The following is a 57,671-nucleotide window of genomic DNA, read 5'->3' on the forward strand; positions in this document are numbered from 1 at the left end:
GGAGTCGATCATGTCCTCTATCGGATCGCCGACACTGTTGTTGTAGGTGCCGGCGATGTCGCGATGCAGGGCGGCGACGGAGAGCTTGCCCTGGCCCAGCTGCATGTCTTCGATACCGCCACCTATGTTGGTCTGGTTCCAGTAGAAGAAATCATTCGAGTCGATGACGAAGCCCTTCTTGTACTGACGGATACCAGCCCAGGAAGTCTCACCCAACCCCATGAAGTTGCGCAGCTGCATGTTCATGTTCTCCCACCCGAAGTTGGAATCGCCCATGTTGCTGTTGGTGTCGCCGTCGTACATGTTGAACATGGTCTGGATATAGACGGACTTGGTCTCGTCGCTCTTCAGTTCCTTGCCGAAACCCACCTCGGCATAGGTATCGAATTCGTTGCCCAGACGACCGACCTTGTTCTTCTGGAAGCTGCCCCCCACGGCATCTTGCATGGAGCCGCTGTCGCCCGTTCCCATGCCGGAGCGGAAATAGCCGTAATAATCGAAGCCGGCCGCCTCGGCAGAAACGGCAGCTTGCGCGGAGAGCGCAGACACGACGGCAACGGCAATTGGGAGCCACTTGGTTTTCATGATCTCTTCCTTATAACAATGATGGATTGGGTAACGCCGAAAACAATCAGCACCCCACTGAGTCAATTCCCTGACCGATTTGAAACTCGACACCTCTCTGTGCTGAGTCTTGAAAACATAAATAATTGGAATAGCGGCGTGACGGCATGGGAGCCTGCCACAGGTGACCGTTATTTTATGAAACAGTGTTGTCCACTCTTTAATAAAAGAATGGGGTATCTTCAGGACATCATTGCCAGCGGCATGTCTTCGCAACTCGCTTTCATTTATCGCAATGGTTAACAACGAGGACGCGATAATGGCAAATCCGTTGAGCGTTTTTCGAAATAACGTTGTGTCGATTCGAACATCTGCCAGCCCCTCGTCTGACGAGCAGCCTGCTGCCTGTCACAGGCTGACATCACAGGTGTCTCGACCCTTATCATGGCGTTCAGGCGCTGTGCTGGCGCGGATAACCACGTAAGAGCCTGTTCGGGAGTACGCTCACACTTTGCCTGCCATGGGTCGAGCGGCCCTCATGGCACATCAAAAATAGGTGGAACCTTTTCACGCATATTTTTACCTGGCTGAGACAGCGTATCAAAAAGGCATTCTTGTAGAGTCAGCCTGACTATAGCAAACAGACCAGACGAGAACATGAATAGAAATTTATTTTGCCATGGGCTTCACACAATTCTTTCTCTATTTCATTCAAGTGGACTCATTCCAGTTCATATTAATTTGATGATGTGTTTCTCTAATATTTAAACTGAACTGGTGCTTAATTGAAGAAATATTCAAGGTCGCTCAGCTTGCTTGATTTAAGCTGAATAAAACAAATTAATGTTCAATCCATGTCGCCACCATGTTGACAATTGTTGCTGCGTGGTGAGGTCGATATATGAACCGGTAGATCGCGCCGAGTGATGTGGTGAATTTGATGGGCCACATGACACTCTCCTGCATCAGGCTGCTGCCGGCAACCACCAAAAAGCCTCTCAGGGGGCGATGGCGCTGCCGCCGGCAGCAACCTGGCCTTTCTCCCGGGCGGCGAGTGCACGGCTCTCTTCTGCAACCATGCCGTTGAAGCCCCCACACCGGGGTTCCCATCAGTGCGGGGCTGTCCGTGGGCGCCCTGAGCCGGCATCCAGACCACCTTGCGCTCGGCATGCTCAAGGTCGGCGATATCTCTGGTTCGCCATAGGGTGATGTCGTTGCCGGTTGTCTGGGTGTAGTAGTAAAAGCCGTCGTCATGGCGTACGACCCAGGGGTCTGCGTCATCACTCAGGATGGGATTGGTAAACGTCGAACCGACCTGCGCTGGCATGATGGCTCCCACCAGGATGAACAGAGTGAACAGGATGCGAAACATGACTGATGCTCCATGAAGGGGCGAGGCTTGCCCGCCCCTCGGCTCAACGCCGCAGGCTCTGTCCCTGCTCGCCGAAGAGGTGGACGTATTCGAGGGCGACGGTGAGGGAGACGCCCTCGTCGCACGCGGGCACCCGCCGATCCGTGTTGACCTTGGCCAGCAGCAGTCGCTCCAGACCCTCGCACTTGATGTGCAGGATGGCGGAATCGCCGAGGTTCTCTACCAGAGAGACCCGGCCCTGGAGATGGGCGCCCGACGCCCCCTCTGCACCGACCAGCAGATGTTCGGGGCGGATCCCCAGCTTGATGCTGCGCTGGTCGGTGCAGTCGAACGATGACTCAGGCACGGCCAGCGCGATCCCTCTGCCTGCTGTCAGCTGCCAGTGTTTCCCCTCTGCTCCCGCCAGTTTGCAGGTCAGCAGGTTCATTTTTGGCATGCCGAGGAAGGTGGCCACGAATTCGGTGGCGGGGCGCTGGTAGAGATCCAGCGGTGAGCCCACCTGCTCGATGTGTCCCTTGTTGAAGACCACGATCCTGTCCCCCAGGGTCATCGCCTCCACCTGATCGTGCGTCACGTAAATCATGGTGGTGCCGAGCTTCTGGTGCAGGCGCGCCAGCTCGGTGCGCATCTGCCCGCGCAGGGCCGCATCCAGGTTGGAGAGCGGCTCGTCGAACAGGAAGACGTCGGGTTCGCGCACTATGGCGCGACCGATGGCAACCCGCTGACGCTGGCCCCCCGAGAGCTCGGCGGGTTTGCGATCCAGCAGGTGGGCCAGTTGCAGGGTCTCCGCCACCCGGTTCACCTTGGTGGCGATCTCGTCCTTCGGCGTGCCGTTGAACAGCAGGGAGAAGCCCATGTTCTCGGCCACCGTCAGGTGGGGGTAGAGAGCATAGGACTGGAACACCATGGCGACCCCCCGCCTGGCGGCATCCAGATCGTTGGCGCGCTTGTTGCCGATGTGCAGATCCCCTTCGGAGATCGCCTCCAGCCCGGCGATCATGCGCAGCAGGGTGGATTTGCCGCAGCCGGAGGGGCCGACGAAGACGACGAATTCCCCCTGCTTTATTTCCAGATCCACGCCGTGGATGACGGCATTGCCGTTGGGATAGGTCTTCTTGATGTTGTTAAGCAATACGCAGGACATATGAATGTTCTCTCACGAGGGCCCGTGCTGGCCGTAAAACAAAGGGCTCGCCTCGGCGGGCCCGTGAATGGTCAACCCTTGAGACCGGTGGCAGCGAGGAAGCCCGATGCGACTCGTTTCTGGAATATGACGTAGAGGATGGCGACCGGCAGGCCACCTATCAGGGCCGAGGCCATGTTCTGGGCATAGCGCACCCCGTAGGTGTCGTTGAGCTGGGTCAGGCCGATGGGGATGGTCATGTTCTCGGTGGAACTCACCACCAGGAACGGCCAGAGGAAGTTGTTCCAGGCCCCCATGAAGGTGATGATCGCCATGGCGTAGATGATGTTTCGAGACAGGGGCAGATAAACGCGCAGCAGCACCTGCCACTCCCGTGCACCATCCAGGATGGCCGCCTCGCGAAAGTCCTTGGGGATCTGATCGAAGAAGCGCTTGAGCACGAACAGCACCATGGGCGACACCACCTGGGGCAGGATCACGCCACCGAGGGTGTCCGCCAGTCCGAGGTGATAAATCTGGCGGAAGAGCGGGATCACCAGGGCCTCGAACGGGAAGATGATGCCGAACATGCAGCACCAGAACAGCAGCTTTGCCCCCCGAAAGCGGAGCTGGGAAAAGCTGTAAGCGGCCAGCACTGTGACGGCCAGCGTCAGCACTGTGACCGCCAGCGAGGTGAATACGCTGTTCATGAAGAAGATGGGCAGATCCCCCAGGGTCAGCACCTTGATGAAGGCATCGAGGGTGACGGGGTCGGGCAACCACTGCAGCCCGGCGACGGTCTGCTCCTCCGGGCGCAGCGCAGTGCTGATGGCCCACAGCAGCGGGGCGCCCCACAACAGGCAGAGCAGCAGGGTCAATGAAATGGCCAGCAAGGCGGTAAATGTCAGTTTGCTCTTCATCTTAGCCTCGACGATTGATGAATCTATTAGCCAGGGATTGCAGCACCAGAATGAGCAAGACGATCAGCACGAAGACCACGGCGATGGCAGAGGCATAGCCGGCGTTCTGGTTGACGAACCCGGTCTCGTACATGTAGTGCAGAACGACTTTGGTGCTGTCGAAGGGGCCGCCGCCAGTCAGCAGGTAGGTCTGGCCGAAGATCTTCAGGGAGGCCACCAGTTGCAGGCCGAAGACCATGACGGTCACGGGGCGCAGCTGGCGCCAGGTGATGTAACGGAAGATGCCCCACTCCGAGGCGCCGTCGAGCCGGGCCGCCTCGTAGAGGTCCTGCGGGATGTTCTTGAGCGCCGCGAGGAACAACAGCACGTTGAAGCCGACGGTCCACCAGATGGTCGCCATCGCGACCATGGGCATGGCGAAGTCCGGGTCGTTGAACCAGGCGATCTCGGTACCCGCGATCAGGTTGACCACCCCAAAGGTGGGGTGCAGCATCCATCCGCCTATCATCGCCATGACGGCGATAGGCAAGATGTTGGGGATGAAGAAGATGGCCTGCACCAGGCCGGCGAAGCGGGTGAGCCGGTTGATCAGCATCGCCATCACCAGCCCCAGGGCGGTCAGGGGGAGCACGGTGAGCAGGGCGAAGTAGGCGGTTTGCAGCAGCGAATCCCAGAAGCTCGGGTCTTGCAGCAGTTCCACATAGTTGGCAAGGCCAACATAGCCGTGGGTCTCGGTCAGCCCGCTGTCGGTAAAGCTCAACTGCAACGTTTGCAGGGCCGGAATGACAAAGAAGAGCAAAAAGGCGAGCAGGAAGGGGGCCAGCATGAGCCAGGGCGTCATGAGGGCCCCCAAGCTGCCGGCGGGGGTTCTGGTAGTGTCTTTATGATCCATGTCTGCGATTGAGCCTGGAATGAAGGAAACGGAGGGGCAGGAGGTGATCCTCTGCCCCGAGGTCATTAACGGGCCGGGCGGCTCATGAACTTGCCCGCATCGCGCTCGAACATCTGCAGTGCCTTTTCGGTGGGCAGCTGACCGGTCAGGGCGGCAGGGAAGTACTTGGAGGCGGTGGCCTGCAGGGGGCCTGCGGCTCCGCTGTACCAGCCGTCCGGGTCATAGACGATGTGGCTGGCGGTGTCGCTGACATAGTCGGCGAGCAGCGGCATCTCCTTGAACTCCTTGGTCTCCACTACCGGTTCATAGGCCGGGATATGGCCACCCTCGGCCCAGGTGATGGCCTGCTGGTTGATGTAGGCGGCGAACCGGGCGACCCCTTTCATCTTCTCGGCCGAGATGGGTTTGCCCTTGTTGTTCGGAATGGCGAGCGCGTGGGAGTCGGCCCAGGCCGCCTGCACACCGTTGAAGAAGGAGGGCAGCGAGGCAACCCCCACCTCGAAGCCGAGCCTGCCGCCCTTCATGCCGTCGGTGACGGAGGGCACTTCCCAGACGCCGTTGAGCATGAAGGCGGATTTGCCCGTCATGAATTCGGTGGTGGAAGAGGTGTAATCCAGCCCCTTGGTGGCGTAGCCGTCGGCATACCACCTGGCCATGGCCTCCATGGCCTTCTGGCCCGCCTCACCGTAGACGAACTTGTTGTTCTCGATGGTCTTTCCCCCCTGCTGGGTGATCATGGAGAGCCAGAGGCGGTACGGCATATAGGACATGGGAGAGGTCTCCATGCTCAGCCCCATGGCGCCCTGATCTTTGACGCTCTTGAGCGCCGCGTCGAACTGTGCCAGCGAGGTGATGGGCTTGAGCTTGCCCTGCTCGTCCAGCAGGCCGGCCTTGGCCGCGATGGACTTGTTGTAGTAGAGCACCAGGGCATGGGTATCGATGGGCAGCGCATAGGTCTTGCCATCGACGTTCGATTGTTTCCAGAGCAGCGGGAACAGCTTGCCGCTGTCATAGCTGGCGGCTTGCATCGCCTGTTCCGTGATGGGCTCCAGGCCCTGGGTCTGGGTGAAACCGGAGATCTTGGAGAGATGGATGGTGGCCATGTCCGGGCCGCTGCCCATGGCGGAGGCGGTCTTGAGCTTGGTGTAGAAGGGTTCGCCCCAGTTCAGGGTGGTGGTCTCTATTCTGTAGTCGACCTGGCTGGCGTTGAAACCGTCGACCAGCTGTTTCATGCGGGCGCCGTCGCCGCCGTTGAGCAGGGTCCAGTATTGCAGTGTGCTCTGCGCCAGGGTGACGGGAGAGAGCGTCGCGCCCGCGACCAGCAATGCCAACAGCTTTATCTTTTTCATCATTTGACCTCTATGCGTAGGGTGAGGCGATGCCCGGTGGATCGCCCCGGAAGGTTTTTTTATTCGTCGGTCAGGGACCGGATCAGGGCAACTTCGCGTCCGTCATAAGGGGAGCCATCCGCTTCGAGCAGGTCGTGGAACCAGGTGTCCGCATACTCGGGGAGTTCGCGCTGGATGTTGGGCCAGGGCAGATGGGTCTGGGTTTTCCCCTTGACCAGCCCCCACTGGTAGCAGGCGATTTTCCGTTCCTTGAAGAGGGGCAGTTGTTCATGCATGAAGGACTGGGCATGGCGAGCGAGCCATTCGGTGCAGAGCAGGGGGCGATCATAGGCCGCGACTATTGCCAGGCTCTTTTCCAGCAGCGCCAGTGGCTGATAGGCATGGAAACTGATGACGTCTGACAGCTCCATCGCCCGGATGTCGGTGGGATGGGCAAAGATGGGGTCATCCGGGCTGAAGTGGTTGGCGGCATGCCAGGCACAGACGGTGAGCGGCTGGCTTGGATCCGCTTCGCGTGCCCAGGTGAAGGCCAGCTCCATCAGATGGTGGCTGTAGGGCTCCATGGCCGGATCGAACTCTTCAGACAGGCCGGGGCCGCGGAAGATGCCGCGATTGGTCGGCTCGTTGTAGAGGTCCCACACCAGGATGCGATCGTCCTTGGCAAAGGTGCCGACGATGTCCTTGATATAACGCCCAATCTCATGCCACTGCGTAATATCCATGACGACGTTGCGTCCGGGGCTTGCCGCCGCCTGGCTGTTGTGCAGCTGTTCGACAGGCCCTTTCTGCGGGCCAAGGTAGGGGTGATCACCGGAGAAACCGCAATCATCCATGGGGGTCAGCATGACGCCGATCCCTTCTGCGGCTGCGGCCGCGAGAAAATGGTCGATGCGGGCGATCAGGCCGTCCCTGTCTGCCTGCCAGACGATGAAGGGCAGGTTGGTGCGCAGGGTGTTGTAGCCCACCTCTCTGGCCCAGGCCAGCTCCTGCCTGATGGTCGGGAGATCGAAGGTGTCCCGCTGCCACATCTCCGTCCAGTTGACGGCGGTTCTGGGCAAGTAATTGAACCCTCTCAACCAGGGTTGCCTGCTCCACCATTGCCAGGCCTGGTCTGTGGACCACTGTTGTACCGCCATCGAAACACCCCATTGCTAATCATTGTTTTTGATTAGCTAATTTTTATTAGCCAATCATGTTGATGGCAAAGGATGAAGGGTGAAATTTGGTGGCTGGTCACAAAATGAACCTGAGCAGGGCTCATTCCAATCTCTGGTTTCGCCGTCGCTGTTCTCCGCACGGCGCCTTTCGAGTGAGGGGTGCGAGCCGAATGACACCATGATAAGGGTGATAACTTGGCTGGCTCCCCCCTGTCCCCTGGGTTATGATTGGCGAGAAAAAAATAACTAATAATATTACCTGGGCGACAGGGACAGCCCGTAATCAATGGCCATATCGATGAACAAGAAACGCATAACCATGAGTGCCATCGCCGCTGCGGCTGGCGTCTCCCAATCCACCGTCTCCTTGGTGCTCAATGGCTCTACCGCGGTGAAGCTCTCCGAAGAGACGAGGCGTCGGGTGATCGAGAAGGCGTCCGAGTTGGGCTACCAGCACAAGCGGGTGGAGCATCAGCCCAAGGGTCCGGCTCCTCGCAAGATTGCCTTTGTATTCAACGGGCTCACCCTCTATGACCCCTTCCTGGATGCGATCAATGCCTGCAATGAACGCGCCTGGGAGGCCGATCGCATGCTGGTGACCTTCGATTATCGCAACAGCCGGGATCTCACCGAGCTGATCGAGCAGGAGATCAATCAGGGAGACTATCTGGGGATGATCTTTGCTTCCTCGATGACGCGGCAGCTCCCCGAGATGGAGCTTTCTCCCCAGGTGCCCACCGTCCTGCTCAACTGCTATCTGGAGGCATCAGGCTCACCCGATCGCCCCTCCATCCTGCCTGCCGACAAGCTCGGGGGATACAAGATGACGGCACACCTGTTGGCGCAGGGCTGCCAGCGGATCGCGCTGATTCAGGGAGAGCCCTGGATGGAGGCCAACAACCTGCGGCTGGAGGGGTATCGCCAGGCGCTGATCAATCATGACGTGATCCCGGACCCACAACTGGTGCGCGTCGCTAACTGGTCCTTGCACGAGGCCTATGAGCAGACGCGGCAGTTGCTGGCACTCCCCCAGGCACCCGACGGTATCTTCTGCTGCAGCGACTACATGGCGCAGGGCTGTTATCAGGCCATTGCGGAGGCAGGGCTACGCATTCCGGAAGATATCCTGGTGGCTGGTCACGATAATCAGATGCTGGCCAACGAGATGGTCCCTCCGCTGAGCTCCATCGAGCTACCCTACGACGAAATGGGCAAGCTGGCGGTAGAGACACTGATGCAGCTGGCGCAGGGGGAGAGGCCCATTGCCCCCCTGATGAAGCTGGAGGGGGAGCTCTTTATCCGGACATCCAGCCAGCGATTGGCGCATGAGTCGTGAGAGGGGGGGTTGGTATGAAATCGTCAATGCCAGGCGATTGGCATCACGGATGGGATTGAGATAAAGACATTTTTCTCTCTCTTCTAAAGCACGTCGTCGCCCTTCTGAGTCTGCGTCAGTGTTTATCTGACATCGGCCCGCTGTAACCGGATGCTCGGCGTCTCGCTGGAGGCCTGCTGGACAGTTGCTGGCGGCCGAGGGCGCCCGGAACCGCCAGTCGTCAAGGCGCCTCGTCCACAGGCGGGAAGCGGCTGGCCGGCTTGAACTTCACATTCCAGATGGTGGGCGCGACCAGATACGCCCGTTGTCTCCCCATCGGATCCTCAGGTGCGCCGTTCGTTGCGCAGCTTGAGCAGCAGCACAGTACTGGCCAGCGCCAGCGTGATGCTGTTTGCGATCGTGACCGGCATATCGTCAATCTTCAGACCGTACACCAGCCACATCAGCACGCCACAGCCGAAGGCGAGATACATGCCGAGCGAGATGGCCTTGGTCTCCCGGGTTTTCAGGATGTGGACAACTTGCAGGGCAAAGGAGCCGGTGGTGAGGAAGGCGGCGCAGAGGCCGAGATAGGCATCATCCAGCCACAGCACCAGGCCACCCAGGGAGAGTGACAGGGCGATGGCACCGGGCCAGAACAGGGGCGGCATAATCAGTTTCCTCGATAGCGATGGGGTCGGCGATGACCGGAGGGCGAGCCAGATGGTTATCCGACTCGCCGCTTCTTTGTGTCGCCCGGTTAAATTACGTTGGTGGAGCGCCATTTCAGCAGGGCATGGCGGACCTTCGCATGTTTGTCTTCGGTAAAGTTGTAACGGGTCATGATGATGAGGCGCATGATGCCGCCCACTATCGGCACCAGCGAGATGCAGATGAAGAGCCCGTCCATCGTTGCCTGCGTCTGCACCGTATTCGGTTGGTAGCCGAGCCAGATCAGCAGGGTGCCGGAGATGCCGCCCGCAATGGCCCAGGCCAGTTTGCCGGTGAAGGTCTGCCCCGAGAAGGCGATAGCGGCGCAGCGGCGGCCGGACTTGAGTTCGGCATATTCGATGGTCTCGCTCAGCATGGCGGAGATCAGCGGGTTGGTGATGACGTTGGCGGCATGGATCAGGGCGAGGAAGCCAAACACCAGCATCAGGTTGTCGTAACCCGTCGTGTAGAAGGCCAGGCGCAGGGCGATCTCCAGCATGGTGAGCATCAGGAAGAGATCGCGCTTCCTGAAGCGCTTGGTCAATACCGGCACCAGCATGCAGGCCATGGAGGTGACCACGCCTATGGTCCCCATCACAGAGAGCAGCCCGGCATCACCCATGTTGTAGGTGAAGAAGAAGATGTAGAGCCCGGTCGCCAGGTTGAAGAAGACGTTGCAGAAGAAGGATCCCAGCACATAGGCCAGCGGCTTGTTGGATCGCAGGACGCGGAAGGAGTCCCGGATGGTGATCTTGTCATCCGGGTTGGGCTTGACGCGTTCCTTCATCTGGCTGGCGCCGATCACCATCAGCGGCAGGGCGATCAGCATCAGGCAGATGGCGCCTTCCATGTAGCCCTTGGTGCTGCTGGTGGCGGCAAACAGCTCGGTGAGCTTGGGGAAGATGATGGAGGCCCCGCCGATGCCGATGTTGACCCCCAGCATGGCCACGGTCACGGCCTTGGCGCGCTCTTGCGGCTCCTGACTCATGACAGACGACATGGTCCAGAACGGCACATCGGAGAGGGTGTAGATCATGCCCCAGGCGATATAGGTCACCGCCGCATAGGCCACCTTGGTCGCCATCGGCAGATCCAGGCCGATGAAGCTGAGGGAGGTGACGCCCGCGATCAGGAAGGGCACGAACAGCATATAGGGAGTGAATTTGCCGCGCTTGAAATTCAGCGTGTCCATGTAGCCGGCAATCAGGGGATCGTTGATGGCATCCCAAATACGGGCGACGAGGAAAATGGCCCCGGCCGCAGCGGGCGATATTCCAAGAATATCGGTGTAAAAATAGAGAATGAAGGACCCCACCAGGCCGAAGCTGAGGCATTGCCCGACGGCGTAGCTGAAATATCCCGCCAGCTCTCTATTTTGTATCTTTTGGTCTGTCATCTGCCAACCTCTACTACATGAATGGGTTGCGAAGGGCGCCACTTCTGTGGTGTCCTGCTTGTGTTATGAGCGGGTCAATGTGCGGATAAGCGCCGTCTCGCCGGCGGAGTAGGGGGTGCCGTCCTCTTCCAGCAGATCATGGAACCAGACCCGGCGAAAATCGGGGTCGATATTGCGGACGAAGGGCCAGGGCAGGTGAGTCTGGGTCTTTCCTTTCACCAGGCCCCACTGATAGGCGCCAATCTTCAGCTCCTTGAACAGGGGCAACTGCTGCTCCACCACGCTGCCGACATGGCGTGCCAGCCACTCGGTGCAGAAGATCGGGCGGCGATACTGGCTGACCACCTCCAGGGAGATCCTCAACCCCTCCATGCGCTGATAGGAGTGGAAGCTGATGACGTCAGACAGCTCCATGGCCCGCCGGTCGATGGGGTGGGTGAAGGTGTTTTCCGGGGTAAATTCCGAGTCACCCTGACCGATGCTGTAGGGGGCGTGCCAGGCGCCAACGGTGAGCGGCTGGGTGGGGTTCTCCTCCCGCGCCCAGACGAACGCCAGCTCCATCAGATAGTGGGCGTAGGTCTCCAGCGCCTCGTCGAAGCGCACCTCCACATCGCCTTCCGCGAAGATGCCGCGGTTGGTCGGCTCGTTGTAGAGATCCCAGATGAAGATCCGTTCGTCATTGGCGAAGGTACGCACCAGATCGCGGATGTAACGCTCCAGATCGCGCCATTGGGTCGGGTCGATGACGACATTGCGGCCGGGGCTCGCCGCCGCCTGGCTGTTGTGCACGTCGTCCCGCGGCGGTTTCTGGCTGCCCAGATAGGGGTGATCGCCGGAGAAGCCGCAGTCATCCATCAGGGTCATCATCACGCGGATGCCGTGCTTGGCGCACAGGCCGAGGAACTGCTCGATGCGGGCGATCAGGCCGTCACGGTCGTGCTGCCAGACGATAAACGGCAGGTTGGTGCGCAGGGTGTTGTAGCCCAGCGCACTGGCCCAGCCCAGCTCCTGATCGATGGTGGCGGGATCGAAGGTCTCGGCCTGCCACATCTCGGTCCAGTTGACCGCTGTGCGGGGCAGATAGTTGAAGCCCAGCAGCCAGGGCTGCTCGTCATACCAGGCGTTGGCCTGCTCGATCGTCCATTGTTGTACCGCCATCGGAACCTCTCGCTAAAGCTTATTTTGATTAGCTAATTTTATTAGCTGGTTTTCTTGATGGCAAAGGAGGAAGGGCAGAATTTGGTGGTCAGTCACAAAATGAGCACTCCGGTTGCACTATCGCTTTGAGGCGCACGGTTCGCATCGAGCCCGTGGTGATAGGTCATAGAAGTAGAGCATGAGGGTGATAACGCGGCGGAAGCCCCTGATCTTGCGGGTCATGACTGGTGAGAAAGAACCAACTAATAATATTAGTTGGTGACAGGCTGCCAACGCCTATGGGAGATGGCAGCCTGCTGAGGGGAGGCTATTTGTCTGTCGGGATCAAGCGATACCGGGTCTGATGCCGATAGGTCTGACCGGGCAGCAGCCAGGGATCGCCGAGCTCGGGGCGGTTCGGGCTGTCCGGCAGTTGCTGCGCCTCGAGGCAGAGCCCCTGATAGTTCTGCCACTCGCCGCCGCCACGGGCCGGGGTGCCGGCCAGCCAGTTGCCGGTGTAGAGCTGCACGCCGGGCTGATCCGTGTACATCTCCAGGCAAAGGCGCTGGTCACCCGAGATCAGGGTCACGGCGGGCTCGTCCTGCGGCCCGTCCAGCAGGAAGCAGTGATCGTAGCCACGGCACCGCACCAGCTGTGGATGGTCCTGCCAGTCGGCGCCGATGCGGCGGGTCTGGCGCAGATCGAAGGGGCCTTCCACTTCGGCCTTGCCAGACGGGATCGAACGTTCGTCGGTCGGCAGGTAGCGATCGGCGGCGATGCAGATGAGGTGGTCGCGCACGTCACCGCCATCCAGGTTGAAGTAGGCGTGGCTGGTGAGGTTGACCGGGGTCGGCGCATCCGTGGTGGCGGTCAGTTCGATCACCAGATCCAGCTGCTCCAGCCGGTACTCCAGCTCCACCTCCAGATTGCCGGGGAAGCCCTGCTCGCCGTCGGCCAGCCGGGTGCGCAGGCGCAGGCGGTCGGCAGCCTGCTCGACCAGCTGCCACGCCCGGTTGTGCACCGAGTCGTGGCCCCCGTGCAGGCAGGTGGTGCCCTCGTTGGCGCTGAGGAGCCATTCCCGACCATCCCGCATCAGCCGGGAGCCGCCGATGCGGTTGGCGAAACGGCCGACGATGGCGCCGAGATAGGCGCTCTGGTTGGCGTAGTCGGCCGGCTCGCAGGCCAGCACCACGTTGCGGTACTGGCCATCCACGGTCAGCCCCAGCTCGGTGAGGGTGGCGCCGAAGTCGAGCACGCTGGCCTTAAGGCCAGCCTCGTTTTGCAGATGGAATGCTTGCATCAGATGGCCCCCGCTTCGGTGTCATTGCTGGGGCAGACGTTGCGGCCTGCCCTGATGATGGTGCCTGTGTTGAATGTGGTCATAGCTGGCCCGCCCCGGCGCTGGCGCGACAGACGTAGCAGTCGGCCTTGAGGCCGAAGCGAGCCTGATACTCGGCCTCGACCGCCGCGATCGCCGCGGCCACCTTCTCCGGACGCAGCACGGCCACCACGCAGCCGCCGAAGCCGCCGCCTGTCATGCGCACGCCGCCCTCGCTGCCGATCTGGGCCTTGATGATCTCCACCAGGCCGTCGATGGCGGGCACGGTAATCTCGAAGTCATCGCGCATGGCGGCGTGGGACTGGCCCATCAGCTCGCCGAGGCGTGCCAGATCGCCAGAGGCCAGCGCATCGGCGGCGGCCAGGGTGCGGGTATTCTCGCCGACCACGTGGCGGGCGCGACGATAGCTCACCTCGTCCAGCCCGTCCTTGCCGGCTTCCAGCGCGGCCAGATCCAGATCGCGCAGCGCCTTGACGCTGTAGTGGCGGGCGGCGGCCTCGCACTGCTGGCGGCGGGTGTTGTATTCGCTGTCCACCAGGCCGCGGCGCACGTTGGAGTTGACGATCAGCACCGCCAGATTGCTCGGCATGGGGATGAGGCGGGTCTCCAGGGAGCGGCAGTCCAGCAGCAGGGCGTGATCCTTCTCGCCGCTCGCCGAGATCATCTGATCCATGATGCCGCAGTTGCAGCCGACGAACTGGTTCTCCGCCTGCTGGCCGTTCAGGGCGATCTCGGCCTGGCTGATGTCAAGCCCCTGCGCTTCCTTGAAGGCCTGGCCAATGGCCACCTCCAGGGAGGCGGAAGAGGAGAGCCCGGCCCCCTGGGGCACGTTGCCGGAGACCACCAGGTTGAGGCCGCGCAGGGCATGACCGCGCTCCTGCAGGCACTTCACCACGCCGCGGATGTAGTCGCTCCAGCGCTGATCCGGATGATGGGTGATGGGCTTGTCCAGGCTGAACAGATCGCGCTGGTTGCCGTAGTCGGCGGCGACCACGTGCACCAGGTTGTCTGTGCGGCGGCCGATGGCGACGCAGGTCTCGTAGTCGATGGCGCAGGGCAGCACGAAGCCGTCGTTGTAGTCGGTGTGCTCGCCGATGAGGTTGACGCGACCGGGGGCTCGGACCAGCAGGTCGGGTTGCTGCTCAAACTGCTCGGCAAAGACGGCGCTGACGCGTTGGCTCGGGGTCATGGGGTCACCTCATTGGCTTTGTAATGAACGGGGGAGAGGGAGCGCAGGCGCTCGGCGGCCTGTTCCGGGGTCAGGTCTCGCTGGGTTTCGGCCAGCATCTCGAAGCCCACCATAAACTTGCGTACCGTGGCGGAGCGCAGCAGGGGCGGATAGAAGTGGGCGTGCAACTGCCAGGCCTCGGGGCAGTCCGACTTGGGCGGCGCGAAGTGCCAGCCCATGGAGTAGGGGAAGCTGCACTCGAACAGGTTGTCGTAGCGGCTGGTCAGCTCCTTGAGCGCGATGGCCAGATCCTGCTGCAACTCCGGGGTGAGATTGAGCAGGGAGGGAACATGGCGTTTGGGCAGCAGCAGGGTTTCGAATGGCCAGGCGGCCCAGAACGGTACCACGGCCAGCCAGTGTTCGGTCTCCACCACGATGCGGGAGCGGTCTTGCAGCTCGCGCTCCACGTAGTCGACCAGCAGCGGACGGCCGTGCTCGGCCAGCCAGGCGCGCTGGTGTTCCTCTTCCCGGGCGATCTCGTTGGGCAGGAAGTCGCTGCCCCAGAGCTGGCCGTGGGGGTGGGGATTGGAGCAGCCCATGACGGCGCCCTTGTTCTCGAACACCTGTACCCATTCCCACTGGGCTGACAGCTCGGCCACCTGGTTCATCCAGGTAGTGATCACCGCCTCTATGGCGGGCAGCGCCAGCTCGGGGAGTGTCTTGCCGTGGTCCGGCGAGAAGCAGATGACCCGGCTGGTGCCGCGGGCGGCCTCCAGCTTCAGCAGGGGATCCTGCTGGCCGGCGGCGGCCGGGGTGTCCTGCATCAGGGCGGCGAAGTCGTTGGTAAAGACGAAGGTGCCCTGATAGTCGGGATTGATATCGCCGGTGACGCGCTTGTTGCCCGCGCAGAGGAAGCAGTCCGGATCGTGGGCCTGGCTCGTCGCCTGGCTCACTTTCTCGACCTGGCCCTGCCAGGGGCGCTTGGCCCTGTGGGGGGAGACCAGCACATACTGGCCGGTCAGCGGGTTGAAGCGGCGGTGGGGGTGATCAACGGGGTTGAACATCATCACTCCAATCAATGAGTTGAGAGAATCGTCATGGAGAGGCCAGGGCCTACTCCTCGTAACCGTTCGGGTTGGTGGACTGCCAGCGCCAGCTGTCGGCGCACATGGCCGCGAGATCCCGGCTGGCGTGCCAGCCCAGCTCCCGTTCGGCCTTGGCAGGGTCTGCCCAGCACTCGGCGATGTCGCCGGGGCGCCTTGGCTCGATGCGATAGGGCAGGGGGCGACTGCTGGCCGCCTCGAACGCCGCCACCATCTGCAGCACGCTCTGGCCCTGGCCGGTGCCCAGGTTGTAGGCATGGACGCCGCCCTTGTGAGTGCAATGCTGCAGCGCCTTGACGTGGCCCTCGGCGAGATCCATTACATGGATATAGTCGCGCACCCCTGTGCCATCCGGGGTTTTGTAATCGTTTCCAAAGACGGAGAGGCAGTCACGGCGGCCGATGGCGACCTGGGTCAAAAAGGGCATTAGGTTGTTCGGGATGCCCTGGGGATCCTCTCCCAAGGTGCCGGACTCATGGGCACCGACCGGGTTGAAGTAGCGCAGCAGGGTCATGCTCCAGTGGGGCTCTGCGGCCTGCAGATCCTCGAGGATCTCCTCGATGATCAGCTTGGATCGGCCGTAAGGGTTGGTGGCGCTGCGGGGGAAGTCTTCCCGGATGGGCACGCTTGCGGGATCGCCGTAGACGGTGGCCGAGGAGCTGAACACCAGGTTGTGGACCCCGGCGCGTTTCATGGCCTGCAGCAGCACCAGAGTGCCGCCGAGGTTGTTGTCGTAGTAGTCGAGGGGGATCCGGGTCGACTCGCCGACCGCTTTCAGGGCGGCAAAGTGGATCACGGCCCCTATCTCCTGCTCGGCGAAGATGCGATCCAGCAGGGCCGGGTCGCGGATGTCCCCCTGGTAGAACGCGGGCACCTGCCCGCTGATGGCGGCGATGCGTGCCAGCACGCCGGCCTTGCTGTTGCACAGGTTGTCCACCACCACGGGCTCCATGGCTGCGGCCTGCAAGGCCAGACAGGTGTGGCTGCCGATATAGCCGCAACCGCCGGTGACCAGTACTTTCATCCTCTTCTCCACCCTTGGATCCTCACACAGGAAAGTCTGAGAAGGAGTCTAGCCGAGGGGTTGGAAGGTAAACTGTGAGCCGGTACACATTTTTGTGTAAACGATTACACTTCCTTTTGTCACCATGAATGCCGGTGGGTGATTTTTTCCCCTGTTATCAGGGACATTGCCCGGTATAATGCGGCATACCGAACCGTGAAATAAGTGAAAACAGCATGAGCACCATCAAGGATGTCGCCCGTTTGGCCAATGTATCGGTGGCAACGGTTTCACGGGTGATGAACAATTCACCCAAGGCCAGCGCCGCCTCCCGCGAGGTGGTGCTGAAGGCCATGGCCGAACTGGGCTACACCCCCAACGCCAACGCCCGGGCCCTGGTCAGCCAGACCTGCGACACCATGGGCGTGGTGGTGGGGGACGTGGCCGATCCCTTCTTCGGTGCCCTGGTGAAGGGGGTCGCCGCAGTGGCGGTGGAACAGGGGTTGCACCTGCTGATGGGTAATGGTTTTCACCGCGCCCAGCAGGAGCGGGAAGCCATAGAGCTGCTGATCGGCAAGCGTTGCGAGGCGCTGGTGGTGCACAGCAAGGCGCTGAGCGATGAGGAGTTGATCGACTATGCCCTGCGGGCCCCCGGCATGGTGCTGATCAACCGCGACATCCCGAGCCTGCGGGGGCGCTGCATCGCCCTCAACAACCGTCAGGGGGCCGCGACCGCGACCCGCCATCTGCTGGAGCTGGGGCATCGCCACATCGCCTTCCTCAGTTCGGATCACGCCATCGAGGATGCCCTGCTGCGCCACCAGGGTTATCAGGATGCCCTGGCCGAGGCGGGGTTGAGCGCCGATCCCGAGCTGGTGGAGAGCGGCATGCCCAATGAAGAGGGCGGGGAGCGCGCCATGCTCAACCTGCTGGCCAAGGGGCTGCCCATCACGGCGGTGGTGGCCTACAACGATGCCATGGCGGCAGGGGCCATCTCGGTACTGGCGGACAACGGCCTCAAGGTGCCGGAGGAGGTCTCGGTGGTGGGCTTCGATGACATCATCTATGCCCGATACTTGCGGCCCAAACTCTCCACCATGCGCTATCCCATCGAGCTGATGGCGGCCCAGGCCGCCAAGTTGGCGTTGCAGCTCGCCGCGGGGGAGAGCGAGTCGGTGCAGAGCCGCATCTACACCCCGACCCTGATCAACCGCCACTCGGTCGCCCCCGTCAGGCCCTGATCCTTCCCGCCCATCGCGCCTGCGACGGGGCTGCGCCACAGGGGTTTGGAGCAACCTCCCCGGCCACACCGGCCGGGCCTTGAGACTGCTCGCCCCCCTCAGGCCCTGATCCTTCCCGCCCATCGCGCCTGCGACGGGGCTGCGCCACAGCGGTCCGGAGCAAGGTCCCCGGCCACACCGGCGGGGTCTTGAGACTGCTCGCCCTTGACGGTGCCGTCCCCTGCGCCCGTACCTGCGTTGGCGGGGGGGGTGGGGTTGACACCTCCTTTTCGCTTCCATCGCTGGGTCCGGGCTGTTGCCCCACCATAAACACGCCAATGCGCTGTCGCGGCGGCGGTCGCCACCACCTAACCTCGTCTCTGCGCCATTATCAGCGTCTCTGAACCATCAGGGGCCGGGCACCTTCCTGTGCTGTCTCTGGCCTGCGGCGCGCCATTCGGCCCGACTGGCTGCCGACGCCCCGGTGGGGTGACCCTTTACCCCTATTTATCCGATTTTTACTCCGTTTTACTTAACAAAATGAGTGTAATCGTTTACATCTGTGTGAGCGAGATCGCCGATCGCCGGTCAAAACTTCCCTACACTGCAATGGTTTTCAGTGCTCATGCAGGGAGAGAGAAGAATGCTCAGGGAGATAGTGGCCCGTCAGGACTGGCAGACCCAGGCGATTACCTCGGTGAATCGTCTGCCTGCCCATACCCCCTTGTTCAGCTGGCGCAGCGAGGCCGAGGCCCGTGCCGGACTCCCTTCGCCCTCCCGCATGCTGCTCGATGGCGACTGGCGTTTCTCCTTCTTTGGTGCCCCCGAACAGGTACCAGAGGAGTGGCTGAGCGGAGACCTGCCCGGCGCGACGGCCATCCGGGTACCCGGCAACTGGCAGCTGGATGCGAGCTACCCAGGGTTGCGGCCTGCGACAGATGTACCCATCTACACCAACATCAAGTACCCCTTCCCCTGCGATCCGCCCCGGGTGCCGGCCGAGAACCCCACCGGCTGCTATTCCCGCGAGATTGAACTGCCCGCCGACTGGTTGGTCAGCGGCCAGACCCGCATCATTTTCGATGGGGTGGACAGCGCCTTCCATCTGTTCTGCAACGGCCGCTGGGTCGGTTACTCCCAGGACAGCAGGCTGCCCGCCGAATTCGATCTCGGCGACTTCCTGCAGGCCGGTCCGAATCGGCTGGCCGTGCTGGTGCTGCGCTGGTCCGATGGCTCCTATCTGGAGGATCAGGACATGTGGCGCATGAGCGGCATCTTCCGCTCTGTCAGCCTGCTGCACAAACCCGAGCGCCGGCTGCTGGACGTGCGGCTGACCCCTGTGCTGGATGCCTGTTACCGGGACGCCCGCCTCAAGGTGGCGCTGCAGGTCAATGAGGGCGCCGGGCTGGCGGTGGAGGCCAGGCTCTATTTCGGCGAGACGCTGATCGCCGCTCGGCGCCAGCCGCTCGGTACAGGCGCCATCGACGAGAAGGGCGCCTACCCAGACAGGGCCGAGCTGTGGCTGGAGGTAGCGGCGCCCCACAAGTGGAGCGCCGAGACGCCGCACCTCTATCGACTGACCCTGACCCTGCTGGATGAGCAGGGTGAGCCCATCGAGAGCGAGGCCCATGATGTGGGTTTTCGGGCGGTGGAGATCAGGGGCGGCCTGCTGAGGGTCAATGGCCAGCCCCTGCTGATCCGCGGCGCCAATCGCCATGAACACCATCCCGCCCTGGGCCATGTGGTGACCCCTGCCGCCATGGAGCAGGATCTGCGGTTGATGAAGCGGCACAACTTCAACGCTGTGCGCTGCTCCCACTACCCCAACCATCCCGAGTTCTACCGACTGTGTGATCGGCTCGGCCTCTACGTGGTGGACGAGGCGAACCTGGAGACCCACGGCATGACCCCCATGGGTCGGCTGGCGCAGGATCCCGCCTGGAGCAACGCCTTCCTGGAGCGGGTCACCCGCATGGTGGCGCGAGACTTCAACCACCCCAGCATCATCATCTGGTCCCTGGGCAACGAATCCGGCTATGGCCCGGCCCACGATGCCATGTACCAGTGGGTCAAACGGGCCGATCCTAGCCGCCCGGTCCAGTACGAAGGGGGCGGGGCTGATACCCCGGCCACCGACATCATCTGCCCCATGTATGCCCGCACCCACCAGGATCAACCCTTCCCGGCGGTGCCCAAGTGGGCGCTGGCCAAGTGGATAGGCCTGCCAGGAGAGATCCGACCGCTGATCCTCTGCGAGTACGCCCACGCCATGGGCAACAGCCTGGGGGGCTACGCCCTCTACTGGCAGGCATTTCGCGATCATCCCCGCCTGCAGGGCGGCTTCGTCTGGGATTGGGTGGATCAGGGGATCGACAAGCAGACCGACGATGGCCGCCATTTCTGGGCCTACGGCGGTGACTTCGGCGATCTTCCCAACGATCGCCAGTTCTGCTGCAACGGCCTGCTGTTCCCGGACAGGGCGCCGCATCCCGCCCTGTTCGAGGCGAAGCGGGCCCAGCAGCCCTTCGTGCTGACCCTGCAAAGCCGGCAGCCGCTCCGGGTCGAGATCCGCAGCGAATACCTGTTCCGTCCCACGGACAACGAAGTGTTGCGCTGGCAACTGCTGGAGGACGGTGTGGTGCTGAGCCAGGGTGAATGCCCGCTCGAACTGGCGCCCCAGGCCAGCGTGACGCTGACCCTGCTGGAGCGGCTGCCGAGCTTCACCGCAGGCACTCTGGCCTGGCTGGACCTGGCCATAGTGCAGCCCGCCGCCACGGCCTGGGCCGGGGCGGATCACGAGGTGGCGCGCCAGCAATGCCTGCTGCCGATCCCTCTGACCATGCCTGTTACCCGGGCGCCCGCCCCATTGCGCGAGCAGCCTGACCACTGGCTGGTGTGTGCCGCAGGCAGCGAGTGGCGGCTGGACAAGGCCAGCGGCCGCATCGTCAGCTGGCAGAAACAGGGCCGCGAGCGGCTGCGGGAGGCCATCGCCGATCACTTCTACCGGGCGCCGCTCGACAACGACATCGGCACCAGCGAGGCGGATCATGCGGATCCCAACGCCTGGATTGCCCGCTGGCAGGAGGCCGGGCTCAATGAGCTGCAGCACCGCTGCCTCGGCCTGGAGGCGAACCCCGATAGGGGGGCGCTGGTCGTATCCCATGGTTACTTCGTCGGGGAGTCGCTCAAGCTGCTGACCCGCTGGCATCACAGCTTCGATGCCGACGGCGCCATGGCGTTGCGTATCGAGGTGGAGGTTGCCGCCGACATGCCGTCGCTGCCCCGCATCGGTGCCCGACTCTGGCTGGCCGACGAGGTCGAGGAGGTGAGCTGGCTGGGGCGCGGTCCCCACGAGAACTACCCGGATCGCCTGCTCGCCGCCGACCTCCATCGCTGGCAACTGCCGATCGCTGCCCTGCACACCCCCTATGTGTTCCCGACCGACAACGGGTTGCGCTGCGATACCCGTCAGCTGCAGCTTGGTGAGATTGCAGTCGAGGGCCAGTTCCACTTCAGCGTCAGCCGCTACAGCCAGCAGCAGCTCGCCCAGGCCCGCCACCAGACCGATCTGGTGGCCCTGGGGGGATTGCACCTCTGCCTGGATGGTTTCCACATGGGTGTAGGGGGCGATGACTCCTGGAGCCAGAGCGTGCGGCCCGAATTCTGGTTGTTGCCTGGAAGTTACAGCTGGCACTGCATTTTGCGCTAGATGGGCTAGTCTTTCATGGCGAGGCTTCGAAAGAGGCCTCAACTTTCATAACTATTTAATTTTTAACAATATTGCTTCTATGTAACAGAGTGTAAACGTTTTCATTTTGTTGCCATGATCACAGACCGCCATACAACAAACTGATTACATTAGGCTGGCGCCAGTTCAAACGGTGTACAGCATTCCCTACAAAAACAGATATTAGAGATCGGAGCATAACAATGAAAAAACTCACGACAGTTGCCACCTTGCTGATGGGACTGATGGCGGGAGCCCAAGCCCAGGCCGATACCCGTATCGGTGTCACCGTCTACAAGTATGACGACAACTTCATGGCGGTAGTGCGCAAGGCCATCGAGAAGGAAGCGGCAGCCAATCCCGGTGTGGAGCTGCTGATGAATGACTCCCAGAATGACCAGTCCAAGCAGAACGACCAGATCGACGTGCTGCTGGCCAAGGGCGTGAAGGCGCTGGCCATCAACCTGGTTGACCCGGCGGCGGCCCCTGTCGTGATCGAGAAGGCCCGTGCCGACGAGATCCCCGTGGTGTTCTACAACAAGGAACCGAGCGCGGCCGATCTGGCCAGCTATGACAAGGCCTACTACGTGGGTACCGACTCCAAGGAGTCAGGCATCATCCAGGGCCAGCTGATCGCCAAGCACTGGAAGGCACACCCTGAGTGGGATCTGAACAAGGATGGCGTCATCCAGTTCGTGCTGCTGAAGGGCGAGCCTGGCCACCCGGATGCGGAAGCCCGCACCACCTACGTCGTCAAGACCCTGAATGACGGCGGCCTCAAGACCGAGCAGCTGCACATGGATACCGGTATGTGGGATACCGCCATGGCGAAAGACAAGATGGACGCCTGGATCTCCGGCCCCAACGCCAACAAGATCGAAGTGGTCATCGCCAACAACGACGGCATGGCAATGGGCGCTGTTGAATCTCTGAAAGCCCAGGGCAAGACCGCCATCCCGGTGTTCGGCGTCGATGCCTTGCCGGAAGCCCTGGCCATGGTCAAGAGCGGTGCCATGGCGGGTACAGTGCTGAACGATGCGGCCAACCAGGCCAAGGCCACCTTCGAGCTGACCAAGAACCTGGCCGAAGGCAAGCCGGCCGGTGAAGGCACCAACTGGAAGATCGACAACAAGGTCGTGCGCGTTGCCTACGTGGGCGTAGACAAAGACAACCTGTCCCAATTCGAGTAATTCCTCCCCTCAGGGCAAGGGAGATCCCCTTGCCCTTTTTTCAACCAGATGTGATGGCTGATATGACAACACGGCAACAATCAGAATGGCTGTTGGAGATGATTGACGTCAGTAAGAGCTTTCCTGGCGTCAAGGCACTCGATAATGTCAATTTACGGGTCCGTCCTCATTCTGTGCATGCGTTGATGGGCGAGAATGGCGCAGGGAAGTCCACGCTGCTCAAGTGCCTGTTCGGCATCTACGAGAAGGATCAGGGCAAGATCTTCTTCAAGGGACAGGAGGTCAACTTCACCTCGTCCAAAGAGGCGCTGGAAAATGGCGTATCCATGGTGCACCAGGAGCTGAACTTGGTATTGCAACGCACCGTGATGGACAACATGTGGCTCGGTCGCTACCCCACCAAGGGCTGGTTCATCGACCACGGCAAGATGTATGACGACACCAAGCGCATCTTCGACGAGCTGGACATCGACATAGACCCGCGGGTCAAGGTCGGCACCCTCTCCGTTTCCCAGATGCAGATGATCGAGATCGCCAAGGCATTCTCCTATGACGCCAAGATCGTCATCATGGACGAACCCACCTCCTCCCTGACCGAGAAAGAGGTCAACCACCTCTTCAAGATCATCAACAAGTTGAAGGACAAGGGGTGCGGCATCGTCTACATCTCCCACAAGATGGAAGAGATCTTCCAGCTCTGTGACGAGATCACCATATTGCGGGATGGCCAGTGGGTGGCGACCCAGCCGCTCGAGGGTATGACCATGGATCAGATCATCGGCATGATGGTCGGTCGTGAGTTGACCCAGCGCTTCCCGGAGAAAACCAACCAGCCGAAAGAGGTGATCCTCGAAGTCGAGCACCTGACGGCCAAGAACCAGCCTTCCATCAAGGACGTGAGCTTCAACCTGCACAAGGGGGAGATCCTCGGCATCGCCGGTCTGGTGGGGGCAAAGCGCACCGACATAGTCGAGACCCTGTTCGGCATCCGCGATCACAGCGACGGTGTCATCAAGCTGCACGGCAAGGAGGTCGCCAATCGCAACGCCCATGAGGCGATCCAGAACGGCTTCGCGCTGGTGACGGAGGAGCGCCGCTCCACCGGTATCTACTCCCGTCTCGACATCGCCTTCAACTCCCTGATCGCCAACATGGACAGCTACAAGGGATCCATGGGGCTGCTCAGCGACAACAAGATGAAGAGCGATACCCAGTGGGTCATCGACTCCATGCGGGTCAAGACACCGACCCAGCAGACACAGATTGGCTCCCTCTCCGGGGGCAACCAGCAGAAGGTCATCATCGGTCGCTGGCTGCTGACCCAGCCTGAGATCCTGATGCTGGATGAACCGACCCGCGGCATAGACGTGGGCGCCAAGTTCGAGATCTATCAGCTCATCCTGGAGCTGGCGAAGAAGGATAAGGGCATCATCATCATCTCGTCCGAAATGCCGGAACTGCTGGGGATCACGGATCGCATCATGGTCATGAGCAATGGCCGGGTCGCGGGGATCGTCAACACCAAAGAAACTGACCAGAGCGAGATCCTGCGCCTGGCATCTCTGTACCTATAAAGACAGGAAGACATTATGGAGTCGGCTAAAAATTTCAATCTGATGCAGGCGCTCAAAGAGAACGCCATCTACTTGGTGCTGCTGGTGTTGCTCATGATCATAGTGATCCAGGAGCCCTCCTTCCTCAGCCTCACCAACCTCAGCAACATCCTGACCCAGTCCTCGGTGCGGGTCATCATAGCCCTCGGGGTGGCGGGCATCATCATCACCCAGGGAACGGATCTCTCGGCCGGTCGTCAGGTCGGTCTGGCGGCGCTGATCGCGGCCACCATGCTGCAGGCGCTGACCAACGTCAACAAGGTGTTCCCCAGCCTGGGTGAAGTGCCCATTCCGGCGGTGATCCTGCTGGTGTGTGCGGTGGGAGCCCTGATCGGTCTGGTCAACGGCCTGATCGTTGCCTACCTGAACGTGACGCCCTTCATCACCACCCTGGGCACCATGATCATCGTCTACGGCATCAACTCCCTCTACTTTGACTCGGTAGGTGCTTCACCGGTGGCCGGCTTCGACCCCCGCTTCTCCAGCTTCGCGCAGGGCTTTATCCGGATAGGGGGATTCAAGCTTTCGTATCTCACCTTCTATGCGGCCATCGCCAGCGTCTTCGTCTGGGTGCTGTGGAACAAGACCCGCTTCGGCAAGAACATCTTCGCCATCGGCGGCAACCCGGAAGCCGCCAAGGTCTCCGGCGTCAACGTCGCCGTCAACCTGGTGATGATCTATGCCCTGGCCGGTGTCTTCTACGCCTTCGGCGGCATGCTGGAAGCGGGCCGGATCGGCAGCGCCACCAACAACCTCGGCTTCATGTATGAACTCGATGCCATCGCGGCCTGCGTGGTGGGTGGTGTTTCGTTTGCCGGCGGTGTGGGAACTGTCGCGGGTGTGATCACCGGCGTACTTATCTTCACCCTGATCAACTATGGTTTGACCTACATCGGTGTCAGCCCCTACTGGCAGTTCATCATCAAGGGCGGCATCATCATCCTGGCGGTAGCCCTGGACTCCATGAAGTACGCCAAGAAGAAGTAAGCATTGGCAGGGGGGGCCGGGTCATCCCGGCCCTTTCTCTTTGGAGGGACCCAATCCATGCCATTCAAAGTCAAGATCAACGTTCTGCTGCTGCTCGCCATCCTGGTCACCATCGGTACCGCCTGGTTCAGCGTCAATCACTTCATCAGCGGCTACATCCGCACCCAGGCCACCCAGAACATCAACGAGCAGATCACCCTGGTCAAGGAGAAGCTGGCCGGTGACATCAACCAGAAGGTGCTGCTGGCGGCGAACCTCAACCTCGGGGTGACCAGCGTCAAGAAGGCGCTGCAGGAGACCGGCTTTCACAACATCGTCAAGCTGATCGGCGACATGGCCTTCGACGTGAACGGGGTCATCGACGACAAGGCCAGGGTTGAGGCTCTGCGCAAGCTGATCCCCGCCGCCAACAACCAGATCACCGTCAGCTCGCTGGAGCAGCTGGACGGCAAGCCGGTCATCTCCATTCTGGTGCCCCGTGGTGCCGATTCCGCCTACCTCTATTACCTCGACATGAGCGAGTTCAAGGAGCTGCTGGCCAAGGTGAGCGGGGAGGGGCGTTACTTCTCCCTGGCGGACAGTCAGGGCCAGGTGCTCTACAGCAGCAAACCACAGGGGGAGAGCGAGTCTCGCCCCAACCAGCTGGATATCCGTGGCAGCCAGTGGACCCTGACCGGTTATGTGGACCTCGATTACATCCAGGCCATGACCCAGGCGCTCAACGGCAAGATTACCCTGGCCCTGCTCGGGGTCGCGGCCCTGGTGCTGGTGATCTCCATGGTGGCCCTCAACCTGGCCTACCGCCCCATCCTCTCCCTACGTGATCTGGTGCAGGAGCTGTCCCGGGGCAGCGGCGATCTGACCCGCCGTCTTACGGTGACCAGTACGGATGATCTCGGCCAGATCTCGGCCGGCATCAACCGCTTCATCGAGCGGCTGCAGGAGATGATGGGAGAGGTACGGGAAGCCAGCGGCCAGCTCAACGAAGGAATATCGGGTCTGGCCAGGCAGACGGGCTCGGCCCAGGGGCTGCTGGCCGAGCATGTGCGGGAGACCGAACAGGTGGTCACCGCCATCAACGAGATGAGCCGTACCGCCGTCTCGGTATCGGAGAGCGCCGCCAGCACGGCCCAGCTGACCGGCCAGAGCCAGCAACTGGCCAACCAGTCGCGCCGGGTGGTGGATCAAGCCATGGCCAGCGTCACCGCCCTGGTGACGGAGGTGGAGACCACGGCCCACTCCATCGCCGCCATGCAGCAGGATGTGCAGCAGATAGGCTCCATCCTCGGGGTCATCGGCGGTATCGCCGAGCAGACCAACCTGCTGGCCCTCAACGCCGCCATCGAGGCCGCCCGGGCAGGCGAGCAGGGGCGCGGCTTTGCCGTGGTGGCAGATGAGGTGCGATCCCTGGCGGGCCGTACCCAGAAGAGCACGGCCGAGATCCAGACCATGCTGACCCGGTTGCAGCGGGGGACCCAGACGGTGGTCGCCGCCATGGGCAACACCCGGCAGAGCTGTCAGGATGCGGCAGAGAACACCAGCAAGGTGAATGCGTCGCTGGATCTGATGGCAGGGGAGGTGGTGGAGATCAACGATCTCATCAGTCATATCGCCACGGCGGCGGAGCAGCAGAGTGCGGTAGCCGAAGAGATCAATCGCAACATGAGCGCCATCGCCGAGGTGATCACCCAGCTCAAGGGCAATGGTGAGCGGACGGTGGAGAGTTCAACCTCGATGCAGCACACCTATGACAGGTTGCGGGAGATAGTGGGGCACTTCCGGCTGGAGTGAGGTCGGTTGCACTGTTCATGGGTACCCTGGCCGTTGGCGCCGGGGTGGCAGCTCACCGGAAAAGCATGAAAAATTCCCAAAAAGATGGGGGCGACTTGCGTCGCCCCCGATAGTCTTATCGCTCATATCCTTGAACGAAGTTGCTCCCTGCAATCCCTGACTATACCTCTTCCTTTAGGTTTCCCCTTCCCAATCCTTTGGGGTGTCCTTTAGCCATCATGGCCTGACGAGTCATCCGTTCCCGTCGCACTTTCTCCGTCCTGGGAGGTGTCCTTTACCACATCCTGTGGTGAGTCCATTTGCCCAACCCTGGCAGCCAGTCTTCCTGACCGACTTCATTGCGTCCGTGCAGGAGTAACTATAAGGATTTCCCGGGGGACGACAACGGCACCTTGAAAAACGTTTTTTCGAAACTCGTTTCTCAAGAAATGATAATGATGTAATTTCGTTGTAAATCATTAGCTTGTGATTCTTGTGTGCGGTTTTTTTGCTCCTATCTTCCGACTATGGCGAGAATTTTTGAGGCGCTTTGCTTACGCAGACTATGGCGAATGTCTCACAGCTCGTTTAACTGAGGTTCAGAAAAGTCGTCAGGGTCAGAGTCGATCGCAGATTGCCAAGCCGGGGCCGTCAGCATCCAGGGTCAGCGACACCCGTGCCAGGAAGGGGTGAGCACAGAGGGTTGCATGGGGTGGCTGGCCGGAAACGGCAAAAAGAAGCTGGCTATCGGAGGAAGGGGTATGCCGGTGTGGGGAACTGACAACCCAGGAGGAGGAGCCCTCCCCCTGGGGCAGTATCAATGGTGCTGTTGACCACCATACCATTGGCACAGGTAGGCGGGCACCAGCATCTGGGGGGCCTGGTCAACATGGCACACCACCAGTGGCATGGCGGGGGCGCCCTGGGCCTGAACCAGGGTCGGGGTCATGGGCAGAACCAGGGCGACCAGCAGAAACAGCGATTTGATCTTCATGGTTATCTCCTTGGTGATAGAAAACAGCGTGACCTTGATCACTTTCTGAGTTAAGGCGAACCAGGGAGTGGCGCAAGGCGGCGCAATAAATTCAACTAATGAAAAAACTTTAAAACCGGGACGCAATGGGATTGGTGAGAAAAGCATCGCCAGGATGCGTTCAGAATGCATATCCATATAAAGGAGATGCGATGAGCACCCTGATACGGAGAGCTGCCCGTGCGGGTTGGCGCCCATGCCATGATCTGGGACAAGAGATGGATTATTCAGGCGAAGGGATGAAGATGACTATTTATGTGGTGAGTGGTCTGGGTATTTGTGAGGAAAAATGCATGGATGAACGTACAAAATTCAAACAAAAAATAAAAACCAGGCATGCTTATGATTTTATTGATTATTTTTAATTGATCATATCCATTTGTAGATATCTTACATGAATGAAAACGGTATCCTGGTGAAATAAATACTTCCTTTATTGCGTTGTTATGCGGCAGTCGTTAATGAGTAAATGTCATTTATGTAAACTCCATCATAAATTAACTCCTGATTTTATTCAGTCTGGAGTGAATGTGATCAATGTCTAAGTTTGTGGTGATTGCTAGTCCTAACCTCTGTCACGAAAGGCAAGGGCAGGATAGAACACAAGCCGAGTACCCTACATAAAGAATATCCCGCCTTAGCCACGAGCCAGAATAGAAGGAATCTATTCAATCACTCGCAGGGACCACTGCTAGACGGAATATAATCATGAGCAAATTTTATGTAGGTTCTGAAGTTGGCCAATTGCGCCGTGTCATGCTGCACCGCCCCAACCTCAGTCTGAAGCGCCTGACCCCTTCCAACTGCCAGGATCTGCTGTTCGATGACGTTCTGTCCGTTGAACGTGCCGGTCAGGAGCACGACAAATTCGCTCAGGTACTGCGCGATCAGAATGTCGAAGTCTTCCTGCTGACCAACCTGCTGGCCGAAACCCTGGATGTGCCGGAAGCCAAAGCCTGGCTGCTGCAGCACCAGGTCTCCGACTATCGCCTCGGCACCGCACTGGCCAATGACGTGCGCTGCTTCCTGGCGGACATGCCGCACCGCGAGCTGGCCCGCATCCTCTCCGGTGGCCTGACCTACTCAGAGATGCCCTACAGCGGCGTCAACATGGTGGTCGGCATGCACGCTCCGACCGACTTCATCATAGAGCCGCTGCCCAACCACCTCTTCACCCGTGATACCTCCTGCTGGGTCTACGGCGGCGTCTCCATCAACCCCATGGCCAAGGCCGCCCGTCGCCGCGAGACCAACCATGTGAAGGCCATCTACCGCTGGCACCCGCAGTTCGCCGGTCAGGACTTCATCAAGTACTTCGGTGACGAGGATCGTGACTACGACAACTCCACCATCGAAGGGGGCGACGTCCTGGTCATCGGCCGTGGCGCCGTGCTCATCGGCATGTCCGAGCGCACCACGCCGCAAGGGGTGGAACACCTGGCCCGCGGCCTGTTCAAGCACGGTCAGGCCAAACAGGTCATCGCCATGCAACTGCCGAAACACCGCAGCTGCATGCACCTGGATACCGTCATGACCCACATGGACATAGACACCTTCTCCGTCTATCCGGAAGTCATCCGCAAGGATGTGAACTGCTGGAGTCTGACTCCGGGCGGTGCCACCGGCATGAACATCAAGGAAGAGGGCTACTTCGTCACCGCTATCGAGAAGGCGCTGGGCGTGGATCAGCTCAAGCTCATCACCACAGGTGGTGACAGCTTCGAGGCCGAGCGCGAGCAGTGGAACGATGCCAACAACGTGCTGACAGTACGCCCCGGCGTGGTGGTGGGTTACGAGCGCAACACCTACACCAACGAGAAGTACGACAAGGCCGGCATCACAGTGCTGCCCATCCCGGGTGAAGAGCTGGGACGTGGTCGCGGCGGCGCCCGCTGCATGAGCTGCCCGATGGAACGTGACGGCATCTGACAAGACGGCGTGGCGCCGGCAGAGGCTGGCGCCACACACACCAAGACTCGAGAGTAACACTCATGAAAAAACCAACTGTCGTCGTCGCCCTGGGTGGCAATGCCCTGCTCCGTCGTGGCGAACCCCTCGAAGCCGACATCCAGCGCAAGAACATAGCGACCGCCGCCAAGACCATCGCCCGGATCGCCGAGGAGTACAACGTGGTGCTGGTGCACGGCAACGGCCCGCAAGTCGGCCTGCTGGCCCTGCAGAACAGCGCCTATACCAAGGTTTCCCCCTATCCCCTGGATGTGCTGGGCGCCGAGTCTCAGGGCATGATCGGCTACATGCTGATCCAGGAGCTGAAAAACCTGATGCCGAGCCGCAACGTCACAGCGCTGCTGACCCAGGTGCAGGTCGACCCCAAGGATCCGGCCTTCGCCAATCCGACCAAGTTTATCGGCCCCGTCTATGAGGAAGCCGAGGCCCGCGCCCTGGCAGAAGAGAAGCACTGGTCGGTCAAGGCCGACGGCAAGTTCTTCCGCCGCGTGGTGCCGTCCCCGCTGCCCCAGCGCATCGTCGAAGGCGACGCCATCGAAACCCTGATCGCCCAGGGCCACCTCATCATCTGTACCGGTGGTGGCGGCATTCCGGTGACCTGGGATGGCCAGTGCCTGACCGGCATCGAAGCGGTGATCGACAAGGACATGTCCGCCGCCTACCTGGCCAGACAGATCAAGGCCGATGCCCTGTTGATCCTGACCGATGCCGATGCCGTCTACCTGGATTGGGGCAAGCCGACCCAGCACCCGCTGCGGGTCACCAGCCCGGCCGAACTGGCTGGCGTCAAGTTCGATGCCGGCTCCATGGGGCCCAAGGTCGAAGCCTCCTGCGAATTCGTCAAGGCAACCGGCGGCATGGTCGGGATCGGTTCCCTGGAAGATGGCCTCGCCATCCTCAAGGGGGAAGCCGGCACCAATATAGTCGCCACCCATACCGTGAATGCTTGAGTCGTTGAATCACTGCGTAGTTAACAACACTGCCCGAATTGGTCTGACACAAATATAGAGAGAACTCATCATGGCTTTTAATCTGCGTAACCGTAACTTCCTGAAACTGCTGGACTTCACCCCGCGCGAAATCCAATACATGATCGATCTGGCCATCGACCTGAAAAAAGCCAAATACGGTGGCTATGAGCGCAAGCATCTGACCGGCAAGAACATCGCCCTGATCTTCGAGAAGACCTCCACCCGCACCCGCTGCGCCTTTGAAGTGGCGGCCTTCGACCAGGGTGCCCAGGTCTCCTACCTCGGCCCAAGCGGTTCCCAGATCGGCCACAAGGAGTCCATGAAGGACACCGCCCGGGTGCTGGGCCGCATGTATGACGGCATCGAATACCGTGGCTACGGCCAGGAGATCGTGGAAGAGCTGGGTGCCTATGCCGGTGTGCCTGTCTGGAACGGCCTGACCAACGAATTCCACCCGACCCAGATCCTGGCCGACTTCATGACCATGCTGGAGCACGGCAAGGGCAAGCGCCTGGATCAGATCAAGTTCGCCTACCTGGGTGACGCCCGCAACAACATGGGCAACTCCCTGATGGTCGGCGCCGCCAAGATGGGCATGGACATCCGCCTGGTTGCCCCCAAGGCCTTCTGGCCGGAAGAGGAGCTGGTCGCCAAGTGCCGCCAGATCGCCGAAGAGACAGGTGCGCGCATTCACCTGACCGAAGACGTGAAAGAGGGCGTGCTGGGGGCCGACTTCCTCTACACCGACGTCTGGGTTTCCATGGGCGAGGCGAAAGAAGCCTGGGATCAACGGGTCAAGCTGATGACTCCCTATCAGGTCAACATGGACGTCATCAACGCCACCAAGAACCCGGATGTGAAATTCATGCACTGCCTGCCGGCGTTCCACAACGACGAGACCACCATGGGCAAGGAAGTGGCTGACAAATATGGCATGAAGGGGCTGGAAGTGACCGAGGACGTGTTCGAATCTGAGCACAGCATCGTCTTCGATGAGGCCGAAAACCGGATGCACACCATCAAGGCAGTGATGGTGGCTACGCTGGGCGACTAAGGTCGCAGTAGTGGTGCCGGGGGGTGACCCCCGGCTTTTCGACCATGTGACGGCGGCATAACACCTCTAACCCTACGACCCGCAGATACATGGATACCGCACCACAGAAGGAAGCTGGACCATGACCAAATTCAAGTTCCCGTCAGCCTACACCATATTGTTTGTGCTGATCGCCCTGGTGGCCGCCCTGAGCTGGATAGTGCCGGCCGGCAAATACGACATGGTAATGAATGAAGCCCTCGGCAAGGAAGTGCCGGTGGCTGGTACCTACAAGCTGGTAGAGGCCAATCCCCAGGGCATCGTCGACGTGCTGCTGGCACCCATCGACGGTCTCTACAACCACGACACCTATGAGGCAGGCGCCATCGATGTCTCCCTCTTCATCCTGATCATCGGCGGCTTCCTTGGCATAGTGACCAAGACCGGTGCCATCGATGCCGGTATCGAGCGCGTCACCGATCGTCTGCGTGGCCGCGAGGAGTGGATGATCCCGATCCTGATGGCGCTGTTCGCCGCAGGGGGCACCATCTACGGCATGGCGGAAGAGTCGCTGCCCTTCTACACCCTGCTGGTGCCCGTGATGATGGCCGCCCGCTTCGACCCCGTGGTCGCCGCCGCGACCGTGTTGCTCGGCGCCGGTATAGGGACGCTGGGCTCCACCATCAACCCCTTCGCCACCGTCATCGCCGCCAACGCGGCCGGCATCTCCTTCACCGACGGTATCTGGCTGCGGGTCGCCATGCTGGTGGCTGGCTGGCTGCTGTGCGTGGCCTATGTGATGCGTTACGCCAAGATGGTGCGCAACGACCCCAGCAAGTCCCTGGTGGCCGACAAGTGGGATGAGAACCGTGCCCACTTCCTCGGCAACAAGAGTGACCAGATGCTGGAGTTCACTCTTACTCGCAAGATAGTGCTGGGTATCTTCGTAGCCGCCTTCGCCGTGATGATCTACGGGGTGGCCGTGCTCGGCTGGTGGATGGCGCAGATCTCCGGCGTCTTCCTGGCCGCCGCCATCATCGTCGGTCTCATCTCCCGCATGAGCGAGGAGGAGCTGACCTCCAACTTCATCGACGGTGCCCGTGACCTGCTCGGCGTGGCCCTCATCATCGGCATCGCCCGCGGCATAGTGGTGGTGATGGACAACGGCATGATCACCCACACCATCTTGAACAGCGCGGAAGGCATAGTGACCGGCCTCTCCACAGTGGTGTTCATCAACGTGATGTTCGTGCTGGAAGTGGTGCTCTCCTTCCTGGTGCCGTCCTCCTCCGGCCTGGCGGTGCTGACCATGCCGATCATGGCGCCCCTTGCCGACTTCGCCAACGTGGGCCGCGAGCTGGTGGTGACCGCTTACCAATCAGCCTCCGGTCTGGTGAACCTGGTGACCCCGACCTCCGCCGTGGTCATGGGTGGCCTGGCCATCGCCAAGGTGCCCTATGTGCGCTGGCTGAAGTGGGTGGCACCGCTGCTCGGCATACTGACTGTGCTGATCGTGGTCTGCCTGAGCCTGGGGGCAGTGCTCTCATAAGGGATGACTATCAAGACGCAACGGGAGCCTGTGGGCTCCCGTTTTTTTATGGCTGTGCATGATGGCACGGGCAGATCGCAGGCAATAAAAAGGCGACCCAGGGGTCGCCTTGCTGCATTCGGGGCTGGCTTAGCGCGCCTGCTCCAGGGTGCGCACCACGGCGGCATGGGCCTGGCGGGTGCGGCTGATGTGGCGCGGGGCTATCAGCACCACATCGTTGCCGGCGACGGCCCCCAGGATCTCGGGATCGGCGTGGCGATCCAGCAGGCGGGCCACCACGGTGGCGGCGCCCGGGGTGGTGTGCACCAGCACCATCTGCTGGTTGTGCACCACGGCGCGCACCATGTCGTGCACGGAGCGGGTGCTGCCGGCGGGTTCCAGCTGCTCGTCGACCAGGGTGTAGACCTTCTTGCCATTGGCATTCTGGGCCTTGGCGACGCCGAGGCGGCGCAACAGACGGGAGATGGTGGACTGGCTGATGTCGGCGAAGCCGCGCTCCGCCAGCTCGCGGCGGATCTCTTCCTGGGTGCTGTAGCAGTGCTGGCCGATGATCTGGCGGCAGGCATCGAGCTGGGCCAGGTCGGACTCCTGTTCCGGTGGGCGACTGAGGGTCTTGACCATGGCGACTTCCTTTGACGATGACAGATGGCTATGGCGCTCAGTCTGTCACGCCTGTTTTTCATAGCGAAAAACACTGATGACGAGCATTTCGGTAGGTGATGAGCGATGTCTAGCCGTTGCGAGATGGCAAATTATAACCAAAGGGGGAATAAGTGATGTGACAGGGGTCAAAAATGGGCCCCGCAGGGCCCGACAGAGTATCAATAGCGTTCGCTGACGATGTCCTGGGTGAAGGATTTCTCGCAGTATTTGCACTTCATGCGCACCGCACCCTTCACTTCGCGCACCCGGAAGTAGCTGTCCACCGGCTCGTTGTGGGAGATGCAGTTGGAGTTGGGGCAGTGGAATACCCCGGCGATGAACTCCGGCAGCTTCAGCTGGTGCTTCTTCACCACGGCGAAGTCTTCGATGATGTTGACGGTCGCGGCCGGGGCAAACAGCGCCAGCTGGTTGGCCTGCTGTTCGGTCAGGCGGGTGTTCTCGATCTTGATGAGATCCTTCTTGCCCAGGGCGCCGGATTTGAGGTTGAAGCCGACGGTGATCCGCTCCTGGGTCTCGATCAGCTGGAACAGCTTGAGGATCTTGATGCCCTGGCCGGCGGGGACGTGGTCGATGACGGAGCCGTGACGGATGGCTTCGACTTGCAGTTGGTTCTTCTCGGACATGATGTTCCCCTTTTCCCTTAGACGGTTTCGTTCAGTACCAGTGCCAGCAGCGCCTGGCGTGCATAGACCCCGTTTTCCGCCTGCTGGAAGTAGTAGGCGTGGGGGGTCTTGTCGACGGCGACCTCGATCTCGTCGACCCGGGGCAGGGGATGCAGGATCTTCATGGTGGGTTTGGCCCCTTCCAGGGTCGCCAGCTCCAGCACGAACTTGGCGGCCATGTGCTTGTATTCGGTTTCGTCGAAGCGCTCCTTCTGGACCCGGGTCATGTAGAGGATGTCCAGCTCCGGCATCACCTCTTCCATGGTCTCGTGGACGCTGAACTGAATGCCCTTCTCCTCCAGCTCTTCGCAGAGGTAGTCCGGCATCGCCAGGGCTTCCGGGGAGATGAAGAAGAAGCGGCAGTTGAACAGGCTCAGGGCCTGGGCCAGGGAGTGGACGGTGCGGCCGTACTTGAGGTCACCGACGAAGGCCACGTTGAGGCCGTCCAGCTTGCCTTGGGTTTCGTGGATGGAGAAGAGGTCGAGCAGGGTCTGGGTCGGATGCTGGTTGGAGCCGTCACCGCCGTTGATGACAGGCACCCGGGAGAACTCGGAGGCCAGACGGGCGGCGCCCTCTTTCGGGTGGCGCATCACCACCGCATCGGCATAGGAGCCGATGATCTTGATGGAGTCGGCCAGGGTCTCGCCCTTCTTGGCGCTGGTGTTGCCGCCGTCGGCGAAGCCGATGATGTTGCCGCCGAGGCGCTGTACCGCGGTCTCGAAGGAGAGACGGGTGCGGGTAGAGGCCTCGAAGAAGCAGCTGGCGACCAGCTTGTCTTTCAGCAGGCGGGTGTCGGGTTCGGCCTTCAACCGCTGAGCGGTGGCGACCACCAGTTCCATGTCGGACCGGGTCAGGTCCGAGATGGAGATGACGTGTTTGTTATAGAGTGGATTGGTCATCGTCTGCATTCCCTTTGACATCAATGAAGGTTTTTCTGGCACAAAAAAAAGCCCCTGAAACAGGGGCTCTTTTTAAAAATAACTGGGGATCTGTGGGTCGGAAACCGGAAACAACGGGGCCGCTCTGGTGCGCTCCACCCGTCTGCAAGGCTGCATTTTTCATCAAAAACGGCATCGTCCTGTCCCGACCTTTTTCAAAACCGGACAGATTATAGGGCTGGTTTTTGAATTGTCAAAAATTTATTTCAGAGGCAGGATTTGCCGGTAAAAACGTTTGAGTGTCGCGAACGGGTCGACAAATCCAGACCTGGTGCTCACGCTGCAACGGCAGGCCATCTTCGGCCATGCTGCGCAGATAGCCGAGTCGGTGGTGCCCCTCCAGCAGACAATATGGCTGCGGCAGGGGTTGGCCGTCCGGATAGTGGCCGCCGGGCTCGGGGGCGAGCACTATGATGGGCTCGGACCAGGTGCCCCGGCTCAGCATGTCCTCGCCGAGCCAGGAGCGGCGCACATAGCGGTTGCTGCGCAGCATCTCGCCCCAGCGCTCGATCACCTCCATGTGGCGGGAGCCTATCTGGTTCACGACCTGGGCCGTGTCCCAGGCCTCGTACTCGAATTGGTGGCGGGCGAGGTCGATAAAGCTCCAGTTGGACTCAAAACCGCGCCAATGGCGGTAAATCCATTGCGTCAGCACATTTTGGGGAATGAAGGGCACCAGGGGAGAGACCCGCTCGAGATAGTCTGGCAGGGACTCGGTTTTGCGCTCATCCCGGAAGTTGAGGGGCGCAAGTTGTTGAAGCAGGCGGTAATTGAGCATGAACGACCTCCCTGTGGCTGGTTTCACCCTACCCCCATTTATGCCCCATTCCTACCCCGGCGGGACTGCAAATACAGCAAGTTACCCCGGCTGGTTGCGGGAATTGCCGTGATCTGCTCGTGAATTGTTCGATCGCATCGAAAGTGAGAAAAAAAGCCTTTACCTTTGATCCCGGCTTTGTATAATTCGCCTCGTTTGTTGCAGGGGCGTAGTTCCAATTGGTAGAACAGCGGTCTCCAAAACCGATGGTTGCGGGTTCGAGTCCTGCCGCCCCTGCCATTTTCAGAAAGGCCAGCTCATTGAGCTGGCCTTTCGCATTTCTGTCATCCGCGTTACCCATCCTGGCTGCAGCGGCTGACAACCCTCGCTGATCTGCCTTCCCGCACACCCCTTGAGCCCCGACGGCTCGGCCCTATTGCTCTTCGCTAGTCGCTATTGCCGCTTTTTGCCCTGTTGTTTCTGGCAATCGTGCTGTCGGGTGCCCTGTGCTACACCACATGATGCTGCGCCTCACTGGCGCGGGTGCAAGCAACCGGGCGTTCCGACCGGCAACGGGGAACGCGAAGCGAGAATGAGGAGAGGCATGATGAACAAGGCCGTTGAAACCCGTTTGAACAAGTCCCGCCCCGGTGGCTGGGTGCCACAGGATCAGGCCCACATTCGGCGCTGGATAACGCGACTGAAGCGCTATGTGACGCAGCAATCGGGACCGCTGGCCGCCCCCATCGCCGAGTTGCGGGATCTGGTCAACGCCGATCCCCTGCTGCACGCCCAGGCCAATGCCATGTTCAGGGAGGCCTGGCGCCACGAGCACCTGACCCCGCTCGGCCAGGTCGAGGTAAAGAGCTTCGACGAGTTCCTGGCCTTGCTCAACGGCATCATGACCACGGCCCCCGAGGCCTATCAGGACATCCCCACACACGAACCCTCCGGCCTTATCGGTTTTCCCATCAATGCCCTGCTCGACTGGCCCATGGCGACCCGCTCCGGCTATCACTTCTTCGCCAACGCCCTGGTGAACCAGCAGTTCAAGAAGATCCTCGAGGAGTGGGCGAAGTTTCTGCAAAGCCCGGCCTCGCGCTATGTGTTGACCGAGCCGGTCAGTCAGCTGGACAAGGAGACCCTGATAGTCCCCTGGCTCGGCGAGACGGCCAAGGCCGAGATGGTGCAGGTGGCCCGGGGGGCGCTCGGGGAGGGGCCGGATCCCACGCCCGCCACTTTCGAGCAGATCTTCCAGTGCGATCCGGCGGTCGAATACCATGGCTTTGGCTGCTGGGATGACTTCTTCACCCGCACCTTCCGCCCCGGCGTGCGGCCGGTGTCGGCGCCGGAGGATGACGGCGTCATCGTCAGTGCCTGCGAATCGGCGCCGCTGCAGGTGACGGGGGATGTGAGCCTCAGCGATCGTTTCTGGCTCAAGGGTCAGCCCTATTCCCTGGACAACATGCTCGACTTTGACGATACCGCCCCCCTGTTCGAGGGGGGGACCGTCTATCAGGCCTTCCTCAGCGCCCTGAGCTATCACCGCTGGCACAGCCCGGTGAGTGGCACCATTCGCAAGGTGCGCGTGGTCAACGGGACCTACTACCTGGAGAACCAGTTCGAGGGTTTCCTCGACGCCGACGGCGCCGATCCCAGCGCACCGAACAACTCCCAGCCCTTCCTCACCTCGGTGGCCACCCGGGCGCTGATCTTCATCGAGGCGGACAACCCCAAAATAGGCCTGATGTGCGTGGTGCCGGTGGGGATGGCGGAGGTGTCGAGCTGCGATGTCACTGTGAAGGCGGGGGACAGGGTGAAGAAGGGGGATCAGCTCGGCATGTTCCACTTCGGCGGCTCCACCCACTGCCTGGTGTTTCGTCCCGGGGTCGAGCTGGCCTTTGACTTTCACGGCCAGCGGCCGGGGCTGGAGGCCAGCAACCTGAGGGTCAACACCGCCATTGCCCGGGTGAAATAGGCCTACCCCTGCCCTGAGGATACACAGAGGCCGCCTTCGGGCGGCCTTTTCATGCCGGCGTCATGCCGACGATCGCCCAAGGCGGTGCAGGATTGGTGCCCCATCGGCGGAGGTCGCTGCGCGGTGGCGGCATGCACAGCATCTCCTTCTGTTGATAAAGAAGAAATTACAAGGATTCACTAAAGTCCAGTGGGATTGCCGCCGATATCACCTACCAATATGGGGGTATTCCCGGCCTCCTGTCACCACAAGGATTTGTAGTCATGACACTCTCGTTGCGCGGCAAGCTGCTCGCGACCAGCCTGGGGGTAGTGCTGCTGATGGCTGCCCTGCTCGGCATAGTCGCCTTCCACACCCTCAAATCACGGACCCTGAGCGCCATCCAGAGCGAGGCGGTCAACTATGGTCACGCCTATTCGGTGGCCATCGGCAACTGGATGGCGGATCGCAAGCACGCGGTCGATGCCCTGGCCGCCGTCATTGCCGACAATCCCGAGGCGACCCTGGTGCCGCACCTGCTGCAGACCCGCACCTCCGGCGGCTTCGGCCTCACCTATTTCGGCTCGGCGCAAGGGGCCATGACCCGTCACGATCCCTCCCTCAACACCGCCAACTACGATCCCCGGGTGCGCCCCTGGTATCAGAGCGCCAGCAAGGCGGGCAAGCTGATCGTCACCGCGCCCTACGTCAGCGTGACCATGCAGCAGATGGTGGTGACTCTGGCGGAGCCGGTGAGTCATCAGGGCCAGGTGATCGGGGTGGCGGGGGCGGATCTCTCCCTGGATGCCCTGATCGACGAGGTGCTGGCCATGAAGGTGCAGGGGGAGGGCTACGCCATGCTGCTGGACAGCTCCGGCCTCATCGTCGGCCACCCGCAGAAGGAGCTGGCCCTCAAGCAGGTGGCCGAGCTGGCCCCCGGCCTCACGGGGACGACCCTGGAGGGCTGGAGCCGGGACGGCGAGCTGCACGTCGCCACCATAGCGGGGCGTGAGGTGCTGCTGTCGGTGCAGGGGGTGCCCGGCACCGACTGGCTGCTCGCCATGGTGATGTACAAGGACGTGCTGGAGGCGCCCTTCGCCAGCCTGCTGTGGCAGCTGGTGGGGCTGACCCTGGTGCTGCTGCTGGTGTTCAGCGCCCTGCTCATCGCCATGTTCAACTACTTCTTTGCCGATCTCGGCCGGGTCTCCAAGGCGCTGGCCGACATCGCCCACGGCGAGGGGGATCTCACCGTGCAGATCGCGGCCCACAGCAAGGACGAGGTGGGGCTGCTGGCCCAGAACTTCAACCTGTTCGTGGCCCGGCTGCACGGTATCGTCAGCCGGTTGCGGGACGTCACCGTCGAACTGGCGGCCCAGTCGCGGACCCAGGCGGCGGGGGCAGAGGCTCGCAGCCAGCGGGTGCGCGAGCAGCAGGACGAGATCGTCATGGTGGCGACCGCGGTGACCGAGATGGCGTCCGCCACCCAGGAGATCGCCGGCAACGCCGAGTTTGCCGCCACCACCTCCGGCGATGCGGTCAGGCTGGCCGTGGCCGGTCAGTCCCAGGTCGGCCAGAGCCAGCGCAGCATCAGCGGTCTGGCGGGGGAGGTGGCCGACGCCAGCCAGACCATTCATGAGCTGGATGGCCATGCCCAGAAGATCAGCGGCATCCTGGCCACCATCAGCGGCATCGCCGAGCAGACCAACCTGCTGGCACTGAACGCCGCCATCGAGGCGGCCCGGGCCGGGGAGCAGGGGCGCGGCTTCGCCGTGGTGGCGGACGAGGTGAGAGTGCTGTCGCGCCGCACCCACGACTCCACCGCCGAGATCCAGCAGATGATCGAGGCCCTGCAGCAGACCACGCGCCGCGCCGTGGGGGGCATGGAGACCAGCCGCCAGCTGGCGGGCACCAGCGTGGAGGATGCGGAGGCCGCCAACCAGAGCCTGGCGCGGATCAACGAGGCCATAGGCGCCATCAGCGACATGGCGACCCAGATAGCGGCGGCGGCGGAGGAGCAGACCTCGGTCACCGGCGAGATCAGCCGCAACACCGAGAACATCCGCCATGTCTCCCAGACGCTGGCGTCGCAGGCGAAGGAGGAGGCCGTCCAGGCCGCCGAGCTCAAGTCCCTGACCGAGCGGCTGGAGCAGGAGATAGGCCGCTTCCGGCTCTAGGCAGCGCCCCTGATGTGACAAAGGCGACCCCCGGGTCGCCTTTATTCATGCTGTGTATGGATGATTTTTCGCCATTCACCCGCTGAATAATGCTGGGGCCAGGCCTTGCAACCGGCCAGGCCAGGGGGTCAGAGAGGCTTGATGTAGCTGTAGAACTCGATATCCCGCTGGTAGCCCTGCCCTTCGTAGAGCGCCTGGGCCTGCCGATTGTCGGTGGCGGTGCTCAGCATGATGAAGGCGGCGCCCGTCTCCTGGCCGTGGCGATCGGCCCGCGTCAGCAGCGCCTGGGCTACCCCCTGCTGGCGGGCCGCCGGCGCCACGAACAGATCGTACAGCAGCCAGATGCGCTTCAGGGCGAGGGAGCAGAACAGGGGGTAGAGGTGGGCAAATCCCAGCACCTCTCCCTCTTCGCTCTGGGCCACGAAGAGCACCGACTCCCCGGCGGTGCAGCGCTCCAGCAGGAAGGCCCCGGTGGCCTCGGGCTGGGCAGGCAGCCGGTAAAACGCCCGATATTGCACGAACAGGGGAGTGACCCGGGGAATGTCCTGCGGGGTGGCCTGGAAGATCCTCATGGGGTGTTCCCGGCCGGATCCTGGCTGACCCAGATCAGCTGGTCGGTAGCAAAGCCGAGCCCCCTGGCCCGCTCGACCAGGGCCTGCACCTTCTCCTTGGGCGGATGGGGCGTGCGGGAGAGGATCCAGAGGTACTGGAGGTTGTAGCTGCTCACCAGGGAGAGGTCATAGTCCGTCGCCAGCACGTTGTAGCTGCCGTAGAAGGGGCCGAAGAAGCTCACCTTGAGGCGCCCCTCGTCGCTGTCGCCCACGAAGTAGGCGCGCCCCTCGGCCTCGCGCCATTCCCCCTGTTCGTCCTGCCCCCGGTTGATCACCCTGACGCCCCCATCATCCCGCAGGCTGTAGCTGGCGGTGACCCTGTTCAGGCCGCGCTCGAAGCCGTGATCGAGGCGGGCTACCTCGTACCAGGTGCCCAGGTAGCGGTCGAGCTGGAAGGGCTTGACCACCTGGTGCCCCGGCGGAATGCCGGTGCAGGCGGTGACCAGCAGGGTCAGAACGAGCAGGATCAGTGTGCGCATGTCATCCCTCCACGATACGCAGTTGTCCCGAGCGGAAGCGTGCCGCGTGTTCGCTCGGGGTGTTGCCAAAGAAGCGTTTGTATTCGCGGCTGAACTGGGAGCCGCTCTCGTAGCCTACCTTGTCCGCCGCCACCCCGGCCTTGAGGCCGTCGTGCAGCATCATCAGCCGCGCCCGGTGCAGGCGCAGGGTCTTGATGTACTGCAGGGGCGAGGTGGCGGTGGCCGCCTTGAAGTGGTGGTGGAAGGCCGAGACGCTCATGTTCGCCTCCCGGGCCAGCTCCTCCACCGTCAGGTTCTCGGTAAAGCGCTGCTCCATGATACGCAGCACCCGGGCGATCTGGCTCACCTGACTGTGACGGCTGGCCATGGCCAGCAGGGCGGGGGCCCCCGCCTCGTGCAGGGCGTGGAACAGGATCTCGCGCACTATCTGGGGCCCCAGCACCCGGGCGTGGAGCGGCTTGTCCATCACGTCGATGAGGCGATCCACGGCGCAGAGCATGGTCTCTGAGAGGGGCACCGAAACCACGCCGCGACCCGGCTCCGCCGGGGCGGGGGCGGCGTCCCCCATCTCCAGCAGCAGGGCTTGCAGGGCCGCCACGTCGATCTCCATCGAGAGCCCCACCAGGGGGGATTCGGGAGAGGCGAAGCACTCGCACTCGCAGGGCAGCGGCAGGGTCATCATCAGGTAGTGATCGGGGTCGTAGCGGAAGGTGAAGTCCGAGAGATAGCCCACCTTGTGCCCCTGCAGGATGATGATCATGCGCGGGCGGTAGAGCACCGGGATGCGGTCGTGATGCTCGGTGGTGTAGATGAGGTGCACGCCGGGCACGGGGGCGGCGGTGATCCCCGGGTGTGGCGCCAGGGCGGCGAGCCGGCTGGCGAGGGCGGACTGGTGGGTTGCCGCGACGGACTGATTTGTACTCATTTATCCAGGCTCAGTAGAAATAGGCAAGAAATCGGCAGAAAGCCCCCTTGATGGTAGGTGGTTATAAGAGAAAAATGCAACCCATACCTTACCGACTACGACCATACCGGGAGATCCCATGAACAACTTCATCCTGCACACCCCCACCAAGGTGCTGTTCGGCAAGGGCCAGGTGGCCCAGCTGTGCGGCCAGATCCCGGCCGACGCCCGTGTCCTCATCACCTACGGTGGCGGCAGCGTGGTGCGCAGCGGCCTGCTGGCGCAGATCCGCAGCGAGCTGGCGGGCCTGACCCTGTTCGAGTTCGGCGGCATAGAGCCCAACCCGGCTTACGAGACCCTGATGGGGGCGGTCGAGCTGGCCCGCGCCGAGCGGATCGACTTTCTGCTCGCCGTCGGCGGCGGCTCGGTGCTCGATGGCACCAAGTTCATCGCCGCCGCCGCTCACTACGATCTGGCCAGGGAGCCCTGGCACATCCTCGAGACGGTCGGTGGCGAGGTGGCTTCCGCCATTCCCCTCGGCGCCGTGCTGACCCTGCCGGCCACCGGCTCCGAGATGAACATGGGGGCCGTCATCACCCGCAGGAGCAGCGGCGACAAGCAGCACTTCTTCTCCCCCTTCGTGATGCCGCGCTTCGCCGTGCTGGATCCCGTGCTCACCTACACCCTGCCGGCCCGTCAGGTGGCGAACGGCGTGGTGGATGCCTTCATCCACACCCTGGAGCAGTACCTCACCTACCCGGTCAACGCCAAGGTGCAGGATCGCTTCGCCGAAGGCCTGCTGCTGACCCTGGCTGAAGAGGGCCCCAAGGCGCTGGTGGAGCCGGAAAATTACGACGTGCGCGCCAACATCATGTGGAGTGCCACCATGGCGCTCAACGGCCTGATCGGGGCCGGCGTACCCCAGGACTGGGCCACCCACATGCTGGGCCACGAGCTGACCGCCCTGCACGGCCTGGACCATGCCCAGACCCTGGCGGTGGTGTTGCCGGCACTGCTGCAAGCCAAGCGTGAGCAGAAGCGCGCCAAGCTGCTGCAATACGCCGAGCGGGTCTGGGATCTGCGCAGCGGCAGCGAAGAAGAACGCATCGACAGCGCGATCAAAGCCACCCGCGACTTCTTCGAGCGGATGGGGGTCAAGACCCGGCTGCGGGACTACGGCCTGGCCGACGCCAATATCGATACCCTGCTGGCCAAGCTCGAAGAGCACGGCATGACGGCGCTCGGGGAACACGGCGACATCGGCCTGGTGCAGAGCCGGCATATTTATGAAGCCGCCTGGTAAGAGGCGAGAGACCAGTTCCGGCCTTGTCCGGGGTTGAATCAGGGGGCCCGCCCCCGCCTTGTGGCGGCGGCGCGGCCCCCGAGTCGTTGCAAAACGGTTACTTTTTCCCCTTTCATCTCATCAGATGAGCCAACGGCAGATTTCATAAGAACAAAAAACGCTAAGGTAGAGGCTCGGCAAAACATTTTTTTTGACTGGTTGGATCACTTTTTTCAGCGCATTTTGCTGGTATAAGCCCCTAATTTGGTTTGTTTTTTTTAATCATGGTCCGGGATGGGCTGAATTCTGTACCCGCCCGCTCGGGGTCGTGGTTGTAATAAAACTCCAAAATTTGATACTAATCACCTTCGCGCCTGAAAAGCGGGGGCCTGACCATGACAGGAGGTTGAGGTAAAGCCTGCTGATTTTCATAACAAAGGGCCCGTGACCTGCACTTTGATCATGCCTTGTCCCCTCAGACATGAGAGACTGGGCAATGATTGTTTATTAACCATCAGGGAATAGTCATGCAGATTGGAATACCGAGAGAGAGTCTCGCCGGTGAGACCCGGGTCGCAGCGACCCCGGCCACCGTCGAGCAGCTGAAAAAGCTCGGCTTCGAGGTCGCCATCGAGGCCGGTGCCGGCCAGCTGGCCAGCTTCGATGATGCCGCCTTCGAGGCTGCCGGTGCCAGCGTGGTGCCGAGCGTCTGGCAAGCCGACCTTATCTTCAAGGTCAACGCGCCGACCGATGCCGAGATCGCACAAATTAAGGATGGTGCCACCCTGGTGAGCTTCATCTGGCCTGCCCAGAACCCCGAGCTGGTCAAGAAGCTGTCCGAGCGCAACATCAATGTGATGGCGATGGACATGGTGCCGCGGATCTCCCGTGCCCAGTCCCTCGATGCCCTCTCCTCCATGGCCAACATCGGTGGCTATCGCGCCGTGGTCGAAGCCGCCCACCAGTTCGGTCGCTTCTTCACCGGTCAGATCACCGCCGCCGGCAAGGTTCCGCCCGCCAAGGTACTGGTGATCGGTGCCGGTGTCGCCGGTCTGGCCGCCATCGGGACCGCCGGTTCCCTCGGCGCCATAGTGCGTGCATTCGACACCCGTCTGGAAGTCGCCGAGCAGATCGAATCCATGGGGGGTGAATTCCTCAAGCTGGACTTCGGTAGCGAAGACGGCGCCTCCAGCGACGGTTATGCCAAGGTCATGTCCGATGAGTTCATCAAGGCCGAGATGGAGCTGTTTGCCCAGCAGGCCAAGGAAGTGGACATCATCATCACCACCGCCCTGATCCCCGGTCGTCCGGCACCCAAGCTGATCACCAAGGAGATGGTCGACAGCATGAAGCCGGGTTCCGTCATCGTGGATCTGGCTGCCGCCACCGGTGGCAACTGTGAATACACTGTGCCGACCGAGCTGTTCGTCACCCCGAACGGCGTCAAGGTGATAGGTTACACCGATCTGCCTGGTCGTCTGCCCGCCCAATCCTCCCAGCTCTACGGTACCAACCTGGTCAACCTGATGAAGCTGATGTGCAAGGAGAAGGACGGCAACGTCGCCATCGACTTCGAAGACGTGGTTCAGCGCAACATGACGGTGATCCAGGCCGGTGAAGTGACCTTCCCGCCCCCCGCCATCTCCGTCTCTGCCGCACCGCAGAAGCCGGCCGCCGCCAAACCGGCAGCCAAGAAAGAAGAGGCCAAGCCCTCCAACAAGAAGTTCGTGTTCGGTGCCCTCGGCATCGCCGCCTTCGGTTGGGTGGCTGCGGTGGCACCTGCCGCCTTCCTCTCCCACTTCACCGTCTTCATCCTGGCCTGCGTGGTCGGTTACTACGTGGTGTGGAACGTCTCTCACGCCCTGCACACGCCGCTGATGTCGGTCACCAATGCCATCTCCGGCATCATCGTGGTCGGTGCCCTGCTGCAGATTGGGCAAGGGTCGACCCTGGTCACCGTATTGGCCTTTATCGCCGTGCTGATTGCCAGTATCAACATCTTCGGTGGCTTCACCGTCACTCAGCGCATGCTGAAGATGTTCCGTAAGGATTAAGGGGGTTTAACGTGTCTCAAGGACTGGTAACAGCATCCTATATCGTTGCCGCCGTGCTCTTCATCCTCAGTCTCGCGGGACTGTCGAAGCAAGAAACGGCCAAGCATGGCAACCTGTTCGGTATCGCGGGGATGGCCATCGCCCTGCTCGCGACCGTCTTCAACCCGGAAACCAGTGGCGTGCACTGGATCATCCTGGCCATGGTCATCGGTGGCGCCATCGGCGTGCGTCTGGCGCTCAAGGTCGAGATGACCGAGATGCCCGAGCTGGTGGCCGTGCTGCACAGCTTCGTGGGCATGGCGGCGGTGCTGGTGGGCTTCAACAGCTTCATCGACTTGCACCCCTCCGCACCCGCTGAGGTCGTCGTCTCCGTCGGCTCCAACCTGGATGCGACCCTGGCTGCGGCCCGGGCGGCGTTCGAGCAGGCGGCCAGCGTCGCCCAGGTCGAGCACCTGTCCGGCGCCATGCTGAACATCCACCTGGTGGAAGTGTTCCTGGGTGTCTTCATCGGTGCCGTGACCTTCACCGGTTCCGTAGTGGCGTTCGGCAAGTTGCGCGGCCTCATCTCTTCCAAGCCGCTGATGCTGCCGCACCGCCACAAGCTGAACCTGCTGGCCGTGGTGGTCTCCCTGGCGCTGATGATCCACTTCGTCAACGCCGGTGGCTCCACCTTCGCACTGCTGCTGATGACCCTGATCGCCTTCGCCTTCGGCTGGCACCTGGTCGCCTCCATCGGCGGTGCCGACATGCCGGTAGTGGTCTCCATGCTGAACTCCTACTCCGGTTGGGCGGCGGCGGCGGCGGGCTTCATGCTCTCCAACGACCTGCTGATCGTGGTGGGTGCCCTGGTGGGTTCCTCTGGTGCCATCCTCTCTTACATCATGTGCAAGGCGATGAACCGCTCCTTCATCTCCGTCATCGCCGGTGGCTTCGGCTCCGACGGTGTGGCCTCCACGGCCGATCAAGAGATGGGCGAATACCGCGAGACCAACGCCGAAGACGTGGCCGACATGCTGAAGAACGCCAGCTCCGTCATCATCACCCCGGGCTACGGCATGGCGGTGGCGCAGGCCCAGTACCCGGTTGCCGAGATCACCCACAAGCTGCGCGAGCGCGGCGTCAAGGTGCGCTTCGGTATCCACCCGGTTGCCGGTCGTCTGCCTGGTCACATGAACGTGCTGCTGGCGGAAGCCAAGGTCCCCTACGACATAGTTCTGGAAATGGACGAGATCAACGAGGACTTCAGCGATACCGACGTGGTGCTGGTGATAGGTGCGAACGACACCGTCAACCCGGCCGCCATGGAAGATCCGGGCAGCCCCATCGCCGGCATGCCGGTGCTGGAAGTGTGGAAGGCGCAGAACGTCATCGGCTTCAAGCGCTCCATGAACACTGGCTACGCCGGTGTCCAGAACCCGCTGTTCTTCAAGGAGAACACCCAGATGCTGTTTGGCGATGCCAAGGCCAGCGTCGAGGCCATCCTGAAGGCGCTCTAAGCGTCGATGGGATGAGACAAGAGGAGGCTTCGGCCTCCTTTTTTATTGCCCGCTTTTCAGGGGGGGGGCGGGCAAGACATTGATGACAAAGGGCCTTGGCCGGATGGGGGGATCCGTTGCCAGCGGCAGGGCAGCAATCCGGTGACGTTGCCCCCGCTGGAAGGCATAATGGCGGCAAAAGGCGAGGGGGCTCAATTTTATTTGAGGCTCACGCCACTAGAATCAAATAAAGTGACATGGACGGGGTGGCCCGGCGGGCGGCCCTCCAGATTGAACCCATACCCCCATACGATGCCTGCGGCACAGTGAACCAGAGAAACCACAGATGAAAGCACAATGGACCGACTTTATTACTCTGCTCAAGCGTGAAGTGGTGCCGGCCCTGGGCTGCACCGAACCCATGTCGGTGGCGCTGGCCGCCGCCAACTGCCGCAAGCTGCTGGGGCAGGATCCGACCCGCATCAGCGTCTGGGTCAGCGGTAATCTGTTCAAGAATGGCATGGGGGTCGGGGTACCCGGCACCGGCATGATAGGCCTGCCGGTCGCCGCCGCCGTCGGCATCACGGGGGGCAACCCGGATGCGGGGCTGGAGGTGCTCAAGACTCTGACCCCGGAGCAGGTGGACGCCGCCAAGGCGCTGCTGCCCATCATCAAGGTGGACGTGAAGGATGTGCCTGACGTGCTCTACGCCGAGGTGCTGGCCGAGGCTGAGGGTCACAGCGCCCGGGTGGTGATCTGCACGGATCACACCCGCATAGTGCTGCTGGAGAAGGATGGCGAGGTGCTGATGGAGCAGGACAGTGCCCCCGGGGTGCAGATCCAGCCCGCGAAATCCGACAAGCCCACCATGACGCTACGGGAGATTGTGGCCTTCGCCCTGGAGGCGCCACTGACCGAGATCGACTTCATCCGCGAGGCCGCCACCATGAACCAGGCACTGGCAGATGAAGGCCTGCAGGGCTATGGCCTGCGCATCGGCAAGATCCTCACCGAGCAGGTGGAGCGCAAGCTGCTCTCGGACGATCTGATGACGCTGGCCATGCGGTTGTCCTCCGCCGCCTCCGATGCGCGCATGGACGGCGCCATGTTGCCCGCCATGTCCAACTCGGGCTCGGGCAACCAGGGCATCGCCGCCACCATGCCGGTGGTGGCCGCCGCCCGCTTCCTCAAGGCCGATGACGAACAACTGGCCCGGGCACTGGTGATGAGCCACCTGGTGGCCATCTACATCAAGGCCTACCAGAACAAGCTGTCGGCCCTGTGCGCCGCCAGCACCGCCGCCATGGGTTCGGGCGCCGCCATCACCTGGCTGCTGGGTGGCCAGTTCGAGCAGATCAGCCACTGCATCAACAACATGATTGGCGACGTCTCCGGCATCATCTGCGACGGTGCCGGCAGCGCCTGCTCCATGAAGGTTTCCACTTCCACCTCGGCGGCGGTCAAGTCGTCGCTGATGGCCATCAACAACCTGCACGTGCCCCAGAGCGAGGGCATCGTCTCCGACGACGTGGACCAGACCATAGCGAACCTGGGCCGCCTCTCGAAACAGGGGATGCTGGACACCGACATAGAGATCATCAACATCATGCGGGCCAAGCAACAAGGCAAGGCCGGCTGATGAGGGGGGCGGCACTGGCCGCCCCCGGTTTTTACAGCCATTGACGTCACCCCGAACGGGGGGGCGTGCCGCCACGATGCGGCGAGTTTCGGGGCGAGGCGCAGGGTGCGCCCGCCCATCCATCTCGGGCCTCGCCCGTTTATTTTTGGGGAATATCATGACTCTTAGCGTTATCGGTAATCTGGCCATCCTGGTCATGTTGCTGCTGTTTCTCTACCGCTTGCAGCAGACCCACGTCAGCTTCACCCGCCGGGTCTTCTCGGGGCTGGGGCTGGGGGTCCTGTTCGGCTGGGCCTTGCAACTGCTGTACGGCGTCGGCTCCGAGGTGCTGGTCCAGACCGGCGACTACCTGGATCTGGTCGGCAGCGGCTATGTGAAGCTGCTGCAGATGATCATCATCCCGCTCATCATGGTCTCCATCATAGGCGCCATCCTCAAGCTGAGCGGCGGCACGGCGCTCGGCAAGATCAGCGCCCTGACCATAGGGGTGCTGATCTTCACCACCATGATCGCCGCCGGGGCGGGGATACTGATGTCCAACCTGTTCGGCCTGAGTGCTGAGGGGCTGGTTGCCGGCGCCGCCGAGACGGCCCGTGGCGCGGCCCTGCAGACCAGCCTCGGCAGCGTCGAGAGCATGTCCCTCCCCAAGATGGTGCTGGAGTTCATCCCGGCCAACCCCTTCCTCGACATGACGGGGGCACGCAAGACCTCCACCATAGCCGTGGTGATCTTCTCCATCTTCATCGGCCTGTCCGCCACCGGCATCGCCCGCAAGCAGCCCGAGATCTTCGCCAGCTTCGAGCGTTTCATGGGGGTCGCCCACGCCATCGTCATGCGGATGGTGACCCTGGTGCTGCGCCTCACCCCCTATGGCGTGCTGGCGCTGATGGCCAAGGTGGTGTCCGGCTCCAACTATGCGGACATCATCAACCTGCTGAACTTCGTGCTGGCCTCTTACGGCGCCATCGCCATCATGTTCCTGGTGCACCTGCTGCTGGTGAGCCTGGTGGGCATCAACCCGCTGCGCTTCCTCAAGAAGATCATGCCGGTGCTGGCCTTCGCCTTCACCTCGCGCACCAGTGCGGGATCCATCCCGATGAACGTGCAGACCCAGACCCGGGCCCTCGGCATCCCGGCGGGCATCGCCAACTTCGCCGCCTCCTTCGGCGCCACCATTGGCCAGAACGGCTGCGCCGGCATCTACCCGGCCATGCTGGCGGTGATGATAGCCCCGACCGTGGGGGTCAATCCTCTGGATCCCGGCTTCATCATGACGCTCATCGCCATCATCACCGTCAGCTCTTTCGGGGTGGCCGGTGTGGGGGGCGGCGCCACCTTTGCGGCGCTGATCGTGCTCTCCGCCCTGGACTTCCCGGTGGCCCTGGCGGGGCTGCTCATCTCCATCGAGCCCCTCATCGACATGGGCCGCACCGCCCTCAACGTCTCAGGATCCATCACCGCCGGCACCCTCACCAGCCGGTTGATGGGGCAGACCGACATGGCGGTCTTCAACGGCGACGCCGAGGTAAGCCTGGACGGGGAAGAGTCCGCGGTCTGACCGGATCTTATCTTCTGATTTGTTTATGAAAAGGGGAGGCGAGGCCTCCCCTGTCGTGACTGGAGTCAAGCTATGCGTATTGTGATCATCGGTGGCGAGGCCGCCGGCATGAGTGCGGCGGCCAAGGCGCGCCGTCTGGCCAAGGATGCCGATATTGTGGTCTATGAGGCCTCAGAGGTGATCTCCTTCGGGGCCTGCGGTCTGCCCTACTTCGTGGGGGACGATTTCCAGGAGCCTGGCTACATGGCCGAGTTCACCCCCGAGCAGTTCGCCGCCAAGGGGATAGAGGTGAAGACTGGCCACAGGGTGCTGAGCCTCGATGCGACTGCCCAGACCCTGCGGGTGGAGCACAAGGGCGACAGTTTCACCGATAGCTACGATCGGCTGATGATCGCCACAGGTGCCCGCGAACAGATGCCTCCCATCCCCGGCTTGCAGCAGCAAGGGGTGTTCGGCCTGCGCCGCATGAGCGATGGGATGGCACTGAAGGCGGCGGTGCAGGATCCGTGCAACAAGAAGGCGGTGGTGATCGGCTCCGGCTTTATCGGGCTGGAGGTGGTCGAGGCCCTGGTCCACCAGGGCAAGGAGGTGCGCCTCATCGAGTTGGCGGACAGGGTCATCCCCGATGCCTTCGACTCGGAGATCACCCAGCACATCGAGACCGAGCTGCGCGAGCAGGGGGTCTCTCTGCATCTGGGTGAGCGCGTCCAAGCCTTGCTGGGGGAGGGCCAGGTCAGTGGCGTGCGTACCGACCAGGGTGAGTACGAGGCCGATATAGTGGTGGTCTGCACCGGGGTCAGGCCCAACACCGAGTTCCTGGCCGATACCGGCATAGAGCGGCTCGGCAATGGCGCCATCAAGGTCGACCGTCAGGGCCGCACCTCGCTGCCCAATGTCTGGTCGGCGGGGGATTGTGCCAGCGTCTGGCACAGCGTCAAGCAGCAGCAGGTCTATGTGCCGCTCGCCACCATCGCCAACAAGCTGGGGCGCATGGTGGGGGAGAACCTGGCGGGGGCCGAGCAGATGTTCCCGGGCACGCTGGGCTCCGCGGCGCTCAAGGTGCTGGGGCTGGAGGCGGGTCGGACCGGGCTTTCTGAGAAAGAGGCCCAACAATTGGGCCTCGACTATCGCACCGCCGTCATCAAGGACAAGTGCCACACCAACTACTGCCCGGGCCAGTCAGACATCCACGTCAAGCTGGTCTATGAGGCGGGCAGCAAGCGGCTGCTGGGAGGGCAGATCCTGGGTCGCAAGGGGGCGGTACACCGCATCGACGCCCTGGCGGTGGCCATCACCATGGGGGTGACCACGGATCAGCTCGGCATGCTGGACTTCGCCTACGCACCGCCCTTCTCCCGCACCTGGGATGTGCTCAACGTGGCGGGCAATGTAGCCAAGTAGCCGGACGCTCATGGCGGCACCTGCCCATGGGCTCTTTTCCCTGACGTGGAATGTGCTCAACATGGCCAAGCAGGGCAGGCATCCCGGGGCGTCAGTCATGGCGCCCGGATAGCGCCCATAAAAAAACCGATGCCTTGGCATCGGTTTTTTGTTCCCGTCATGCTCAGCCGCGGCCGAGGCGATTGTCCGGGTAGTTCTTGGCCAGCACCTCGCGGGCGTGGCGGGCCAGGGTCGGCATCTTCAGGGTATCGTAGGCGTTGACCATGATCTCCAGTGCCTTCTCGGTCTCGACGGTGTCGGGATAGGTTTCGACTACCAGCTTGGCGCGGTTGGCAGCGGCGATCAGCGCATCACGCTTCACGTAATACTCGGCCACCCCAAGATCGTAGCGGGCGAGGCGGGTCTTCAGACCGACCATGCGGGCTCGGGCATCGGCCGCGTAGCTGCTGTTGGGGTAATTCTGCAGCAGGGTCTTGAAGTCCTGGAAGGCCTGACGGGCGTAGGAGGGGTCCTTGTCGTCCCGATCGATGCCCAGGAAGTCCTGGAAGAAGTTGTAATCTGCCGCCATGTTGGTCAGACCGCGCATGTAGAACACGTAATCGATGTTCTTGTGCGCCGGATTGAGACGGATGAAACGGTCGATATTGGCGATCGCCTGGGCGGTATCATCCTGCTTGTAGTAGGCGTAGATGAGGTCGAGCTGCACCTGGTTGGAGTAGGCACCGAACGGGTAACGAGAGTCCAGGGCTTCCAGCAACTCGATGGCATTCAGGTAGTTGCCTGTGTCCAGTTTGAGGCGGGCTTTCTGGTACAGAACTTCCGGCGGTTCGTCGGGAACCTTGGGTTTGGTGCTGGAACAGCCAGTGATCAGCGTAGCGACCAAGGCGAGCGACATCAGCAGGCGAGACTTCTTTCCCATCAACAACATCCGGTCCATTTCCACGAAATTGGCAAAGTATCCGTTATGCTTGGCTAAAAGAAAAGCTAGAATACCCGGATTATTTCGAATTGATACCCCCGCTCAAGAGACCATACATGAGCCAGCATATTGAACTGACAGGCGAATTTCAGGATCACCAATTCGGGCAGCGACTCGACCAGGCCCTGGCCGAATTGTTTCCAGACTACTCCAGAACCCGCATCAAGGAGTGGATTTTACAGGACAGAGTGACCCTGGACGGTCAGGTTGCCAATACCCCGCGCGAGAAAGTGGTGGCCGGGCAGCAGGTACATGTAGATGTCGAGTTGGAAGATGACACTCGCTGGGATGCCCAGAACATCGACCTCAACATCGTCTATGAAGATGAACACATTCTGGTGATCGACAAGCCGGCCGGTCTGGTGGTTCACCCGGGCGCCGGCACGCCGGACGGCACCATACTCAACGCCCTGCTGCACCGTTACCCCGGCATCGCCGAGGTGCCCCGTGCCGGCATAGTGCACCGTCTGGATAAAGACACCACTGGTCTGATGGTGGTTGCCAAGACGATCCCGGCCCAGACCCATCTGGTGGAAGCGCTGCAGGCGCGTCAGATCACCCGTGAGTACGAAGCCGTCGCCATAGGTCACATGACCGCAGGCGGCACTGTGGATGCCCCCATCGGTCGTCACCCGACCCAGCGTACCCACATGGCCGTGGTGCCCAATGGCCGTCCTTCCGTGACCCATTACCGGGTGCACGAGAAGTTCCGTGGCCACACCCGTCTGCGTCTGCGTCTGGAAACCGGTCGTACCCACCAGATCCGTGTCCACATGGCTCACATCAAGCATCCGCTGGTGGGGGATCCCGCTTACGGTGGCCGTCTGCGTCTGCTGCGCAACGCGACTCCGGAGCTGACACTGGCCCTGCGCAACTTCAACCGCCAGGCGCTGCACGCCACCATGCTGAAGCTGGCTCACCCCATCACCGGCGAAGTCATGGAGTGGCACTCTGCCACGCCGCAAGACATGCTGGATCTGATGGAAGTGCTGCGGGCTGATACCCTGGCCAACCCGGACGATTTGGTCTGGAGCTGATGCAATAGGGCCTGCGTCGGTTTCTGCCGCCGTCCGGCCCAAGAGATGCCAAACGGGGTTCCCTTTCAGGAGCCCCGTTTTTATATCCGTGAATGGAAGGAGTCACAGATGAACTGGATTGAACCTGACTGGCCCGCTCCTGGCAATGTCAGGGCCCTGTCGACCACCCGGGATGGTGGCCTGAGCGAAGGGGTCTTCGCCGGTCTCAACCTGGGGGCCCACGTGGGGGATGAGCCGGCACGGGTCGAGGCCAACCGTGCCCGCCTGCAACTGGCGGCGCAGATCCCCGGGCCCCTCAACTGGCTCAATCAGGTGCACGGCATCGCCGTCCACCCCGTCAGCAACGAATACGACGGGGCACCGGATGCCGATGCGGCCTGCGCCCAGCAAGCCGGGCAGGCCTGCATAGTAATGACAGCCGACTGCCTGCCGGTGCTGTTCTGCGACCGAGCAGGCACAGTGGTGGCTGCCGCTCACGCCGGTTGGCGTGGGCTTCATAGCGGGGTACTGGAAGCCAGTATCGCCGCCATGGGCTGCGAGCCGGGGGAGATCCTGGCCTGGCTCGGTCCCGCCATAGGCCCACAAGCCTTTGAAGTGGGAGGTGAGGTGCGTGATGCCTTTATGGCGGAGCAGGCCGAGGCGGTCGCCGCTTTCGTGCCTTCAGCCAGCGAGGGGAAATGGCTGGCGGATATCTACCAGCTGGCCCGGCTGCGACTGGCGAGAGCCGGCGTGAGCGCCATTTATGGCGGCGAATTCTGCACCTTCGGCGACGGCGAGCAGTTTTACTCCTATCGCCGCGACGGCCAGACCGGCCGCATGGTCTCCATCATCTGGTTGGCCCGCTAAGTAATCACCCGCCCCTCTCAAGACCAAATCCGCGCGAGAGGGGCGGGCATCCTGCCTTCTCCCCGCTTTGCAGAAAAAATAACCAGCCCCAACCCTTGAAATAACCCGTACGGGCCTCATCTACCTTGTCAGAAGATCATGTTGTTTGCCGCGCAAGCGGCGTGTCTGTTTCAAAGGGGGAGTGCAATGCGCCTCGATCGCCTGACCAGCAAATTCCAAGTCGCTATTTCCGATGCCCAGTCTCTCGCACTGGGTCGTGACCACCAATTCATCGAACCCGTCCACCTGATGACAGCCCTGCTCAATCAGGACGGCGGCTCCATCCGCCCGCTGCTGACCCTGACCGGGATGGACATCAATGCCCTGCGCTCCCGTCTCGGCGAGGAGCTTGACCGCCTGCCCAAGGTGAGCGGCGTCGAAGGGGATGTGCAACTTTCCAACGGCCTGGGTCGTCTGCTCAACGTCTGTGACAAGCTGGCCCAGCAGCGCAAGGATCAGTTCATCTCGTCCGAGCTGTTCGTGCTGGCGGCTCTCGACGAGAAGGGCAATCTGGGGGAGCTGCTGCGCGCCCAGGGCCTGACCAAGGAAAAACTCGAGCAGGCCATCGACAAGGTGCGTGGTGGCAAGAAGGTGGATGATGCCAACGCCGAGGAGAACCGCCAGGCGCTGGAGAAATACACCATCGATCTCACCGAGCGGGCCGAACTCGGCAAGCTCGACCCCGTCATCGGGCGGGATGAAGAGATCCGCCGCACCATCCAGGTGTTGCAGCGCCGTACCAAGAACAACCCCGTGCTGATAGGGGCCCCCGGTGTGGGCAAGACCGCCATCGTTGAGGGGCTGGCCCAGCGCATCATCAACGGTGAGGTGCCGGAGGGGCTCAAGAACAAGCGGGTGTTGTCGCTCGACATGGGGGCCCTGGTGGCCGGCGCCAAGTATCGCGGCGAGTTCGAGGAGCGGCTCAAGGCGGTGCTGAGCGATCTCGCCAAGGAGGAGGGCAACGTCATCCTCTTCGTGGACGAGCTGCACACCATGGTCGGCGCCGGCAAGGGCGAGGGGGCCATGGACGCGGGCAACATGCTCAAACCCGCCCTGGCGCGCGGTGAGCTGCACTGCGTCGGTGCCACTACCCTCGATGAGTATCGTCAGTACGTGGAGAAGGACGCCGCCCTCGAGCGCCGCTTCCAGAAGGTGCTGGTGGAGGAGCCCTCGGTGGAGGACACCATCGCCATACTGCGCGGCCTGAAGGAGCGCTACGAGCTGCACCACCATGTGCAGATCACCGATCCCGCCATAGTCGCGGCGGCCCAGCTGTCCCACCGCTACATCGCGGATCGCCAGCTGCCGGACAAGGCCATCGATCTCATCGACGAGGCGGCGGCCAGCATCCGGCTGCAGATCGACTCCAAGCCGGAGTCCCTGGACCGGCTCGAGCGGCGCATCATCCAGCTCAAGCTGGAGCAGCAGGCGCTGATGAAGGAGGACGACGACGCCAGCCGCAAGCGCCTCGATTTGCTGAACCATGAGCTCGGCGAGAAGGAGCGGGAATACAACGAGCTGGAAGAGGTGTGGAAGGCCGAGAAGGCCGCCCTGGCCGGTACCCAGCACATCAAGGCAGCGCTGGAGCAGGCCCGTCAGGATCTCGAGGTGGCGCGTCGCGCAGGGGACTTGGCCCGCATGTCCGAGCTGCAGTACGGCCGCATCCCGGAGCTCGAGAAACAGCTGGATCTCGCCACCCAGGCGGAGATGCAGGAGACCAGCCTGCTGCGCAACAGAGTCACCGACGTGGAGATCGCAGACGTGCTGGCGCGCTGGACCGGGATCCCGGTGGCGCGGATGCTGGAAGGGGAGCGGGACAAGCTGCTGCGGATGGAAGAGCAGCTGCACAGTCGGGTGATCGGCCAGGAAGAGGCGGTGGACGCCGTCTCCAACGCCATCCGCCGCTCCCGTGCCGGGCTGTCCGATCCGAACCGCCCCATCGGCTCCTTCCTGTTCCTCGGTCCCACCGGGGTGGGCAAGACCGAGCTGTGCAAGGCGCTGGCGGAGTTCCTGTTCGATACCCAGGACGCCATGGTGCGCATCGACATGTCCGAGTTCATGGAGAAGCACAGCGTGGCGCGGCTGGTGGGGGCACCTCCGGGATACGTGGGCTACGAAGAGGGGGGTTATCTCACCGAGGCGGTACGCCGTCGCCCCTACTCGGTGATCCTGCTGGACGAGGTGGAGAAGGCGCACCCGGATGTGTTCAACATCCTGCTGCAGGTGCTGGACGACGGTCGCCTGACCGATGGTCAGGGCCGCACCGTCGATTTTCGCAACACAGTGGTGATCATGACCTCCAACCTCGGCTCGGATCTCATCCAGGAGCACTACGCCGAGAAGGACTACGAGGAGATGAAATCCCTGTTGATGGAGTTGCTGACCCGCAGCTTCCGCCCGGAGTTCATCAACCGGATCGACGAGACTGTGGTGTTCCACCCGCTGGACGAGGATCACATCAAGTCCATCGCCCGGATCCAGCTCAAGAGCCTGATGGGCCGTCTGGAGTCCCAGGGCTTCGAGGTGGAGGTGAGCGAGGAGCTGCTGACCAAGCTGGTTCACGCCGGTTTCGATCCCGTCTACGGGGCGCGTCCCCTCAAGCGGGC

At 61.9% G+C, this 57,671-nt stretch carries 46 protein-coding genes and 1 tRNA gene (2 of these 47 only partly in view); 24 read left to right on the forward strand and 23 right to left on the reverse strand.

What is annotated here, in order from left to right:
• The 7 genes from WIR04_RS00885 to WIR04_RS00915 all read right to left on the reverse strand — a co-directional run.
• On the reverse strand, positions 1–585 hold the start of the coding sequence (locus WIR04_RS00885) for a carbohydrate porin (protein ID WP_338889805.1). Its footprint begins 702 nt before the window's first position; 585 of the gene's 1,287 nt are visible here — the first part of the coding sequence; it begins with the start codon at positions 583–585; its stop codon lies beyond the left edge, outside the window.
• An 826-nt stretch (positions 586–1,411) separates the two neighbouring features.
• Positions 1,412–1,936: a hypothetical protein gene (locus WIR04_RS00890; RefSeq protein WP_338889807.1), complete on the reverse strand. Its 525-nt coding sequence runs from the start codon at positions 1,934–1,936 to the stop codon at positions 1,412–1,414.
• Between the two features lie 43 nt (positions 1,937–1,979).
• A complete protein-coding gene (locus tag WIR04_RS00895; protein ID WP_338889809.1) occupies positions 1,980–3,080 on the reverse strand; it encodes a sn-glycerol-3-phosphate ABC transporter ATP-binding protein UgpC in 1,101 nt (366 codons plus the stop codon).
• A 71-nt stretch (positions 3,081–3,151) separates the two neighbouring features.
• Positions 3,152–3,979: a carbohydrate ABC transporter permease gene (locus WIR04_RS00900; protein WP_338889811.1), complete on the reverse strand. Its 828-nt coding sequence runs from the start codon at positions 3,977–3,979 to the stop codon at positions 3,152–3,154.
• A 1-nt stretch (position 3,980) separates the two neighbouring features.
• Positions 3,981–4,820 (reverse strand): carbohydrate ABC transporter permease, encoded by an 840-nt coding sequence (locus WIR04_RS00905; protein WP_307765674.1) that lies wholly within the window; start codon positions 4,818–4,820, stop codon positions 3,981–3,983.
• Between the two features lie 116 nt (positions 4,821–4,936).
• Positions 4,937–6,223 (reverse strand): extracellular solute-binding protein, encoded by a 1,287-nt coding sequence (locus tag WIR04_RS00910; protein ID WP_338889814.1) that lies wholly within the window; start codon positions 6,221–6,223, stop codon positions 4,937–4,939.
• Between the two features lie 56 nt (positions 6,224–6,279).
• The gene (locus tag WIR04_RS00915) at positions 6,280–7,278 is read right to left on the reverse strand and encodes a cellulase family glycosylhydrolase (protein ID WP_338889816.1); all 999 of its coding nucleotides are present in this window, start codon (positions 7,276–7,278) and stop codon (positions 6,280–6,282) included.
• A 397-nt stretch (positions 7,279–7,675) separates the two neighbouring features.
• Here WIR04_RS00915 and WIR04_RS00920 point away from each other — a divergent pair, with 397 nt between their 5' ends.
• On the forward strand, positions 7,676–8,713 hold the full coding sequence (locus WIR04_RS00920; RefSeq protein ID WP_338889818.1) for a LacI family DNA-binding transcriptional regulator: 1,038 nt from the start codon (positions 7,676–7,678) through the stop codon (positions 8,711–8,713).
• 323 nt (positions 8,714–9,036) lie between these two features.
• Here WIR04_RS00920 and WIR04_RS00925 read toward each other — a convergent pair whose 3' ends face one another.
• The 7 genes from WIR04_RS00925 to galE form a co-directional block, all read right to left on the reverse strand.
• The gene (locus tag WIR04_RS00925; protein WP_338889820.1) at positions 9,037–9,363 is read right to left on the reverse strand and encodes a SemiSWEET transporter; all 327 of its coding nucleotides are present in this window, start codon (positions 9,361–9,363) and stop codon (positions 9,037–9,039) included.
• 89 nt (positions 9,364–9,452) lie between these two features.
• Entirely contained in the window at positions 9,453–10,799 is a 1,347-nt protein-coding gene (locus WIR04_RS00930; protein ID WP_025328680.1) for an MFS transporter, read from the reverse strand.
• Between the two features lie 63 nt (positions 10,800–10,862).
• Positions 10,863–11,957, reverse strand: a complete 1,095-nt coding sequence (locus WIR04_RS00935; RefSeq protein WP_338889823.1) for a cellulase family glycosylhydrolase — start codon at positions 11,955–11,957, stop codon at positions 10,863–10,865.
• Between the two features lie 307 nt (positions 11,958–12,264).
• Complete coding sequence (locus WIR04_RS00940) at positions 12,265–13,236, reverse strand: aldose epimerase family protein (RefSeq protein ID WP_338889824.1); 972 nt, start codon at positions 13,234–13,236, stop codon at positions 12,265–12,267.
• A gap of 79 nt (positions 13,237–13,315) precedes the next feature.
• Complete coding sequence (gene galK, locus WIR04_RS00945) at positions 13,316–14,464, reverse strand: galactokinase (RefSeq protein ID WP_338889825.1); 1,149 nt, start codon at positions 14,462–14,464, stop codon at positions 13,316–13,318.
• On the reverse strand, positions 14,461–15,507 hold the full coding sequence (locus tag WIR04_RS00950) for a UDP-glucose--hexose-1-phosphate uridylyltransferase (protein WP_041204399.1): 1,047 nt from the start codon (positions 15,505–15,507) through the stop codon (positions 14,461–14,463). Before WIR04_RS00950 ends, galK begins: the two co-directional genes overlap by 4 nt.
• A 49-nt stretch (positions 15,508–15,556) precedes the next feature.
• Entirely contained in the window at positions 15,557–16,570 is a 1,014-nt protein-coding gene (galE, locus tag WIR04_RS00955) for a UDP-glucose 4-epimerase GalE (RefSeq protein ID WP_338889826.1), read from the reverse strand.
• 215 nt (positions 16,571–16,785) lie between these two features.
• Here galE and WIR04_RS00960 point away from each other — a divergent pair, with 215 nt between their 5' ends.
• From WIR04_RS00960 to WIR04_RS00985, 6 genes are all read left to right on the forward strand, one after another.
• Positions 16,786–17,790, forward strand: coding sequence for a substrate-binding domain-containing protein (locus tag WIR04_RS00960; protein WP_338889827.1), 1,005 nt, complete (start codon positions 16,786–16,788; stop codon positions 17,788–17,790).
• A 622-nt stretch (positions 17,791–18,412) separates the two neighbouring features.
• The gene (locus tag WIR04_RS00965) at positions 18,413–21,478 is read left to right on the forward strand and encodes a beta-galactosidase (RefSeq protein WP_338889829.1); all 3,066 of its coding nucleotides are present in this window, start codon (positions 18,413–18,415) and stop codon (positions 21,476–21,478) included.
• Positions 21,479–21,699: 221 nt separating this feature from the next.
• Complete coding sequence (gene mglB / locus WIR04_RS00970; protein ID WP_338889831.1) at positions 21,700–22,686, forward strand: galactose/glucose ABC transporter substrate-binding protein MglB; 987 nt, start codon at positions 21,700–21,702, stop codon at positions 22,684–22,686.
• A 53-nt stretch (positions 22,687–22,739) separates the two neighbouring features.
• Complete coding sequence (gene mglA, locus WIR04_RS00975; protein ID WP_025328671.1) at positions 22,740–24,260, forward strand: galactose/methyl galactoside ABC transporter ATP-binding protein MglA; 1,521 nt, start codon at positions 22,740–22,742, stop codon at positions 24,258–24,260.
• Between the two features lie 15 nt (positions 24,261–24,275).
• Complete coding sequence (mglC, locus tag WIR04_RS00980) at positions 24,276–25,286, forward strand: galactose/methyl galactoside ABC transporter permease MglC (protein ID WP_025328670.1); 1,011 nt, start codon at positions 24,276–24,278, stop codon at positions 25,284–25,286.
• Positions 25,287–25,343: 57 nt separating this feature from the next.
• On the forward strand, positions 25,344–27,077 hold the full coding sequence (locus WIR04_RS00985; RefSeq protein ID WP_338889833.1) for a methyl-accepting chemotaxis protein: 1,734 nt from the start codon (positions 25,344–25,346) through the stop codon (positions 27,075–27,077).
• A 796-nt stretch (positions 27,078–27,873) separates the two neighbouring features.
• On the opposite strand, the gene WIR04_RS00990 is transcribed toward WIR04_RS00985, so the two are convergent.
• Positions 27,874–28,050 carry a hypothetical protein gene (locus WIR04_RS00990; protein WP_307765660.1) on the reverse strand — a complete coding sequence of 59 codons (177 nt, stop codon included), beginning with the start codon at positions 28,048–28,050 and terminating at the stop codon, positions 27,874–27,876.
• Positions 28,051–28,241: 191 nt separating this feature from the next.
• Here WIR04_RS00990 and WIR04_RS00995 point away from each other — a divergent pair, with 191 nt between their 5' ends.
• From WIR04_RS00995 to WIR04_RS01015, 5 genes are all read left to right on the forward strand, one after another.
• A complete protein-coding gene (locus WIR04_RS00995; protein WP_307765659.1) occupies positions 28,242–28,454 on the forward strand; it encodes a hypothetical protein in 213 nt (70 codons plus the stop codon).
• 343 nt (positions 28,455–28,797) lie between these two features.
• Positions 28,798–30,018 carry an arginine deiminase gene (arcA, locus tag WIR04_RS01000; RefSeq protein WP_025328667.1) on the forward strand — a complete coding sequence of 407 codons (1,221 nt, stop codon included), beginning with the start codon at positions 28,798–28,800 and terminating at the stop codon, positions 30,016–30,018.
• A 62-nt stretch (positions 30,019–30,080) separates the two neighbouring features.
• A complete protein-coding gene (arcC, locus tag WIR04_RS01005) occupies positions 30,081–31,007 on the forward strand; it encodes a carbamate kinase (protein ID WP_338889837.1) in 927 nt (308 codons plus the stop codon).
• 70 nt (positions 31,008–31,077) lie between these two features.
• A complete protein-coding gene (gene argF, locus WIR04_RS01010) occupies positions 31,078–32,082 on the forward strand; it encodes an ornithine carbamoyltransferase (RefSeq protein ID WP_025328665.1) in 1,005 nt (334 codons plus the stop codon).
• A 121-nt stretch (positions 32,083–32,203) separates the two neighbouring features.
• Positions 32,204–33,610 carry a YfcC family protein gene (locus WIR04_RS01015; RefSeq protein WP_307765657.1) on the forward strand — a complete coding sequence of 469 codons (1,407 nt, stop codon included), beginning with the start codon at positions 32,204–32,206 and terminating at the stop codon, positions 33,608–33,610.
• A 129-nt stretch (positions 33,611–33,739) separates the two neighbouring features.
• Here the strand turns inward: WIR04_RS01015 and WIR04_RS01020 are convergent, their stop codons facing one another.
• From WIR04_RS01020 to WIR04_RS01035, 4 genes are all read right to left on the reverse strand, one after another.
• On the reverse strand, positions 33,740–34,231 hold the full coding sequence (locus tag WIR04_RS01020) for an arginine repressor (RefSeq protein WP_025328663.1): 492 nt from the start codon (positions 34,229–34,231) through the stop codon (positions 33,740–33,742).
• Between the two features lie 200 nt (positions 34,232–34,431).
• Positions 34,432–34,896 (reverse strand): aspartate carbamoyltransferase regulatory subunit, encoded by a 465-nt coding sequence (gene pyrI / locus WIR04_RS01025; RefSeq protein WP_025328662.1) that lies wholly within the window; start codon positions 34,894–34,896, stop codon positions 34,432–34,434.
• A 17-nt stretch (positions 34,897–34,913) separates the two neighbouring features.
• Positions 34,914–35,834: an aspartate carbamoyltransferase gene (gene pyrB, locus WIR04_RS01030; protein WP_005324450.1), complete on the reverse strand. Its 921-nt coding sequence runs from the start codon at positions 35,832–35,834 to the stop codon at positions 34,914–34,916.
• A 232-nt stretch (positions 35,835–36,066) separates the two neighbouring features.
• Complete coding sequence (locus WIR04_RS01035; RefSeq protein WP_338889844.1) at positions 36,067–36,651, reverse strand: hypothetical protein; 585 nt, start codon at positions 36,649–36,651, stop codon at positions 36,067–36,069.
• Between the two features lie 202 nt (positions 36,652–36,853).
• Here WIR04_RS01035 and WIR04_RS01040 point away from each other — a divergent pair.
• The 3 genes from WIR04_RS01040 (at position 36,854) to WIR04_RS01050 (ending at position 40,761) form a co-directional block, all read left to right on the forward strand.
• Positions 36,854–36,930: transfer RNA gene (locus tag WIR04_RS01040), tRNA-Trp, on the forward strand.
• Positions 36,931–37,237: 307 nt separating this feature from the next.
• Positions 37,238–38,608 carry a phosphatidylserine decarboxylase family protein gene (locus WIR04_RS01045; RefSeq protein ID WP_338889846.1) on the forward strand — a complete coding sequence of 457 codons (1,371 nt, stop codon included), beginning with the start codon at positions 37,238–37,240 and terminating at the stop codon, positions 38,606–38,608.
• Positions 38,609–38,871: 263 nt separating this feature from the next.
• On the forward strand, positions 38,872–40,761 hold the full coding sequence (locus WIR04_RS01050) for a methyl-accepting chemotaxis protein (RefSeq protein ID WP_338889851.1): 1,890 nt from the start codon (positions 38,872–38,874) through the stop codon (positions 40,759–40,761).
• Positions 40,762–40,889: 128 nt separating this feature from the next.
• Here the strand turns inward: WIR04_RS01050 and WIR04_RS01055 are convergent, their stop codons facing one another.
• Genes WIR04_RS01055 through WIR04_RS01065 form a run of 3 tightly spaced genes read right to left on the reverse strand, consistent with a single transcriptional unit; the run spans position 40,890 to position 42,776 of the window.
• Complete coding sequence (locus WIR04_RS01055) at positions 40,890–41,333, reverse strand: GNAT family N-acetyltransferase (protein ID WP_338889853.1); 444 nt, start codon at positions 41,331–41,333, stop codon at positions 40,890–40,892.
• Entirely contained in the window at positions 41,330–41,851 is a 522-nt protein-coding gene (locus WIR04_RS01060) for a lipocalin family protein (RefSeq protein ID WP_338889855.1), read from the reverse strand. The genes WIR04_RS01055 and WIR04_RS01060 overlap by 4 nt, the downstream gene beginning before the upstream one ends.
• A gap of 1 nt (position 41,852) precedes the next feature.
• Complete coding sequence (locus tag WIR04_RS01065; RefSeq protein ID WP_338889857.1) at positions 41,853–42,776, reverse strand: AraC family transcriptional regulator; 924 nt, start codon at positions 42,774–42,776, stop codon at positions 41,853–41,855.
• A gap of 118 nt (positions 42,777–42,894) precedes the next feature.
• Between WIR04_RS01065 and yqhD the strand changes: the two genes are divergently transcribed.
• The 6 genes from yqhD to WIR04_RS01095 all read left to right on the forward strand — a co-directional run bounded on the left by yqhD (position 42,895) and on the right by WIR04_RS01095 (position 52,164).
• A complete protein-coding gene (yqhD, locus tag WIR04_RS01070) occupies positions 42,895–44,058 on the forward strand; it encodes an alcohol dehydrogenase (RefSeq protein ID WP_338889859.1) in 1,164 nt (387 codons plus the stop codon).
• A 506-nt stretch (positions 44,059–44,564) separates the two neighbouring features.
• On the forward strand, positions 44,565–46,091 hold the full coding sequence (gene pntA / locus WIR04_RS01075) for a Re/Si-specific NAD(P)(+) transhydrogenase subunit alpha (RefSeq protein ID WP_025328653.1): 1,527 nt from the start codon (positions 44,565–44,567) through the stop codon (positions 46,089–46,091).
• Between the two features lie 11 nt (positions 46,092–46,102).
• The gene (gene pntB, locus WIR04_RS01080; RefSeq protein WP_025328652.1) at positions 46,103–47,587 is read left to right on the forward strand and encodes a Re/Si-specific NAD(P)(+) transhydrogenase subunit beta; all 1,485 of its coding nucleotides are present in this window, start codon (positions 46,103–46,105) and stop codon (positions 47,585–47,587) included.
• 325 nt (positions 47,588–47,912) lie between these two features.
• On the forward strand, positions 47,913–49,205 hold the full coding sequence (locus WIR04_RS01085) for a serine dehydratase subunit alpha family protein (protein WP_338889862.1): 1,293 nt from the start codon (positions 47,913–47,915) through the stop codon (positions 49,203–49,205).
• Between the two features lie 157 nt (positions 49,206–49,362).
• Positions 49,363–50,763: an L-cystine transporter gene (locus WIR04_RS01090; RefSeq protein ID WP_338889864.1), complete on the forward strand. Its 1,401-nt coding sequence runs from the start codon at positions 49,363–49,365 to the stop codon at positions 50,761–50,763.
• Positions 50,764–50,835: 72 nt separating this feature from the next.
• A complete protein-coding gene (locus tag WIR04_RS01095) occupies positions 50,836–52,164 on the forward strand; it encodes a CoA-disulfide reductase (RefSeq protein WP_338889866.1) in 1,329 nt (442 codons plus the stop codon).
• A 163-nt stretch (positions 52,165–52,327) separates the two neighbouring features.
• On the opposite strand, the gene WIR04_RS01100 is transcribed toward WIR04_RS01095, so the two are convergent.
• Positions 52,328–53,083, reverse strand: coding sequence for an outer membrane protein assembly factor BamD (locus tag WIR04_RS01100; protein WP_025328648.1), 756 nt, complete (start codon positions 53,081–53,083; stop codon positions 52,328–52,330).
• A gap of 116 nt (positions 53,084–53,199) precedes the next feature.
• Between WIR04_RS01100 and rluD the strand changes: the two genes are divergently transcribed.
• From rluD to clpB, 3 genes are all read left to right on the forward strand, one after another.
• Positions 53,200–54,180: a 23S rRNA pseudouridine(1911/1915/1917) synthase RluD gene (gene rluD, locus WIR04_RS01105; protein WP_005324417.1), complete on the forward strand. Its 981-nt coding sequence runs from the start codon at positions 53,200–53,202 to the stop codon at positions 54,178–54,180.
• A 108-nt stretch (positions 54,181–54,288) separates the two neighbouring features.
• On the forward strand, positions 54,289–55,026 hold the full coding sequence (gene pgeF, locus WIR04_RS01110) for a peptidoglycan editing factor PgeF (RefSeq protein ID WP_338889869.1): 738 nt from the start codon (positions 54,289–54,291) through the stop codon (positions 55,024–55,026).
• A 186-nt stretch (positions 55,027–55,212) separates the two neighbouring features.
• Positions 55,213–57,671: the 5' portion of an ATP-dependent chaperone ClpB gene (gene clpB, locus WIR04_RS01115; RefSeq protein ID WP_289987270.1), read on the forward strand. The gene runs 118 nt beyond the window's last position; 2,459 of the gene's 2,577 nt are visible here — the first part of the coding sequence; it begins with the start codon at positions 55,213–55,215; the stop codon falls past the right edge of the window.

Source organism: Aeromonas rivipollensis, assembly GCF_037811135.1.
In the GTDB taxonomy this organism is placed as follows: Bacteria; Pseudomonadota; Gammaproteobacteria; order Enterobacterales; family Aeromonadaceae; genus Aeromonas; species Aeromonas rivipollensis.

What these genes read in the sequence shown, in the direction of transcription:
- WIR04_RS00890 (WP_338889807.1), bottom strand. Translation starts at nt 1,936, where the DNA reads ATGTTTCGCATCCTGTTCACTCTGTTCATCCTGGTGGGAGCCATCATG.
- WIR04_RS00895 (WP_338889809.1), bottom strand. Translation starts at nt 3,080, where the DNA reads ATGTCCTGCGTATTGCTTAACAACATCAAGAAGACCTATCCCAACGGC.
- WIR04_RS00900 (WP_338889811.1), bottom strand. Translation starts at nt 3,979, where the DNA reads ATGAAGAGCAAACTGACATTTACCGCCTTGCTGGCCATTTCATTGACC.
- WIR04_RS00905 (WP_307765674.1), bottom strand. Translation starts at nt 4,820, where the DNA reads ATGACGCCCTGGCTCATGCTGGCCCCCTTCCTGCTCGCCTTTTTGCTC.
- WIR04_RS00910 (WP_338889814.1), bottom strand. Translation starts at nt 6,223, where the DNA reads ATGATGAAAAAGATAAAGCTGTTGGCATTGCTGGTCGCGGGCGCGACG.
- WIR04_RS00920 (WP_338889818.1), top strand. Translation starts at nt 7,676, where the DNA reads ATGAACAAGAAACGCATAACCATGAGTGCCATCGCCGCTGCGGCTGGC.
- WIR04_RS00925 (WP_338889820.1), bottom strand. Translation starts at nt 9,363, where the DNA reads ATGCCGCCCCTGTTCTGGCCCGGTGCCATCGCCCTGTCACTCTCCCTG.
- WIR04_RS00930 (WP_025328680.1), bottom strand. Translation starts at nt 10,799, where the DNA reads ATGACAGACCAAAAGATACAAAATAGAGAGCTGGCGGGATATTTCAGC.
- WIR04_RS00935 (WP_338889823.1), bottom strand. Translation starts at nt 11,957, where the DNA reads ATGGCGGTACAACAATGGACGATCGAGCAGGCCAACGCCTGGTATGAC.
- WIR04_RS00940 (WP_338889824.1), bottom strand. Translation starts at nt 13,236, where the DNA reads ATGCAAGCATTCCATCTGCAAAACGAGGCTGGCCTTAAGGCCAGCGTG.
- galK (WP_338889825.1), bottom strand. Translation starts at nt 14,464, where the DNA reads ATGACCCCGAGCCAACGCGTCAGCGCCGTCTTTGCCGAGCAGTTTGAG.
- WIR04_RS00950 (WP_041204399.1), bottom strand. Translation starts at nt 15,507, where the DNA reads ATGTTCAACCCCGTTGATCACCCCCACCGCCGCTTCAACCCGCTGACC.
- galE (WP_338889826.1), bottom strand. Translation starts at nt 16,570, where the DNA reads ATGAAAGTACTGGTCACCGGCGGTTGCGGCTATATCGGCAGCCACACC.
- WIR04_RS00960 (WP_338889827.1), top strand. Translation starts at nt 16,786, where the DNA reads ATGAGCACCATCAAGGATGTCGCCCGTTTGGCCAATGTATCGGTGGCA.
- WIR04_RS00965 (WP_338889829.1), top strand. Translation starts at nt 18,413, where the DNA reads ATGCTCAGGGAGATAGTGGCCCGTCAGGACTGGCAGACCCAGGCGATT.
- mglB (WP_338889831.1), top strand. Translation starts at nt 21,700, where the DNA reads ATGAAAAAACTCACGACAGTTGCCACCTTGCTGATGGGACTGATGGCG.
- mglA (WP_025328671.1), top strand. Translation starts at nt 22,740, where the DNA reads ATGGCTGATATGACAACACGGCAACAATCAGAATGGCTGTTGGAGATG.
- mglC (WP_025328670.1), top strand. Translation starts at nt 24,276, where the DNA reads ATGGAGTCGGCTAAAAATTTCAATCTGATGCAGGCGCTCAAAGAGAAC.
- WIR04_RS00985 (WP_338889833.1), top strand. Translation starts at nt 25,344, where the DNA reads ATGCCATTCAAAGTCAAGATCAACGTTCTGCTGCTGCTCGCCATCCTG.
- WIR04_RS00990 (WP_307765660.1), bottom strand. Translation starts at nt 28,050, where the DNA reads ATGAAGATCAAATCGCTGTTTCTGCTGGTCGCCCTGGTTCTGCCCATG.
- WIR04_RS00995 (WP_307765659.1), top strand. Translation starts at nt 28,242, where the DNA reads ATGAGCACCCTGATACGGAGAGCTGCCCGTGCGGGTTGGCGCCCATGC.
- arcA (WP_025328667.1), top strand. Translation starts at nt 28,798, where the DNA reads ATGAGCAAATTTTATGTAGGTTCTGAAGTTGGCCAATTGCGCCGTGTC.
- arcC (WP_338889837.1), top strand. Translation starts at nt 30,081, where the DNA reads ATGAAAAAACCAACTGTCGTCGTCGCCCTGGGTGGCAATGCCCTGCTC.
- argF (WP_025328665.1), top strand. Translation starts at nt 31,078, where the DNA reads ATGGCTTTTAATCTGCGTAACCGTAACTTCCTGAAACTGCTGGACTTC.
- WIR04_RS01015 (WP_307765657.1), top strand. Translation starts at nt 32,204, where the DNA reads ATGACCAAATTCAAGTTCCCGTCAGCCTACACCATATTGTTTGTGCTG.
- WIR04_RS01020 (WP_025328663.1), bottom strand. Translation starts at nt 34,231, where the DNA reads ATGGTCAAGACCCTCAGTCGCCCACCGGAACAGGAGTCCGACCTGGCC.
- pyrI (WP_025328662.1), bottom strand. Translation starts at nt 34,896, where the DNA reads ATGTCCGAGAAGAACCAACTGCAAGTCGAAGCCATCCGTCACGGCTCC.
- pyrB (WP_005324450.1), bottom strand. Translation starts at nt 35,834, where the DNA reads ATGACCAATCCACTCTATAACAAACACGTCATCTCCATCTCGGACCTG.
- WIR04_RS01035 (WP_338889844.1), bottom strand. Translation starts at nt 36,651, where the DNA reads ATGCTCAATTACCGCCTGCTTCAACAACTTGCGCCCCTCAACTTCCGG.
- WIR04_RS01045 (WP_338889846.1), top strand. Translation starts at nt 37,238, where the DNA reads ATGAACAAGGCCGTTGAAACCCGTTTGAACAAGTCCCGCCCCGGTGGC.
- WIR04_RS01050 (WP_338889851.1), top strand. Translation starts at nt 38,872, where the DNA reads ATGACACTCTCGTTGCGCGGCAAGCTGCTCGCGACCAGCCTGGGGGTA.
- WIR04_RS01055 (WP_338889853.1), bottom strand. Translation starts at nt 41,333, where the DNA reads ATGAGGATCTTCCAGGCCACCCCGCAGGACATTCCCCGGGTCACTCCC.
- WIR04_RS01060 (WP_338889855.1), bottom strand. Translation starts at nt 41,851, where the DNA reads ATGCGCACACTGATCCTGCTCGTTCTGACCCTGCTGGTCACCGCCTGC.
- WIR04_RS01065 (WP_338889857.1), bottom strand. Translation starts at nt 42,776, where the DNA reads ATGAGTACAAATCAGTCCGTCGCGGCAACCCACCAGTCCGCCCTCGCC.
- yqhD (WP_338889859.1), top strand. Translation starts at nt 42,895, where the DNA reads ATGAACAACTTCATCCTGCACACCCCCACCAAGGTGCTGTTCGGCAAG.
- pntA (WP_025328653.1), top strand. Translation starts at nt 44,565, where the DNA reads ATGCAGATTGGAATACCGAGAGAGAGTCTCGCCGGTGAGACCCGGGTC.
- WIR04_RS01085 (WP_338889862.1), top strand. Translation starts at nt 47,913, where the DNA reads ATGAAAGCACAATGGACCGACTTTATTACTCTGCTCAAGCGTGAAGTG.
- WIR04_RS01090 (WP_338889864.1), top strand. Translation starts at nt 49,363, where the DNA reads ATGACTCTTAGCGTTATCGGTAATCTGGCCATCCTGGTCATGTTGCTG.
- WIR04_RS01095 (WP_338889866.1), top strand. Translation starts at nt 50,836, where the DNA reads ATGCGTATTGTGATCATCGGTGGCGAGGCCGCCGGCATGAGTGCGGCG.
- WIR04_RS01100 (WP_025328648.1), bottom strand. Translation starts at nt 53,083, where the DNA reads ATGGGAAAGAAGTCTCGCCTGCTGATGTCGCTCGCCTTGGTCGCTACG.
- rluD (WP_005324417.1), top strand. Translation starts at nt 53,200, where the DNA reads ATGAGCCAGCATATTGAACTGACAGGCGAATTTCAGGATCACCAATTC.
- pgeF (WP_338889869.1), top strand. Translation starts at nt 54,289, where the DNA reads ATGAACTGGATTGAACCTGACTGGCCCGCTCCTGGCAATGTCAGGGCC.